Origin of the sequence: Paraburkholderia tuberum STM678 (assembly GCF_902833905.1) — a bacterium.
Taxonomy (GTDB): Bacteria; Pseudomonadota; Gammaproteobacteria; order Burkholderiales; family Burkholderiaceae; genus Paraburkholderia; species Paraburkholderia tuberum.
Genome location: NZ_CADFGP010000012.1, coordinates 113,315 through 170,985 on the forward strand (window position 1 = coordinate 113,315; position 57,671 = coordinate 170,985).

Annotated in this window: 47 protein-coding genes and 6 pseudogenes (1 of these 53 cut by a window edge); 31 read left to right on the forward strand and 22 right to left on the reverse strand. The window is 60.8% G+C overall.

The genetic code is table 11. The features are described from left to right. Positions 1-76 precede the first annotated feature (76 nt). Both HWY30_RS13155 and HWY30_RS13160 read right to left on the reverse strand, forming a co-directional pair. The gene (locus tag HWY30_RS13155) at positions 77-379 is read right to left on the reverse strand and encodes a hypothetical protein (RefSeq protein ID WP_090807592.1); all 303 of its coding nucleotides are present in this window, start codon (positions 377-379) and stop codon (positions 77-79) included. Positions 380-470: 91 nt separating this feature from the next. Further along, entirely contained in the window at positions 471-737 is a 267-nt protein-coding gene (locus HWY30_RS13160; RefSeq protein ID WP_090807590.1) for a hypothetical protein, read from the reverse strand. Between the two features lie 433 nt (positions 738-1,170). Here HWY30_RS13160 and HWY30_RS13165 point away from each other — a divergent pair, with 433 nt between their 5' ends. Then, entirely contained in the window at positions 1,171-3,261 is a 2,091-nt protein-coding gene (locus tag HWY30_RS13165; RefSeq protein WP_090807588.1) for a serine/threonine protein kinase, read from the forward strand. A gap of 28 nt (positions 3,262-3,289) precedes the next feature. Here the strand turns inward: HWY30_RS13165 and HWY30_RS42950 are convergent, their stop codons facing one another. Then, on the reverse strand, positions 3,290-4,354 hold the full coding sequence (locus tag HWY30_RS42950) for a formylglycine-generating enzyme family protein (RefSeq protein WP_425199376.1): 1,065 nt from the start codon (positions 4,352-4,354) through the stop codon (positions 3,290-3,292). A 105-nt stretch (positions 4,355-4,459) separates the two neighbouring features. Next, positions 4,460-5,290: pseudogene (locus tag HWY30_RS42955) on the reverse strand (caspase family protein); the annotation flags it as partial. A 313-nt stretch (positions 5,291-5,603) separates the two neighbouring features. Between HWY30_RS42955 and HWY30_RS13175 the strand changes: the two are divergent. From HWY30_RS13175 to HWY30_RS13215, 9 genes are all read left to right on the forward strand, one after another. Then, on the forward strand, positions 5,604-6,107 hold the full coding sequence (locus HWY30_RS13175) for a DUF4399 domain-containing protein (protein ID WP_090807584.1): 504 nt from the start codon (positions 5,604-5,606) through the stop codon (positions 6,105-6,107). Positions 6,108-6,153: 46 nt separating this feature from the next. Then, complete coding sequence (locus tag HWY30_RS13180) at positions 6,154-6,591, forward strand: DUF4399 domain-containing protein (protein WP_090807583.1); 438 nt, start codon at positions 6,154-6,156, stop codon at positions 6,589-6,591. 251 nt (positions 6,592-6,842) lie between these two features. Then, a complete protein-coding gene (locus HWY30_RS13185) occupies positions 6,843-7,121 on the forward strand; it encodes a hypothetical protein (RefSeq protein ID WP_090807581.1) in 279 nt (92 codons plus the stop codon). Positions 7,122-7,469: 348 nt separating this feature from the next. Then, positions 7,470-8,846, forward strand: coding sequence for an efflux transporter outer membrane subunit (locus tag HWY30_RS13190; RefSeq protein ID WP_244144898.1), 1,377 nt, complete (start codon positions 7,470-7,472; stop codon positions 8,844-8,846). Between the two features lie 239 nt (positions 8,847-9,085). Then, positions 9,086-11,698, forward strand: coding sequence for an FHA domain-containing protein (locus tag HWY30_RS13195; protein ID WP_090807579.1), 2,613 nt, complete (start codon positions 9,086-9,088; stop codon positions 11,696-11,698). Continuing rightward, positions 11,676-13,049, forward strand: a complete 1,374-nt coding sequence (locus HWY30_RS13200) for a beta-barrel domain-containing protein (protein ID WP_090807577.1) — start codon at positions 11,676-11,678, stop codon at positions 13,047-13,049. The genes HWY30_RS13195 and HWY30_RS13200 overlap by 23 nt, the downstream gene beginning before the upstream one ends. Before the next feature lie 37 nt (positions 13,050-13,086). Continuing rightward, positions 13,087-13,839, forward strand: coding sequence for a peptidylprolyl isomerase (locus HWY30_RS13205; RefSeq protein WP_090807575.1), 753 nt, complete (start codon positions 13,087-13,089; stop codon positions 13,837-13,839). 39 nt (positions 13,840-13,878) lie between these two features. After that, complete coding sequence (locus HWY30_RS13210; RefSeq protein WP_090807573.1) at positions 13,879-16,947, forward strand: peptidase domain-containing ABC transporter; 3,069 nt, start codon at positions 13,879-13,881, stop codon at positions 16,945-16,947. Then, complete coding sequence (locus tag HWY30_RS13215; RefSeq protein WP_090807571.1) at positions 16,944-18,299, forward strand: sigma-54 interaction domain-containing protein; 1,356 nt, start codon at positions 16,944-16,946, stop codon at positions 18,297-18,299. Before HWY30_RS13210 ends, HWY30_RS13215 begins: the two co-directional genes overlap by 4 nt. A 45-nt stretch (positions 18,300-18,344) precedes the next feature. Here HWY30_RS13215 and HWY30_RS13220 read toward each other — a convergent pair whose 3' ends face one another. After that, positions 18,345-19,115 (reverse strand): PP2C family protein-serine/threonine phosphatase, encoded by a 771-nt coding sequence (locus HWY30_RS13220; RefSeq protein WP_090807568.1) that lies wholly within the window; start codon positions 19,113-19,115, stop codon positions 18,345-18,347. A gap of 5 nt (positions 19,116-19,120) precedes the next feature. Beyond that, on the reverse strand, positions 19,121-19,408 hold the full coding sequence (locus HWY30_RS13225) for a hypothetical protein (RefSeq protein ID WP_090807566.1): 288 nt from the start codon (positions 19,406-19,408) through the stop codon (positions 19,121-19,123). Positions 19,409-19,858: 450 nt separating this feature from the next. Here HWY30_RS13225 and HWY30_RS13230 point away from each other — a divergent pair, with 450 nt between their 5' ends. Further along, positions 19,859-20,380, forward strand: a complete 522-nt coding sequence (locus HWY30_RS13230; protein WP_090807562.1) for a lecithin retinol acyltransferase family protein — start codon at positions 19,859-19,861, stop codon at positions 20,378-20,380. Positions 20,381-20,420: 40 nt separating this feature from the next. Continuing rightward, positions 20,421-20,672 carry a hypothetical protein gene (locus tag HWY30_RS13235; protein ID WP_090807560.1) on the forward strand — a complete coding sequence of 84 codons (252 nt, stop codon included), beginning with the start codon at positions 20,421-20,423 and terminating at the stop codon, positions 20,670-20,672. 4 nt (positions 20,673-20,676) lie between these two features. Here the strand turns inward: HWY30_RS13235 and HWY30_RS13240 are convergent, their stop codons facing one another. Further along, a complete protein-coding gene (locus HWY30_RS13240; protein WP_090807558.1) occupies positions 20,677-21,555 on the reverse strand; it encodes a LysR family transcriptional regulator in 879 nt (292 codons plus the stop codon). A gap of 340 nt (positions 21,556-21,895) precedes the next feature. Between HWY30_RS13240 and HWY30_RS13245 the strand changes: the two genes are divergently transcribed. Continuing rightward, on the forward strand, positions 21,896-22,387 hold the full coding sequence (locus HWY30_RS13245; RefSeq protein ID WP_090807556.1) for a DUF4126 domain-containing protein: 492 nt from the start codon (positions 21,896-21,898) through the stop codon (positions 22,385-22,387). Positions 22,388-22,452: 65 nt separating this feature from the next. On the opposite strand, the gene tehA is transcribed toward HWY30_RS13245, so the two are convergent. The 3 genes from tehA to HWY30_RS13260 all read right to left on the reverse strand — a co-directional run bounded on the left by tehA (position 22,453) and on the right by HWY30_RS13260 (position 25,533). After that, a complete protein-coding gene (gene tehA / locus HWY30_RS13250; protein ID WP_090807554.1) occupies positions 22,453-23,475 on the reverse strand; it encodes a dicarboxylate transporter/tellurite-resistance protein TehA in 1,023 nt (340 codons plus the stop codon). 180 nt (positions 23,476-23,655) lie between these two features. Beyond that, on the reverse strand, positions 23,656-24,006 hold the full coding sequence (locus HWY30_RS13255) for a response regulator (protein ID WP_090807552.1): 351 nt from the start codon (positions 24,004-24,006) through the stop codon (positions 23,656-23,658). Positions 24,007-24,012: 6 nt separating this feature from the next. Next, positions 24,013-25,533, reverse strand: coding sequence for an ATPase domain-containing protein (locus tag HWY30_RS13260; protein ID WP_244144899.1), 1,521 nt, complete (start codon positions 25,531-25,533; stop codon positions 24,013-24,015). A 505-nt stretch (positions 25,534-26,038) separates the two neighbouring features. Between HWY30_RS13260 and HWY30_RS13265 the strand changes: the two genes are divergently transcribed. Next, positions 26,039-27,085, forward strand: a complete 1,047-nt coding sequence (locus HWY30_RS13265; RefSeq protein ID WP_090807549.1) for a phytoene/squalene synthase family protein — start codon at positions 26,039-26,041, stop codon at positions 27,083-27,085. A 184-nt stretch (positions 27,086-27,269) separates the two neighbouring features. Then, positions 27,270-27,518 carry a hypothetical protein gene (locus HWY30_RS13270; RefSeq protein WP_090807547.1) on the forward strand — a complete coding sequence of 83 codons (249 nt, stop codon included), beginning with the start codon at positions 27,270-27,272 and terminating at the stop codon, positions 27,516-27,518. A gap of 274 nt (positions 27,519-27,792) precedes the next feature. Here the strand turns inward: HWY30_RS13270 and HWY30_RS13275 are convergent, their stop codons facing one another. Further along, entirely contained in the window at positions 27,793-28,107 is a 315-nt protein-coding gene (locus tag HWY30_RS13275) for a DUF4148 domain-containing protein (protein ID WP_090807544.1), read from the reverse strand. Between the two features lie 809 nt (positions 28,108-28,916). Here HWY30_RS13275 and HWY30_RS13280 point away from each other — a divergent pair. From HWY30_RS13280 to HWY30_RS13300, 5 genes are all read left to right on the forward strand, one after another. Beyond that, entirely contained in the window at positions 28,917-30,152 is a 1,236-nt protein-coding gene (locus tag HWY30_RS13280; RefSeq protein WP_279613285.1) for an ABC transporter substrate-binding protein, read from the forward strand. After that, positions 30,149-33,073, forward strand: coding sequence for a bifunctional diguanylate cyclase/phosphodiesterase (locus tag HWY30_RS13285; protein WP_090807540.1), 2,925 nt, complete (start codon positions 30,149-30,151; stop codon positions 33,071-33,073). Before HWY30_RS13280 ends, HWY30_RS13285 begins: the two co-directional genes overlap by 4 nt. 442 nt (positions 33,074-33,515) lie before the next feature. Next, complete coding sequence (locus tag HWY30_RS13290; protein ID WP_244144900.1) at positions 33,516-33,800, forward strand: YciI family protein; 285 nt, start codon at positions 33,516-33,518, stop codon at positions 33,798-33,800. Positions 33,801-33,926: 126 nt separating this feature from the next. Further along, positions 33,927-35,150 carry an MFS transporter gene (locus tag HWY30_RS13295; RefSeq protein ID WP_090807536.1) on the forward strand — a complete coding sequence of 408 codons (1,224 nt, stop codon included), beginning with the start codon at positions 33,927-33,929 and terminating at the stop codon, positions 35,148-35,150. Positions 35,151-35,152: 2 nt separating this feature from the next. After that, positions 35,153-36,445, forward strand: coding sequence for an ATP-grasp domain-containing protein (locus HWY30_RS13300; RefSeq protein WP_090807534.1), 1,293 nt, complete (start codon positions 35,153-35,155; stop codon positions 36,443-36,445). A gap of 9 nt (positions 36,446-36,454) precedes the next feature. On the opposite strand, the gene HWY30_RS13305 is transcribed toward HWY30_RS13300, so the two are convergent. Then, on the reverse strand, positions 36,455-37,336 hold the full coding sequence (locus HWY30_RS13305) for a LysR family transcriptional regulator (RefSeq protein ID WP_090807532.1): 882 nt from the start codon (positions 37,334-37,336) through the stop codon (positions 36,455-36,457). 413 nt (positions 37,337-37,749) lie between these two features. Here HWY30_RS13305 and HWY30_RS13310 point away from each other — a divergent pair, with 413 nt between their 5' ends. The 7 genes and pseudogenes from HWY30_RS13310 to HWY30_RS42970 all read left to right on the forward strand — a co-directional run. Then, the gene (locus tag HWY30_RS13310) at positions 37,750-38,838 is read left to right on the forward strand and encodes a sulfotransferase (protein WP_167368724.1); all 1,089 of its coding nucleotides are present in this window, start codon (positions 37,750-37,752) and stop codon (positions 38,836-38,838) included. A gap of 11 nt (positions 38,839-38,849) precedes the next feature. Next, on the forward strand, positions 38,850-39,146 hold the full coding sequence (locus HWY30_RS42475; RefSeq protein WP_208524313.1) for a carbamoyltransferase N-terminal domain-containing protein: 297 nt from the start codon (positions 38,850-38,852) through the stop codon (positions 39,144-39,146). Between the two features lie 68 nt (positions 39,147-39,214). After that, positions 39,215-39,862 (forward strand): annotated as a pseudogene (locus HWY30_RS42960) (carbamoyltransferase N-terminal domain-containing protein); the annotation flags it as partial. A 211-nt stretch (positions 39,863-40,073) separates the two neighbouring features. Beyond that, positions 40,074-40,658, forward strand: coding sequence for a carbamoyltransferase C-terminal domain-containing protein (locus HWY30_RS42965; protein ID WP_425199377.1), 585 nt, complete (start codon positions 40,074-40,076; stop codon positions 40,656-40,658). Between the two features lie 46 nt (positions 40,659-40,704). Beyond that, entirely contained in the window at positions 40,705-41,322 is a 618-nt protein-coding gene (gene cysC, locus HWY30_RS13320; protein ID WP_090807528.1) for an adenylyl-sulfate kinase, read from the forward strand. After that, positions 41,315-42,142, forward strand: a complete 828-nt coding sequence (cysQ, locus tag HWY30_RS13325) for a 3'(2'),5'-bisphosphate nucleotidase CysQ (RefSeq protein WP_090807526.1) — start codon at positions 41,315-41,317, stop codon at positions 42,140-42,142. The genes cysC and cysQ overlap by 8 nt, the downstream gene beginning before the upstream one ends. A gap of 15 nt (positions 42,143-42,157) precedes the next feature. Next, positions 42,158-42,355 (forward strand): annotated as a pseudogene (locus HWY30_RS42970) (hypothetical protein); the annotation flags it as partial. 336 nt (positions 42,356-42,691) lie between these two features. Here the strand turns inward: HWY30_RS42970 and HWY30_RS13330 are convergent. Both HWY30_RS13330 and HWY30_RS13335 read right to left on the reverse strand, forming a co-directional pair. Next, positions 42,692-42,994: a VF_A0006 family four-cysteine protein gene (locus HWY30_RS13330; RefSeq protein ID WP_090810250.1), complete on the reverse strand. Its 303-nt coding sequence runs from the start codon at positions 42,992-42,994 to the stop codon at positions 42,692-42,694. A 572-nt stretch (positions 42,995-43,566) separates the two neighbouring features. After that, positions 43,567-43,752, reverse strand: coding sequence for a hypothetical protein (locus HWY30_RS13335; RefSeq protein WP_090807524.1), 186 nt, complete (start codon positions 43,750-43,752; stop codon positions 43,567-43,569). A 1,222-nt stretch (positions 43,753-44,974) separates the two neighbouring features. On the opposite strand from HWY30_RS13335, the pseudogene HWY30_RS13340 reads away from it, so the two are divergent. From HWY30_RS13340 to HWY30_RS13350, 3 genes and pseudogenes are all read left to right on the forward strand, one after another. Then, positions 44,975-45,403, forward strand: a pseudogene (locus HWY30_RS13340) (nitrilase-related carbon-nitrogen hydrolase); the annotation flags it as partial. Between the two features lie 167 nt (positions 45,404-45,570). Continuing rightward, complete coding sequence (locus tag HWY30_RS13345; RefSeq protein WP_143037220.1) at positions 45,571-46,887, forward strand: hypothetical protein; 1,317 nt, start codon at positions 45,571-45,573, stop codon at positions 46,885-46,887. 508 nt (positions 46,888-47,395) lie between these two features. Next, positions 47,396-47,878, forward strand: a complete 483-nt coding sequence (locus HWY30_RS13350) for a 2OG-Fe(II) oxygenase (RefSeq protein ID WP_090810248.1) — start codon at positions 47,396-47,398, stop codon at positions 47,876-47,878. 243 nt (positions 47,879-48,121) lie between these two features. Here the strand turns inward: HWY30_RS13350 and HWY30_RS13355 are convergent, their stop codons facing one another. Further along, the gene (locus HWY30_RS13355; RefSeq protein ID WP_090810246.1) at positions 48,122-48,766 is read right to left on the reverse strand and encodes a hypothetical protein; all 645 of its coding nucleotides are present in this window, start codon (positions 48,764-48,766) and stop codon (positions 48,122-48,124) included. A gap of 372 nt (positions 48,767-49,138) precedes the next feature. Continuing rightward, positions 49,139-49,450: pseudogene (locus tag HWY30_RS41610) on the reverse strand (sterol desaturase family protein); the annotation flags it as partial. Between the two features lie 3 nt (positions 49,451-49,453). Here HWY30_RS41610 and HWY30_RS13360 point away from each other — a divergent pair. Continuing rightward, a pseudogene (locus HWY30_RS13360) lies at positions 49,454-49,930 on the forward strand (transposase); the annotation flags it as partial. 168 nt (positions 49,931-50,098) lie between these two features. On the opposite strand, the gene HWY30_RS13365 reads toward HWY30_RS13360, so the two are convergent. From HWY30_RS13365 to HWY30_RS13390, 6 genes are all read right to left on the reverse strand, one after another. After that, entirely contained in the window at positions 50,099-51,820 is a 1,722-nt protein-coding gene (locus HWY30_RS13365; RefSeq protein ID WP_143037219.1) for a DUF6311 domain-containing protein, read from the reverse strand. 590 nt (positions 51,821-52,410) lie between these two features. Then, complete coding sequence (locus HWY30_RS13370) at positions 52,411-53,955, reverse strand: alkaline phosphatase family protein (RefSeq protein ID WP_090807515.1); 1,545 nt, start codon at positions 53,953-53,955, stop codon at positions 52,411-52,413. 151 nt (positions 53,956-54,106) lie between these two features. Further along, complete coding sequence (locus HWY30_RS13375; RefSeq protein ID WP_090807513.1) at positions 54,107-54,799, reverse strand: hypothetical protein; 693 nt, start codon at positions 54,797-54,799, stop codon at positions 54,107-54,109. Beyond that, a complete protein-coding gene (locus HWY30_RS13380) occupies positions 54,799-55,281 on the reverse strand; it encodes a glycoside hydrolase family 108 protein (protein ID WP_090807511.1) in 483 nt (160 codons plus the stop codon). Before HWY30_RS13380 ends, HWY30_RS13375 begins: the two co-directional genes overlap by 1 nt. A 54-nt stretch (positions 55,282-55,335) precedes the next feature. Further along, on the reverse strand, positions 55,336-56,814 hold the full coding sequence (locus tag HWY30_RS13385) for a tetratricopeptide repeat protein (protein ID WP_090807509.1): 1,479 nt from the start codon (positions 56,812-56,814) through the stop codon (positions 55,336-55,338). Between the two features lie 286 nt (positions 56,815-57,100). Then, positions 57,101-57,671 carry the 3' portion of an ABC transporter permease gene (locus HWY30_RS13390; protein ID WP_090807507.1) on the reverse strand. 293 nt of this gene lie beyond the right edge of the window, so 571 of the gene's 864 nt are visible here — the last part of the coding sequence; its start codon lies beyond the right edge, outside the window; it ends in the stop codon at positions 57,101-57,103.

Here is a 57,671-nt window from a genome sequence, read left to right on the forward strand (position 1 = left end):
ATCCATTCGCGGCGCGCATGGCCGTGGTGTTGCCGCGGCAGTGAAGGAACCCCCGGTCCCCCGCTGCTGCCCCGGCTTACACGGCGGAGTAATTGGCGCCCGACAGGATAGGGTCGACTTTCAGCTTCAGCGGCAGCACGACGCCTGGGCCGATCGAACCGATGTCATTGAGCGCTGCGACGTTGACGATTTGCTGCTGAGCCAGATTCTGAGTGACGTTGACGTTGACGTTGACGTTGGCGATGCCGGCAAGGCTGCCGAGACCACCAAGGCCCGAAGGCATGGGCACGTTGCTGCCGGTGCCGCCGGCGATCCCGGACATGGCCCGGCGGTCGAGTTCGCGCGTGCCGGACAGATCGCGAATCATGAGGGATGACATGGCGTTTCTCCAAAGACGTACGGAAAGCGGACATGAATGGCTCGCGGCGAAGCGACCCGCGGCTGCGGGCGCCTCGCCGCACCACGCACTATTAGTGGTTGCTGTTGCTCGAATTGATATACGGCGAGAAGTCCGACGTGATGCCGGTGGCGAGCGCAACATCGTTGCCGTTGGCGTTCTGGAAGTTCAGTTCGTTACTGATCAGTTGCGTGGTGCTGGTGTTCTTGACGCTGGTCGGCGCATAGACCGGGGCGAAGCTGTAGTACTTGCTCGGGCCGAAGCCGCCGCGTACGGCTTGCATGGCTTTGCTGTCGAGTTGTTCGGTGACGGACAGGTCTTTGATCATCAGCGTTTTCATGGTGAGTCTCCTGAAAGAAGTGTTCGCAGTGTTGCGAGTGGTTTCGAGCAATTCGTTTGCTCGGACATCACTAACGCACAGGCTGTGCCAGTATTAATCAAGGATCCTGAGGAAATCGGCGAAGCCCAGTCGTATAAGGGTTTTGCGCGTGGAGGGACCACCGTGCCGGTCAGCTCGAAGCACGCTGACGCGCTCGGAGCGGTGGCCGCGGTCCGACATCGCGGCGGACCCTGTTGGATGGCGCACGACATTGCGCGAGCCAGCACGCGGCGCGGCGCGCGGCTCATGCCTGGTTTGCCTGGTTTGCGAAAGCGCGGACCGGGAGCTAGTATCGAAACGGCACATGTAACTGGATACGACAGGTTTTCTATCGACCCGCGTGGCGTCGGTCGCATGCGACACGGTCCAGCGGCAACGGCGGTGCTTCGCACAAATGGCTAGCCTTGCGCGTGTGATTCTCGACTTCCAGAGCGGCGAGCTATCGCGTGACGAGTTCGTCGCGCAGCTCGACAGCGCGTTGGCGACCGAGCAACTCGGTCCGACGCGGCTGCTGGAGACGCTGTACGCCGCGCATCATCGGTCGCCGTTGCCCGACGATCTCTACCTGGAAGTGCGGCGGCGCATCGAGTTGCTGCGCGTGTCGAACGTCGCGGCGGGTGGCGAGGAAACCGGCATCCAGACCACGGTCGATCTACCGTCGCTGCGTTCGTCGAGCGCTGGGAGTGCGGGCGCCGCGAGTACTGCCGGCAGCGCCGCGCACGAGACCATCAAAGGCATCGGCGATACGCTGAACAACCGCTTCGTGCTCGAGGAGTGCCTTGGCGTGGGCGGCATGGGCACCGTGTACAAGGCGCTCGATCTGCGCAAGCTCGAAGCGTCGGATCGCAAGCCCTATCTCGCGATCAAGGTGCTGAACGTCCAGTTTCGCGGCAATCCGAATTCGCTGGTCGCGCTGCAGCGCGAGGCGCGCAAGGCGCAGGTACTCGCGCATCGCAACATCATCACCGTCTACGACTTCGACCGCGACGGGCCGATCGTCTATCTGACGATGGAGTACCTGAGCGGCAAGCCCCTGAGCCAGCTGCTGCGCACGCCGGGCTATCAGGGCATGCCGGTGCGGGCCGCGCTGCCGATCGTGCGCGGCATGTGCGCGGCGCTCGCCTACGCGCACGAGCGCGGCTTCGTCCATTGCGATTTCAAACCCGCGAACGTGTTTTTGACCACGAATGCCGAAGTGAAAGTGATCGACTTCGGCATCGCGCGCGTATTCCAGCGGCCTGAAGAGGAGAGCGACGCGACGGTGTTCGATCCCGGCAGTCTCGGCGCGTTGACGCCGGCCTATGCGAGCCCGGAGATGATCGAGCATCGCGAGCCGGACCCGCGCGACGATATCTACGCGCTTGGCTGCATCACGTACGAGCTGTTGACGGGACATCATCCGTTCGATCGCCTGTCGGCCACGCAGGCGCGCAATGCCGATTTCAAGCCGCAGCGTCCGGCGAATCTCGATGCGCGACAGTGGCGCGCGTTGCGTGCCGCGTTGTCGTTCGATCGCAATACGCGGATGCCGAGCGTCGTGCGCTTTATCGCCGAGTTCGACAATGAAGCGCGCGCGGAGAAGTCCGGGACGCTCGCGTGGGTAGGGCTCGCAGGCCTCGCCGTCGTGTGCGCGGTCACCGTGGGCGTGTTCGCTTTTCGCTCGGGGTCCAGCCGGCACCAAGCCGCGCCAACCGAGGCGGCGCGATCGCAGGGCGATCAGGTCGATCGGGCGGCTGGGGCGTCCGCTGTCGCGCCTGCAACGAATCTCGCGCAGACAACGCCGGCGCCCGCGCCGAAGCCCGCGTTGACGCTCGCCGCGATCACGCCCACGCTTGCCCAGGTGCCCTGTTCGGCTCTATCGGGCGCGGTGCAGGACCACGCACTGACGGTACGCGGTTTCCTGTCGCAGCGATACGGTGCCGCGCATCTGAAGGAGACGTTGGCGGCGCTGCCTGGCGTCGATACGGTTTCGCTAGACGTGCGGCCGCTCGCCGACGATAAATGCGACTTCGTCAAAACGCTCGCGCCGTTTCTGGTGCGCAACTGGCAGGCGGGGCGCGTGGCGTCGCTGCAGATGCGTCCGCCAAGCGGTTTTCTGACCGAGAACGACTCGCTGGTGGTCGACCTGAAAGCGCCGCCGTTCGATTCCTTTGCGACCGTCGACTACTACCAGCTAGACGGCCACGTCGTGCACATGGTGCCCAGTCGTCTGTGGCCGGACAATCAGATGCAGGCGAACGGCGGTCCGTACACGATCGGCAGCAATGCGGGCGATTGGACCGTATCGAAGCCGTTCGGCTCGGAAATGGTGGTGCTGGTGGTGACGCCGGTGCCGCTGTTCGACAAGCTGCGCCCGGAAAGCGAAGCGCGCGCTGTTTATCTGCGCGCGCTCGAGACCCGGCTCAAGCAGATTGGCGGTCAATACGGGCAGGATCGCCTGTTGGCGGACTTCGCCCCGATTACGACCAAACCCGCGACGCGATGATCCGTCAGGGAGCCAATCGACACGGCTTTTAGTGCAGATCCTTGACGACGCGAAAACCGTTCTGCGATTGGCGCACGCCCGCGCTGTATTTGAAGCGCGTCGCGCTGAGCATGTAGTCGCCGCCTTCGCGCCATGAGCCGCCGCGAATCGCGCGCATCTCGCAGCCGGGCGAGTCCCACGCGTGGCCATCGACGGGCGCGCCCTGATAGGTGTTGTGCCAGCAGTCGGCGGTCCACTCCCAGACGCCGCCGTTCATGTCGTACAGACCCAGCGGATTCGCGGCGAACGTGCCGACGTTTTCCGGGCCTTCCTTGTGCCACGGGTCGCCGCAGTCCTTGCAATTGGCGTTGCCCTTGCGCATCTGCTCGCCCCACCAGTACGCGGTCGTGGTGCCGGCGCGGTCCGCGTATTCCCATTCGGCTTCGGTCGGCAGACGGTACGGTTTGCCGGTCGTTTTGGCGAGCCACTTGACGTACTGCTGCGCGTCGTCCCAACTGAGATCGCGCGCGGGTGCGGTCTTGATGCTATTGCTCTCCGGCGTCAGCTTCTGGCAGGCGCCCGCGGCGACGCACGCGTTCCATTGCTCGACCGTCACGGGGAATTTACCGATCGCGAAGGGCGCGCCGATGCTCACGTGATGCACGGGCTTTTCCGACGGATCGTCGGTATTGCTGCCCATTGCGAACGAGCCGGCGGGTACCGCGACCATGACCGGACAGGCCGCGCAGTCGCGGATTTCACCGGCCGTCGGTGGATGGGCGACGGTCTTTTCGGCGAATGGCGCGGCAGCGGGGCGCGGCGGCGGCGCGGCTGCGCTGGCTTGCGTCGCGGGATGCATGACCTGGGCAGGCGGCGTGGGTGGCGCGACGTGACCGCTCTGCGTCGCGGGCGCGGCTGGCGGTGCAGCCGGCGCGGCACTCACCGCGGGAGTCGATGCCGCCGCGCGCAATCGATCGATACGCGCATGCGCGAGTGTGGCGAAGCGGCCATTCGGATAGGCCTTCAGATAAGCCTCGTAATCGGCTGGGTAGTTGCTGTCCTTGATCGAATCCCAGAACGTGATTTCGTATTGTTCGCCGCTTTCCTTGGGCATGATGCCGCGACTGCGCGGCGTGATGGCGCGACGCTCTGACGTATTCGACGACTCGATAGCGCCTTCGCCACTTGTGGGAATGGATGACCGCGCGACAGAGAGCCAGGGTTGCTGCGTTCCGCGTGTAGCGGCGCGTACTTCGGCGCCGACCTGTCGGAACAGCGCGGCGAGCGATCGAGACGATGCGTCGGCGTCGTTGAGCGCTTGCAGCAAGGCATCGGTATAGACGCCATGCCGCGGACCGTCCGCCGCGAAACCGCCCGGTGCGGTTGCATAGGCAATCACGGTGTTGGCAGCGATCCTCGGTTTATCGATCGCAACCGCGGCGGGGGCAAATGGATTGTCGAGGCACGTATCGAGAATCACGAGATTGAGCCGGCCGGCACGGGCGGATTGCATCGCATGCAAAACGGTATTCAGATCGACGCCGTTATTCAGTAGCGACACCGGCGCGCGGATATCGCCTCGCGCATCGAGTCCCACCGGCAAAAGCAGCGTTTGTGCGCCTACCTGCATGCCGTGTCCGGCGAAATAGAACACTCCGATATCGCCTGTTTGCAATCGTCGTTGAAATTCGTCGATGGCCGCGCGCATTTGCGGCGGCGTAGCATTCGTGCGCGTGATGACTTCGAAGCCACGCGCACGGAGCGCAGCGCCGATCGATTCGGCGTCGCGCGGCGCGTTGGCGCGGATCGGGTTAGTGGCGTCACCGTACTCGCCATTTCCGATCACGAGCGCGACACGCCGCGAATGCGTGTCGTCGCGTGACGAAGCAAAGGGTGAAAGGAGCAAAGCGGTGTCCGCCGGCCGCGCCGGATGACTCGCTACCCAAGCCGGGCTCGGCTCGATGCTTTCACGTTGCGTCGCGGCACCGGCACCGTCCCACTGCGCCTGGATTGCCCCAACCATGCACACCAGCAGGAATCGTCGCCACATCTTTATATCCCGTTTGTACCGGACAGAGTTCAGGCATTCGTGCACCAGGCTCGCGCTGCCCGCGCTCTTTATTAACGATAGCACGCGCTTTGCGTCACAACTGTCCGGGAGTCCTTAACGCGTCATACGGTTAACGAGCATTGCGTATCTTTTTGGCAAGTTACGTCCTAAGCTGATTCAGAAAGTCACGTCACTCGGTCGTTTTAACTAGGTGGGCTGCCTGCCGGTTTCGACCCGCGACATGCCGCTCGAACACCCGGATTGTCATCGATAGCCGGGCCCCAGCCATGACTCCTGTTCGGGAGAGTGCGCTATGCGAAGAACCCGTGTTTCCTTTCTTTTCGGCAGTCGTGATCCGGCGCAAGCGCGTCGCGGCGGATTACGCGCGGCGGTGTGCGCGACGCTCGTCGCGGTCTGCCTCGGTATCGGCACTGGCGGCATTGCGCGCGCCGAGCAGACGCCGTCTCCGCCGGGGGCCGAGGAGTACATCATCTGGCCGTCGGATGGTGCGGTGATTCACGGCGGAAAGTTGTGGGTGCGCATGGGGCTGCGCAATATGGGCGTGTGTCCGAAGGGCGTCGCGTTTCCGAATACCGGCCACCATCATCTTCTGATCGACACGGATTTGCCCGCGCTCGATCAGGAGATTCCATCGGATCGCCAGCACCTGCATTTCGGCGCGGGCGAAACCGACGCGCGCATCGAGTTGCCGCCCGGCAAGCACACGCTGCAGCTGATTCTCGGCGACCATAATCACGTGCCGCACGTACCGCCCGTGTATTCGAAGAAGATCACCATCACCGTGCTAAAGAACTAACGCGGTCCGTTCGTTCGAACCGGTCAAGCCGGAACGGAGAGTCCTGATGAAGAAGATCATTGCGGCCGCGGCATTCGTCGCAGCGGCGCTGACGGTATCGACCGCGCCGCAGGGCGCGTGGGCAGCGACGCCGTCGCCGCCCGGCGCTTACGCGTATATCGGCTATCCGAACGATGGCCAGGTGGTGCCCGCCAATAAACCGTTTCGCGTGTGGTTCGGTCTGCGTTTCATGGGGGTCGCGCCGAAAGGCGTGAAGTACCCGAACACAGGCCACCATCATCTTCTGATCGATACCGATCTGCCGCCGATGGATCAGGAGATACCCTCGGATCGCCATCATCTGCATTTCGGCGCGGGCGAAACGGAAACGATGATTTCATTGCCGCCGGGCAAGCATACGCTGCAGCTGTTGATGGGCGACGACATGCATATGCCGCACAACCCGCCGGTCTATTCGAAGAAGATCACGGTGATCGCGCGCTGACTGTCATCGAGCAGCCAACAATGTCGCGCGCGCTGTTGGCTGCGATCCACCATTCACTCGTCTCGCTGTGCCGCTCGTCAGCGTCGGGACAGCGGGTGCGATCTTCCTGGCCTTTGCTACAAGGCGTTCAGGACGCGAATGACGAAAGCAAGGCACTCCTGGCATAGCCCATGCATCAGTAGCGCCCGAGCAGACAAGTTGCTCGAACCCGACGCACCACGATGCGCTTTCCCACTCCCAGGAGATTTGCCATGAACACGCTGATGATCAAGGACCTGTCCAACACCGAACAACTCGACAGCAAGGCGATGAGCGCCGTGCGCGGTGGCAACGGCTACTATTCGATGCCGTCGTACCTCAGCTATGCGCCCGTCTATGCGCCGAGCAGCATCAAGAACGTCTCCACGACGCAGATGATCAACACGGAAATGAACATCCAGAGCGCTAACGGCAACGACTCGGCGCTAGTCAGCGGTACGGCCACCTACATCCAACCGACCATTTACTCGAGCAACGTCAACAACGGGTAGTGAGCGGCGCACACGCGGCCCGGGCGGCCGCGTGTGCGTGCCCCAACAGGCGCATCGCTCAAAAGACCGCTAATCCAATCGTCCTTTCCACGCATCCTTCGCGTATCCGCCGCTCCCCGCATCGACTTTTCCGCCGCTTCATTGCCGAAGCCGCGCGGAAGCGGCTCGGGCTGAAAAACCGGGCATCTCGCGCGAAACAGGCGGGTGCAACTGGAGACCACCGTGTCAGCATTGCCGGAATCATCGTTCGATTCGTCGTGTGATTCGCTGGACCTTCAGCGGATTCCTGCTGAAGCCAGGACGCCTCGCCGCATAGCCCGTGTGCTAAGCGGGATCTGCGCGGCAACGATGTGCGCTTTGGCAGTGAGCGCGTGCGTCGACGTCAGCATGCCGGCTTATCGACGCCCGGACACGCCGGCCAAGACATCGTGGTCGGATCGCAATGGCGCGCCGGTATCGGCCGCGGAGACGATCGAGCGCGACTGGTGGAAGGGCTTCCAGGATCCGTACCTCGATACGCTGATCGACAAGGCGATCGACGGCAACTTCGATATCCGGGTGCTGGCCGCGCGTATCGAAGTCGCGCACACGCAGATCAGCGAGACAGGCGCGGCCGCGTTGCCGACGGCGGACCTCGGTGCCGGCGCCGACTACACGAAGACGACTGGCCAGCCTTTGACGAAGACGTACAACCTCGCGCTGCAGGTGAACTGGGACATCGACATCTGGGGCAAGGTCGAAAAAGGCGTGCAGGCGCAAAAGGCCGAATTCCACGCGAGCGAGGCGGATTGGCGCGCGGGATATCTCGAACTCGTCGCGAATGTGGCCAGTACCTATTTCCAGATCCTGCAATTCGACGACCAGATCGCACAGCAGCAAAAGACCATCGCCACGAACAAGCAAATCCTGGCGATCTACGAAGGCCAGGCGCGCAATGGGCTCGTGCCGCAAACGCAGGTGTTGCGCCAGCAGGCGGAGATCAACCGGCTCACCAACGATCTCTATGATCTGCGCCGATCGCGGGCGGTCTCCGACAACGCGCTATGCACGTTGCTCGGCGTGCCGGCCGGCGAATTCCATGTGCCGCAGGGCCATTTGCAGGAGCGCGTGAAATTGCCGGGCGTGCCCGATGGTTTGCCCGCGCAATTGCTGTCGCGCCGCCCCGACGTGGTGGCGGCCGAATTCAGGGTGCTCGAGGCCTATGACCTCGTCGGTCAGTCGAAGCTCGCGCAATTGCCGAGCATCGGCCTCACCGCGCAAGGCGGCACGGCAAGTTACGCGCTTAACCAGTTGCTGAAGTCGTTCACGTTCGGCCTGATGCCGAGCATCAATTTTCCGCTGTTCGATCCGGGCGTGCGCGCACATGTGAAGGTGACCGAGGCGCAATCGAAAGTCGCCGAGCAGCAATATCGCGTGGCCGTGATGGGCGCGTTCGAGGAAGTGGAGAACGCGCTCGTCAATCTGAGTGCCCATAAGGCGCAGCACGCGGAATTGCAGCAGCAGGTGTCGCGCCTGCAGATCGTCGCTGATCAGATCCAGTCGCAACTGCGTCTTGGCGTCGTGTCGCAGCTCGAAGTATTCGAAGACGAGCGGACCTTGCTGGAGGCGCAACAGGCGTTGCTGGAAAACCACCAATTGATTCTGTCCGACACGGTAACGCTTTATAAGGCGCTCGGCGGCGGATGGCCCGGTGTCGACGTGCAAGCGCAGGTCAAAGAGAAGTAACGAAACATTGAGCTAATCCACGAGTTGGCGTACCGCGCGGGTATTTCGTCGGCTGACGGCTTATCCGCGGTCTTCTCATCCGGCGATATCCAAATTGACACTCTCGATGCGTGACTTACAATCCTTTAGGGGTCAGCGTTTGCGTGGCTCTTCACGACAATATCGTTGCGCCGTTGTCCTTCGTCCAGTTCGCCCCGCGTTCCCGCCGCGGCAGGTAAACGCTTAGCGATCCAGATAAAATGGCCACCGGCGAAGCTCCGATTGCTGAAATGCGCGTGACAGTGGACGCTGCCTTCGACGTGGTGTTGTCACCGGTTGCCTGCGCGCAGCGCCCCGCGCTCGATGCCATTCGCATCGTCGACAACCTGTTCGCCATCGGCCGCAGCGAAGCGCCGTTCAGCGACTATCCCGCACCATGGACCGCCGCGCTCTCGCGCCGACATGCGCGCGTTTTCATCGAGCATGGCGCGATTTATGTTGCCGATCTCGGCAGCAAGAACGGCACGACGGTCAACGGCATCGCGGTGCGACAAACCCCCGCGCGTGTACGCGCCGGCGATGAACTCTGCTTTGGCGGTGAACTGCGCTATCGCGTCGGCATCGAGCCGCGCGCGCGCGTCGTCACGGCTGGAAGCGCTTCTCCCCTCATTCATCTATTGCTGGTGCCGCAGCGCGATGACCTGGGTCTGCAACCGGTCGACGTGCTGGCTTTTCCATTTCTGGTCAGTAAAACGGACGAGGTTTTCTCGCGCTACAAAGACCGTTATCCGCACCAGGTCAATTACATTTCCCGGCGCCATGCGCACCTGTTTCTAAAGGGCGGCGAGCTCTATGTCGAGGATCTCGGCAGCACCAACGGCACGTTCGTGAATGGACAGCGGATCGGCGAATCGGCGCTTGCACTGGCGGACGGCGACGTCGTTGCATTTGGCGGCGACCACTTCGTCTACAGGGTGTCGCTACAGAACTCCGCCGACGTCGAACCCACCGTGACCCAGCTCTCTCTTCAGCCCGCTGTCGACAGTGCCGCCGATGCCGACAAGACGACCTTCGTCGGCGCCGCGCATTCGTTTCTCGACATCTTTTGCGTCGATCCGGCGCTGCAACGCGAAGACGAAGTGAATGAAGCGGCGCAGCCGGGCTCCGCGCGCGCGAAGCGTGACGGAGTAGGGACGGCAAATGGCGCACAGGGCGCCAAAGGTGCGCAGGCGGGGCATCCCGCCGATACGAGAGACGGCGCGAACGAAAGAAGCGGCAAAGCTAAAAGCGCGGCAAGAGGTAAGCCGCGTCGCTGGAAGATGGTCGCCGGCGAACTCCACAAGGCGTTAGCGGACGGCGAGCGCACCAATGTGCGGCGCGCGGCGGCATGGGGCGCAGCGGGTATCGCGATCGTGGTTGCGCTTGGCGTGGGCCTTTATCTGCACGGTTCATCGGAACGGGAGTTGAAGAGCCTGCTCGCGAGCGGCGATTACTCGAGCGCTCTCACGATGGCGCGCGGCTATCTGGCCACGCATCCGGCGGACACGAAAATCAGCGCGCTCGCGAGCGAGGCGTTGTTGAAAGCGAACTTGCCGGGCTGGATCGAAGCCGTGCAAAAAGCGCAGTTCGACCAGGCCGACACGCTGCTGAAGAACATGAGGGCGTTGAGCGGAAATGACGCCGATGCCGCGTCGCTGGTCGGCGAATTGCAATGGGTCGGCGATCTCGAACGCTTCGTCGCGGCGCGTGGCGGCGTCGACGCGCCGATCCGCATGTATACGGACGAAGCGACGATCAACGGTCTGCTGCACCGCTGGGACGACGACGCGGCGAGTCACCAGCGCGCGCTCGATCGGATTGCGAGTTACGTGCCGGTCTTCGCGGAGCCCTACGCACACACGCTCAGCCATCTGCGCAAGCTCGAAAGCGACGATTCGGTGTACGTCGCCGCGATCGATCGGCTCAATGGCGTAATTCATACCGAACTTTCGCGCGACAAACCCGATGCGCTGCCGCCGGTACTCGACGATTACGCGCAGCGTTATCCGCGGCTCGCGGGGCTCGATAGAGTGCGCGACGATTTGCGCCAATACACCGGGTTGCTGAATGCCGCGTTGAGCCGTCAATTGACGTCATTGCTGGCGATGATGAAAACCGTGCGCTTCAGCACGCCGCCTTTTCAGGCGCAATTCCAGCAGCTTGCGGCGACGCGCTTGCCGTCGCCGGACATCGTTCAACGGCAGGACGCGGTCGATGCCGCGTGGCAGCGCGGCGACGCGCAGCAGGCGCTGAACGATTTGCAGTCGATGCCGGCGAGCCCGTGGTCCGATGTGCTCGCGGCCGAAGCGACGCACAAGCAGGCGTTGTCCGATCAATACAACGATCTGCGGAAAACGCGTGACGGGAAAGATTACGACCAGCGTCTGCTGTCGTTCTACGCGAGCCTCGATCCGCGGACCGACGCATGGTTCGTGCAGGCGATCCAGAAAGACGTGGCCGCATTGCATGACAAGGCACTCGCGCATGCGCAAGATCTGCTGGTGCGCGCGCAAAGCCTGTGGAAAGCGTACCGCGCGAACGGCCCGATCGGCGGCACGCAGCGGCTCGAAGCCGGCATCTCGCCGGGCTTTCGCAACGAGGCGCGTCTGCTGAGCGAGGCGCAGACGGCGGCACGCCAGGGCATGCGCATCTATACGCAGTTGAAGGCCGATCATCCCGCCGACTTCGATCGCCTGCTCGCGGATATCGAAGCCGAAGCGAGTTTGCAGCGCCGCTCGTTGACCGAGTTGCGCATGGTGCTGGACCCTGGGCTGCTGAAAGCGAAGCTCGCGTTGATTGGAGGCGATCAGAGTGAAACGCGATCCTCACCCTAGACCGTTGTCGGAGGCGCTCGAAGATCATAGCGTCGAAGGCATTGCGATTCTGACGTCCGAGCCGGTGCGGCTTGCGCGCGCGCTGATCTGGGCAATGGTCGCGCTCGTCGTGTCGGGTTTGCTGTGGTCGTTCGTCGGCCGCGCGGATGTGATCGTCAGCGCGCCCGGCACGTTGGCGCCGGAATCGGAGGTGCGGCGCATCTATACACCGATCGACGGCGAACTCGCGGATCTGTATATCGCCGAGGGGCAGCCGGTGTCGAAAGGCGACGTGCTCGCGCGGCTCAATGCGCGCGGCGCGATCGAGGCAGCGAGCAACGCGTTACAGGCACAAGTGAAGCTCGAAGACGCCGAACGCGAATGGAAGCAGTTCCCGGAGAAGAAGGCGTTGATGGAACGCAAGGCCGCGTCGTTGAAGGCGCAACTCGAAGTCGAGGAGCGCTTGCACGAGAATCGCGTTTCAGAAGGCACGACGAAGCTTGCCGAAGGGCAGAAGGCCGAACTCGACGAAGCGCGCAGCTCGCTCGACAACGCGCGCCGCACGCGCGAAGCGGCGAATCAGGAACTCGATCGCTATTCGCGGCTGTTCGCGCAGCCGGGCGGCGGTGGCATTGCCGAATTACAGGTCGAGCAGAAACGCACGGCCGCGCTCGAAGCGGATAACGCTTACCGTGTCGCGCAGTCGAAGCTGGCCGAGCTCGACTTTCGTCTGAGCCATGAATACGCGCAGGCCAATGCGCAACTGGCGACGAGCGGCCAGCAAAGCACCGATCTGCAGCTGCAATACGATCAGGCGGTGCGCGACATCACCGATGCGGAAGACAAACTGCGCGTGCAACTGCAAAGCGCGCGCCTCGAAGCTGATGCCGCCGCGCGGGTGCGTTTCGAGAACATCGATAAAGACAATTTTCTGCTGATTCTCGCGCCGGTTTCAGGCGTGATCACCGACGTCACGTCGACGCAGCGCGGCGACAAGATTCAGGCGAATGCACCGCTCGGCGGCATTGCGCCAAAAGACGCGCGGCCCGTGCTGAAGATCGAAATCTCCGAACACGACCGCGCCTTTCTGCACGTGGGCCTGCCTGTCAAATTGAAGTTCAACGCGTTTCCTTACCAGCGCTACGGGTTGATCAGCGGCACGCTCGCCTATATCTCGCCGGCCACGAAGCCATCCGCGCAGGACAAGCAACCGGTCTACGAAGGCCGTGTCACGCTGGACAAGGACTACTACCAGGTGGCCGGCACGCGTTATCCGCTGCGTTACGGCATGACCGCCAATGCGGAAATCGTCGTGCGCGAGCGGCGCCTGATCGACCTCGGTCTCGATCCGTTCAGAGAGGTGGCGGGTTGAGCGCGCGAATCAAACATCCACGAAAGGAGCCGAGCAAATGACCGCGATAGTGCGTATCGATGATGAAGTCGTGGACGTGGACGAGTTCATTCGTCTTCTGAAACTGACCGGCCAGTTCGAGAGCCTGGTCGAGCAGATCGTGCGCGACAAGCTTACCGTCCATGCGGCGAAGAAGCAGGGCGTCGCCGTCAGCGCCGACGAAATCCAGCAGCGCGCGGACCAGTTTCGCCGCGTGCGCGGGCTGCATCGCGCGGCGGACATGAATCATTATCTCGACGCGCTGCACGTGAGCCTCGACGAATTCGAGGCGTTCATTACCGACGGGCTTTATCAGGAGAAGATGCTCGACAACATCGGTAACGAGGCGGCGATCCATGATTACTTCGCGCTGAATTCACCGAAGTTCGACGCGATCGAAGTCAGCCATATCGTGCTCGATAGCGAAGGCAAGGCGAAGGAAATGATCTCGTACCTGCACGACGACCCCGACGCCTTCGGCGAGATGGCGCGCGAGCATTCGATTGCCGATACGCGCGAGTCGGGCGGCGTGATCGGCAAGGTACTGCGCGGTTCGCTGAAGCCCGATATCGAGGCGAAGATCTTCAATGCGGCGGTCGGCGATCTGCTTGGGCCGTTTCCGTCGGCCGACCGTTCGTGTTTCGAGATCTTCGCGGTCACGGCCAAATATCCGGCCACGCTCGATGCCGACGTGGCCACCGAAATCCGCCGTTTGCTGCGCGAGAGCTGGCTCATTGCCCGCGCCCAGGAACACGTGATCGAAGCGCGCTAGTGCCCGACTAGCGCCCGATAAAGCGAGGCTCACCGATACATGGACGCCCTCCAGACCGCGCCATCCGCGCCTTCCACCGCCGAATTTCTCGCTTCGGTGGAGATCCTGTCGCCGTTCTCGCGCGACGAAATCGAGCGGCTTGCCGAGTACGCGCAGGCAAAGTTCTATCCGTTCGGCGAAACGGTGTGCTCGGCCGGTGACGTGGCCGAAGGTCTCTATGTGATCCGCTCGGGCACGGTACGCATCTTCTCCGAGGAGCACGGCAAGGAAACCAGCATGGGCGTGCGCAAGTCGGGCGAGATCTTTGCCGACATTGCGATGTTGCGCTCGTATGTTCACGAAGCGTCGGTACGTTCGTCGGGCAAGACCGAAGTGCTGTTCCTTCCGCGCAGCGCGATCGAACCGGTGATGGCGGGCAACGCCGCCGCGTCGGCGTTCGTCGCCAGCTATGTGGCGATCAATTCGGCCGGGGGCTTCGTCGCGCAATTGTTCGATCTGCGCGGCAAGCTGAACAAGGCGGAACTCGAAGAGTACGTGCGCAGCGTCGGCGCAAAACGGGTCGCTGCCGGCAAGGAGATTCTGAAACAGGACGGCCGCGACGACAGGCGGCTTTATGTGGTGCGGCAAGGCCAGGTGCGCATCGTGCGGCAGGAGGAGGGCCACGACTATACGCTCGCGACGCTCGGCAAAGGGGAGATATTCGGCGAGAAGGCGTGCCTGATGCGCCAGGAACAGATGGCATCGGTCGTTGCAACCACCGACACGCGGCTGCTGGTCATCCCCGAGCGCACCGTTCATTTCATTCTCGAGCGCAATCCGAAACTGCGAGAAGTGCTCGACGAGCGGATCCGCTATGGCGACCGCGAATTACAACGGCAAAAGCGGCTCGAACAGCGGCGCAAGCTGCCGTTGATGCTCGACCTGCAGAGCAAACCGGAACTCGGCGAGAAGATCATCCGGCGTTTCGCGCTCGTCGAGCAGGCCGAGGAGATGGATTGCGGCGCCGCGTGTCTCGCGACGATCTGCCGCCATTACGGCATTCCGATGACGCTCGGCAAATTGCGCGAACTCGCGAACGTGACGACGCAAGGTGCGACGCTCGACAGCCTCGCGCGCGCGGGCGAGTCGCTCGGCTTCACGACGCGCGGCGTGCAATGCACGTTCGATTCGCTGCGCGGCTTCGATCTGCCGTTCATCGTGCATTGGGAGGGCTATCACTATGTGGTCGTGTACGGGCTGTCGAAAGACTATGTCTGGATGGCGGACCCGGCACTCGGTTTCAGAAAGCTGAGCGTCGAAGATTTCGAACGCGGGTGGAGCGGCACCTGCCTATTGTTTACCGGCGGATCGCAGCTGCTGCAGATGTCGGCCGAGCGCTCGCCGTGGATTCGCTTTGTCGGCTATCTGAAGCCGTACCGCAAGATACTCGGCTATCTGTTTCTGGCGACCTTCGTGATTCAGGTGCTCGGCGTGATTCCACCGCTGATCATTCAGAACATTCTGGACGGCGTGATCGTGCATCAGAACGTCAGTCTGCTGCATATGCTGATCGGCGGGCTCATCATCTCCAATGTCTTCACGCAGTTGATGTCGACGATTCGCGCGTATCTGGCGAACTTCATGGTTCGCAACATGGACTTCGCGATGATGTCGCAGTTCTTCAAGCATACGTTGTCGCTGCCGTTCTCGTTCTTCGCGAAGCGCAAGACCGGCGATATCTTCGCGCGCTTTCAGGAAAACCAGACGATCCGCGCGTTCCTGACCGAATCCACCGTGACGACCGCGCTGAATCTGCTGATGATCTTCATCTACTTCACGATCATGTTCGTGTACAACGTGAAGATGACGCTGGTGTTGATCGCGTTCGTGATTCCAATCATGGGGCTCACGGTGATCGCGACGCCGAAGATCAAGGGCTACGCCCGCGAGGTCTTCACGGCGTCGACCGAGGCGAAGTCGTTCCTGATGGAAGCTCTGTCCGGCGTCGAGACCGTCAAGGGCATGGGCATCGAGCGGCCGGTACGGTTGCGCTGGGAGAAGAAATACGCAAAGGCGCTCGAATTGCAGTATCGCGCGCACGCATTCAATATTCTGGTCGGCTTCGGCAGTCAATTGCTGAATGCGGCAACGACGATTGCGATTCTTTGGGTCGGCGCGAATCTGGTACTCGCGCGTGAATTGACGATCGGTCAGCTGATCGCGTTCAATGCATTCATGGGCAGCGTATTGAGTCCGCTGATGGGTCTCGTCGGCTTGTGGAGCATGCTCAACGATGCGGGTGTCGCGATGGAACGGCTCGGCGATGTGCTCGATATCGAGCCCGAACAGAAGCCGCAGGATTTGCCCTCGCGCGTGATGCTGCCGGAGCTGCAAGGCGAAATCAGCCTGCAAGGCGTGTACTTCCGCTATGGCGAAGAGGATTCCGCTTATGTGCTGGAGAACATCAGCTTCGATATCAAGCCGGGTGAACTGGTCGCGATCGTCGGGCGCAGCGGGTCGGGAAAAACCACGCTCGCGAAGCTGCTGGTTGGCTTCTATCAGCCGAGCGAAGGGAAAATAACGATCGACGGCTATGACTCCGGCGTGATCGACAAGACTTATTTCCGCGCGCAAATCGGCTACGTGATGCAAAGCAATCTGCTGTTCTCGGGCACGATCGCCGAGAACATCGCAAGCGGCGACGACGCGCCGGAGCGCCGCCGCATCGAGGAAGTCGCGAAAATGGCCGACGCGCATGGCTTCATCAGCAAGATGCCGCTCGGTTATGAGCAGATCGTCGGCGAGCGCGGCATCGGTTTGTCGGGCGGTCAAATCCAGCGGCTTTGCATTGCGCGTGCGTTGTATCACGATCCGCGTCTGCTCGTGTTCGACGAGGCGACGTCGGCGCTCGACTCGCAATCGGAAAGCAATATTCTCGGCAACATGCACGACATCCTGAAGGGCCGCACGGCGGTGATAATCGCGCATCGGCTCAGCACGATCATGCGCGCGGACAAGATTCTCGTGCTGTATGAAGGCGCGATCGTCGAACAGGGCCGTCACGAGGAGCTGATCCAGCGCGGCGGCATGTACTATCAGCTCGTGCAGAAACAGTTGAGTGCATCATGATGAAGATACTCGACCAGATTGAAGAGGCGAGCCCCGCGATATCGTACGCGGGACTGATCGAGCGGATCGAGATCCTGCGCTCCACGTTGCGCTGGTCGTCGCGGCTCGAACGCGCCGATATCGACAAGCTGCTGAGGCAGGCCACGTCGTTGCGCGACGAAGTGATGCAGCTTTCGCACAAGGAGCGCTTCGTGCAGGCGGCCACCGCGGGCGAGCCGCAGACGAGCGCGGAGCAATCGCGCGGTGCGCGCCGCAAGGCGCTACTCGAACGCAGCTTCATTTTCGAGGGCACGTTCGGCGACAACCCGCGTTTGCTCGAATCGCTCGAAATCGCGGAAAAAGCGGCGCCAACGGATTTGCCGGTGTTGATCGATGGAGAAAGCGGCACCGGCAAGGAGCTGATGGCGAAAGTGATTCACGCGAATGGCGCGCGTGCGGACAAGCCGTTCATTTCGGTGAACTGCGGCGCGATTCCCGACAATCTGCTCGAATCCGAACTTTTCGGGCATCGCAAGGGCGCATTCACCGGCGCGTCGAGCGACCGCAAGGGAAAATTCGAAAGCGCGCATACGGGCACGATCTTTCTCGACGAAATCGGCGAGTTGCCGCTCGCGGGCCAGGTCAAGCTGCTGCGTGTGCTCGAGGCGCACGAGATTCAACGCGTCGGCTCCGACGAAACGATCGCGGTCGATACGCGCATCGTCGCGGCGACCAATCGCAATCTGCGCAAGCTCAGCGAGGAAGGCCGGTTCCGCGAGGATCTGTTCTACCGGCTCAGCGTGATTCACGTGACGTTGCCGCCGCTGCGCGAACGGCGCGACGAAATTCCGTTGCTGATTGCGTGGTTCTGCGACGAAGCGGCGGGCACGCTGAAACGCCGGCCAGTCAGGTTGACGCCGCGTTTGCGGGACTTTCTATTGAGCTACGCGTATCCGGGCAACATTCGCGAATTGCGCAACGTGATGTACCGCATCTCGTGTCTGGCTGCAGACATGGCCGACATCGAGCATTTGCCGCTCGATATGCGACCCGCCGCACCCGGTTCAACGGCGGCGCAGGCGGAGGGCGGGCAGGCGAGCGGCGAGCAGCCGATCAGCGTCGCGAATCTGATGTCGTTGAGCGACGCGAAGCGGGCGGCCAGCGACGACGCCGAAAAAGCGTTCCTCGAACGCGGACTGCGTGAAGTCAGCGGGACCGTCGCCGAACTGGCGCGGCGCATCGATATGAATCGCTCGCACTTGCAGATGCTGCTGAAAAAGCACGGCCTGCACTCGAAGGATTTCCGCAATCGCAATGCGCCGCCCACGAAGAACGGCGCGAACGAGCGCGACGAGGAAGACGACGAAGGCTGAGTGAAGGACCACTGACCGCTCGGTGAAACGCGCGCCTGAAGATCATCAAGGCGCCGGGTTCAGCAAGGTCTTGTCCGCGGCATTCGGGTCCTGCGCTTCGACGACCACTGCGGTGATGTTGTCGCGCCCGCCGCGCGCGAGCGCGAGGTCGACGAGTTCGCAACTTGCGTTTTCGCGCTCCGCCGTGGTCAGCACGGCGGCGATCTCGTCGTCGCTCAGTTCGTTGCTGAGACCGTCGCTGCACAACAGGAACACGTCGCCGTCGGCGACTTCGATCGCGTCGTCGTCGAGTTCGAGCGAATCCGTTGCCCCGACCGCGCGCGTGATCATGTGCTGCGCGGGATGATGGCGCGCCTCTTCGTCGGTGATGACGCCGAGCGAGCGCAGCTCCTCGACCTGGCTGTGATCGCGCGTCAGTTGCCGCAATTGCCCCGCGCGGTACAGGTAGATGCGGCTGTCGCCGGCCCACACGTAGCCGCAGAAGCGATCGCATGCAAGCAGCACGACCACGGTGCTGCCGATGCGCTGCACCTGGCGGCGCGCGGCTTCGTCGCGCAATTGACGGTTCGCGGTTTGCAGACGCGTGCGTACATCGGCGATCAGCATTCTGAGGCCGTGCGGCGCCGCCAGCTGAGTCAACGCGTCGATCACGGTGCGGCTGGCAACGTCGCCGACCGCGTGACCGCCCATCCCATCGGCGACAGCCCAGCGTCCCGCTTCGGGCTCGTCGAGGCAGGCATCTTCGTTGATTTCGCGGACCCGTCCCGTGTCGGAACGCGCGGACGACGTCCAGCGAAATTGGCTCTCGCATGTCACAACGGCTACACCATATCGTTTCGGTTGCGTGCGTCGGGAGACACGGTGAGGTTCGCGTTCGCGCCGGTGTTGCGTACGTCGACCGACTGGAACTGGTTGATCATCTGGTTAGCATAGAAGTTGTTGGAGACCTCGTACAGATTGACCACCGGCCCAATGCTCGGCGTTTGCGGCACGTACGGCTGAATCCAGCCATAGATCCATGGCGCGCCGCCGCCACCGCGAATCGCCGCCATCGCCTTGCGATCGAGCGCGAGGTTCAGCGAGAGGTCGTTCAATTTGATGCAGGACATGTCGTTCTCCGGTTGGCCGCGTGCGCAATGCGCGCGGCTGAATGGACTCTGCACCAGACGCTGCAAAGGCCATGCCAATCGGGGGCGGATTCGACGCGAAGCCCGCGGCGCATTGACTGGCGCGGCTTGCGCGGTTTTACCACGAACGCGGTCGACGCGATCGGTCGGCTCGCGGCCAACAAGCCCACATTCGAACAGGTGTGAGACCCAACACATTCGGCGGGGTCCCACGGGTTCTCCATTCAGTTGAAATCAACCCGCGACACGACTCGCAAATGAGCGACGCACACCAACAGATCAGCGCGATTTCTGTTGGTCCCGTCCTGACATCTTCCTCTTCAGAAAACCGCTCGATCGGCCGTCAACCCTGTAAACAGGGGTTTTCCGGCGCCTGGCCCGGATGATGCACAAGCTGTCGCAACAGTGTTGGAAATGCGAACGAGGCCAGCCATGAACACCCAAACGCTCGATACACGCGACGACGACCCGCAATCCGCAGCCGCTTGCGACACCGCATCATCGACGATCGATCTGCCGATCGGCGCGCACCTGGTCACGCAACGCAACGGCTACGAACATCACGGCATCTATGTCGGCAATGGCCGCGTCGTGCACTACTCGGGCTTTGCGGCCTCCGCGCATCCCGGACCGGTCGAGGAAGTCGAACTCGCGCGCTTCGCCGCCGGCCATTCGCTGTCGGTTCGCGCCACGCCGAGCGCGATCTACGTCGGCGCCGATGCGGTGCGCCGCGCGCGCTCCCGCCTCGGCGAAAACCGCTATCGCCTGCTGACCAACAACTGCGAACACTTCTGCGCGTGGTGTCTGCTCGGCGAAAGCCGCAGCGAACAGGTGCATTGCTGCTTGCGCCATCCGAGCACGGGCATGCGCGCACTGCTGTGCCTCGTGAAGGCGTTTGTCGAGAGCGGGGCGAGGAACGAACACCGCGTGGCGCAACTCGCGCAAGTCGCGTGAACGCAGCGCGTCGGGAACGGGACGATTCGAGGAGAACATCATGGTAGCCGCAGAAAAAAGCTTGCACTGGGCCGTCGACAAATGGCTCGCGCCCACGCCGTCGATGCCCGCGCGCGTGGTGCGGTTCTGCCATCGCGCGTCGCAGCAGCAACGCTATGTATGTGTGCAGGCGTTGAAGCCGGCAGGATTGCTGTCGATTTTCTTCTTCCGCCACGGCGACGGTTCGTGGAACGTGTTCCCGCCGCAAGCCGAGCGGCCCGCGATGAACGGGTATTGCCGCACGGCCGCGTAGAAACTCATGCGTGACCCGCCGTGGCCGCTTCCGTGGCGAGCCACTGACTGAACAGCAACATCGCCGGCGTCATCGGCTTGCCCTTCAGGCAGGTCAGCCAGTAACTGCCCGCCTTGACCTCGACGTCGAACGGGCGCACCAGACGCCCGGTATTGATCTCCCTTTCGAACATCAACGCAGGCACGAGCGCGATGCCCGCGCCCTGTATCGCCGCTTCCACCATCAACCGCGACGAATCGAACACCGGTCCGCGCACCGGCCGCGGCGCGATGCCCGCGACCGCGAACCAGTTCATCCAGTCGTCCATGCGGTACGAGCGCAGCAGCGTTTCGTTGGCGAGATCGTCGGGCCGCGCGAGGCGCGCGGCGATCTCGGGCGTGCAGAGCAGCGCGAGCGGCGCGTCGAGCAGTTTGGTGGCGAGCGAGCCGGGCCAGGTGCCGTCGCCGAAACGGATCGCGAAATCGAGGCCCTCGGTCGCGAGGTCGACGAGGTTGTTATTGGTCAGCAGCCGCAGCTCGACGAACGGATGCGCGTCGCGAAACGACTTCAGGCGCGGCATCAGCCAGCCGAGCGCGAACGTGCCGACCACACCGACCGTCAGCACCTCGTGAAAATGCCCGCCGTCGAACTGCTTGAGCACCGCCTCGATACGATCGAACGCGTCGGACAGCACGGGGCGCAGCGCGAGCCCTTCGTCGGTCATCGCGAGGCCGCGCGGCAAACGCTTGAATAGCGCGGTGCCGAGCCGCTCCTCCAGCGAGCGGACCTGCTGGCTGACCGCGGCTTGGGTCACGTTCAGCTCTTGCGCCGCGCGCGTGAAGCTCAGATGCCGCGCGGACGATTCGAACGCGCGCAGCGCGTTGAGCGGAAGATACGGTCTCATGGTGCAGATACAAGATTTTCTTGTGAGTGGGCTAACTTATCACCATCGGCCCACTTCGCTGACTCCCTGTCTCTTATTCGCTAGTCGAATTGTGCGACACTAGGGCCACATCGACGGGGGCAATCGCATGCCCGGCGCCGCGCCAGACGCGCGGTGGCGAGTCGGCAATGAAGAGCCGGCAATTGTGAGCGACGGTGAACGGCCGCCGCGGATTGCCTCGATGTAGGTGGTGAGAAGTTGACTGTCCAGATGGAATGCTCGACATGTTCTGCCGACGTTCGTCCAGGTAAGCCGTCGGCTCGTGCAACCTTGCATCATTGCCCTCGATCGGGAGTCCGCTATGTCCGTGTATGTTCTGGCCTTGCTGATTGGCGTCGTCGCCGGCCTTCGCTCGATGATCGCCCCCACCGCCGTCAGCTGGGCCGCGCGTCTGGGATGGCTGCCGCTGCAAGGCACGTCGCTTGCCTTCCTCGGCTTCGCGGCCACGCCGTATATCTTCACCGTGCTGGCGGTCATCGAACTGATCACGGATCAATTGCCCGAAACGCCGAGCCGCAAGGTGCCGCTGCAGTTCGGCGCGCGAATCGTGCTCGGTGCGCTGAGCGGCGCGGCGATTAGCGGCGCGCATGGCGGCCTGGCGGGGGGCATGATCGTCGGGGTGGTGGGCGCGGTGGTCGGCGCGGTAGGCGCGGTGATCGGCACGCTCGGCGGCGCGAAGGTGCGCAGTTCGCTCGCCAGCATGTTCGGGCGCGATGCGCCCGCGGCGTTGATCGAGGACGTGGTCGCGATCGTCGCGGCTGCGTTGATCGTCGTATCGTTGCACGGGTTCTGACATAAACGCAAAAACGCGGCGGGACGCTTTGCGCGTCGCCGCCGCGTTCGGTCGCTGCCCGCAGCTTATTGAACCCGGGCGATTCGCGCGGCCGTCGTGACTTGCGTGACCGGCGCCGCCGCCGTCGAACTCGCCGCCACGGGCGGCATCAGCTTGCCTTGCATGAGCAGCTGAAGCGTCTTCACGACCAGAATCGCGATGATCGCGTTCGCCACCACGAACAGAACCGGTGCCGCGAATTCGATCGGACCCGTCGCGCCGCGTTCGACGAGACGCAGGGCCATCGTCGGCAACGCCGCTACGCCGAAGCTGAACGCCCAGTAGCCGGGCACGAATGCCTGTTGGCGGATCCACGGCAGCAAACGCAGCAGCATCAGCGCCTGATAGAGACCGTAGCCAAGCAGCGCGTAGGCGAACAGGTCGGGCGTGCCGCTGGTGAGGCTCAAATACGCGACACCACCGACGACTGGCGGCGCGAGTTGCACGCCGAGGGTCGGGCGCAGCGCTTCGGGCAGCGGTTCATGCACGGCGGCGCGATGCAGGATCATCGATTCGAGCGCGAGCCACGCCAGCATGCCGCCGCCGAAAAACAGCTCGCCCAGTTGATGGAAGCCGAATGCGGCCGAGCTCGCCGCCGCGACGAAGCCCGCTCCGACCGTCGGCAGATAGATCGCCGGCGTGGTCAGTTCGGGCTTGCGGCCGCCTTGCCACAGCTTGCCCTGTAGATAGACGCCGAGCCCAAGTTGCGCGATCGCCGCGATGCCGTACAGCGTCAGCGCGAGGGTATGCGCGTACGGCTGCAGCAGTTGCGCGGCAAGCAGCGTCGAAATCGGCGCGAGCGCGACGAACGAAGACTGCACCGGATGATTCAGTTCGGCGCGTGCGTCGTCGGTCCGTGCGAACCACTTGTGCGCGTAGGCGAACAGAATGATGACCCAGACGGCGAGCGCCGCGATCGTCACCACGCTGCCGGCGACGGCCGGCAAGTGCCACAGGCGGATTGCGACGCGCCACAGGTTGGCCAGCGCCAACGAGCCCACCGCGATGCTCAAGAAGCCAGCGGGAACCGCACCACGATTGCTGTTCATGACGACCTCCGAAAGTTGCGTCGCGCTGCGGGTTGCTGGCCATGCGCGATCGATGGCGTACTGTAAAAGGCAACGGAGAATCGCAGAACGCTGCAAACGCTCGACAAATGGCGCGAGCGTCTCAAGCTGTGTTTTAGCGGGGGAAAGGGGCAGAGAAGGCGGGGGGAGGAAGGGCGGCCGTCAACCGCCCATGCGCACCAGCATCGCCAGCAGCTGGTCGAACGAAAGCGGCTTGCGCGCGTAGGCAAAATGTGGATTCGGCTGCACCGGAATGTCCGATGCGGCGCTGCACAGGATGATCGGAATCTCGCGCAGCTCTGGGTCCTCATACAGCGTCGTGCACAACTGGAGGCCCGACATGACCGGCATCATGCAATCGGACACGATGATATCGGGCCGGCTCGAACGGACCAGTTCGAGCGCGACGGAGCCGTTCGACGCCGTCCGTACCGCATAGCCGTGTCGTTCCAGCAGCAGCCGCCACACCGTGAGGATGTCGAACTCGTCGTCCACCACCAGAATGGTTTTCATGGGCGGCTAGGTTTTTCGCCCCAATTGCAGCGTGGCCGACAGGCCCGGCGTCGATTGGATGCCCGCGGCGCCGGGCGAGCCGTCGATCACGTCGAGTCCTTGCGACGAAATCGACAGTTCGCGCAGTGACGTGTCGTGCGCGCTTTCGCGTTGCTTCACCACCGAAATCACGCGCCGCAGTCCGCCTTCGGTCTCGGCGTAGCGCAGCAGCACGAGGTTTTCGGTCAACGCCGACACGCGCACGGCCTTCGCGTGACCCGGATCGCTGTACAGCGGCAGTTCCTCGGTGACGAGCGTCGTGACGGTCGCTTCGCGCAACTGATGCAGCAGTGCATTGAGGAACAGGCCGAAGCGCTCGGTACGCAACGCCGAATCGCGAAAGCCCTCGACGCCGTCGATCACGATGCGCGTCGCGCTGGTCTGCTTGACGGTGGCGAGCGCTTTCGACGCGATTTCATCGACCGCGAGTTCGATCGCCGGGTGCCAAAGCACCATCAGACGACCGTCCTGCCACGCATCGGCAAGCGCGATCGACACCGCTTCGGCCTTGCCGATGAGTCTCTGCGGACTCTCGTAGAAGCCGAGATACACGCAACGCTCGCCGCGTGCGAGACCGGCCGCGAGGAACTGCAGGCACAGCAGCGTCTTGCCGACGCCCGACGGGCCGATCAGCGTGGTCGTCGCGCCTTGCGCGAAGCCGCCGCCGAGCAGGTTGTCCAGGTGCAACAAGCCGAAGCCGAGCCGTGCTTTCAGATCGACGGGGCCCGCTTGCTCCGCGCACTGCGCTTCGAGGCGCGGGAACATCAGCAGCCCGCTGCCGGCGATGCGGAAGAAGTGCTTGCCCATCAGATGATCGCGCGCGCGCATCTTGTGCACTTCGATTTCGCGCGCGCGCCGCATGCCGTCGTGATAGCTGTTCAGCTCGATCAGACCGTCCACCAGCGTGTGCTCGGGATGCGACTCGTTGCCCGACAGCGGCGCGAGCAGCAGTGTCGTGCAGTCCATCGCGGCGACCAGCGCGTTCAGCTCGTGGATGAACTTCGACAGCGACAGCTCGGTTTCGCTGAATTCGCGCGCGCTGCGAAAGCCGTCGATGATCATCAGGCTCGGCCGGTAGTCGTAGATGCTCGACGCGATCAGCTTCAGGAAACCGTCGAGGCCGTCCTGCATCAGCTCGTGATAGCCGGACACGAACAGCATCTGCTGCGCGACCGCGGCTTCGTCGAAAAAGCTCAGGCCTTTCAGGTGACCGAGCAGCTTGTCGTGCGATTCGGCGATCAGCGTCATGTACAGCACTTTCTCGCCTTGCCGCACCCGATGAAAACCGATCTGGCTCGACAGGATCGTCTTGCCGGCGCCGGCCATGCCCTCCAGTAGATAGACACCACCGCTCACGAGACCGCCGCCGAGGATCTCGTCGAAACCGGGCACGCCGGTTTCGACATTGCGTCGCGCCGCGTCAGGCCGGGCCGCGTCAGGTCGCGCCGCGTCGGACGGGCGGGACGTGTTGGATGCGTCGGTAGTCATTGTCGATGTGTCGTTCAAAGTGCGAGCGACGGCCTGGTCGTAACCGTCCTATGCTCAAATCCGTTGGGGCAGCAATCCCCATTCCCGATCGCGAGCGACAGTCTCCCGCGGCGTGAAATGCGGGGAGTCTATCCGGCAACGCGTGCCCGGCGAACGGCGTGTGCTCGACATGGCGGCGTGAGAGGGCGAAAAAGGCCGGCGGCGAGGAGCCGGTGCATGCGGTATGAGGGGGAGTGAAGTGCGGTGGCCGGTCGAACTTGCAAACCGATGCAATGAAACGGAAAGGCGAGCGCTTCGCTCATACGGCGCCGCAGGCTTCGGTCGAGGCTGCCGACCACATAGGTCAGGTGCAGGTTCGAACGAGGGCTGCGAGTGGCGCCGGCTTCGGCGGACGGCTTCTGATGCTGGTTCATGGTGTACCGGGTGACGCGCCGCGCCGTATACAATTCGGCAGCGCCTGATCCCAGCGGGCTTACACCCGCCTATTTGCCAACCGATCCAACCCATGCCGAATCCGACCCGGGCCTTTCTTCTCGGCCCGCTCCTGAAAGGCGTTTCACGCTCCTTCTATCTGACGCTGCGCGTGCTGCCCATCGGCATGCGCGATCCGATCGGCCTTGCGTATCTGCTCGCGCGCGCTGCCGATACGATTGCGGACACCTCGCTGATCGCGCCAGGCCAACGCCTCGAATTGCTGCTCGCGTTGCGCGATCAGGTCAATGGCGTGGCCGTCGACAGCGCGCCGTTCCAGCGCATCGCCGCGGAAGTCGCGGGTCAGCAGGCGCAGTCGGATGAAAAGCTGCTGCTCGAATCGTTGAGCCCCGCGCTCGACGTGCTCGCGCAACTGAGCGAGTCCGACTGCCACTCGGTGCGCGCGATCGTCACGACGCTGACCGAGGGCATGGAATTCGATCTACGCACGTTCCCCGACGAACGCTCCGGCCAGATCGCGGCGCTGCGCGAATACGACGAACTCGATCGCTATACGTATCTGGTCGCGGGCTGCGTCGGCGAGTTCTGGACCACGATGACTTACGCGCACATGCCAGGCACGCTGAAAGAACAACCCGACACGATGAAGCAGCGTGGCGTGCGTTTCGGCAAGGCATTGCAGATGACCAACGTGCTGCGCGATTGCGGAAAAGATTTGCGCATCGGCCGCTGCTATCTGCCGCAGAGCATGCTCGAGCGCCACGGTCTGAGCGCGCGCGATCTGTTGCAACCGGCCAATTCGATGCGCGCGCGGCCGCTGCTCGTCGAACTGCTGCGCAAGACGCTCGATCATTTCCGCGCGGCGCTCGACTATACGCTCGCGATTCCGGTGAGCGCGGTGCGCTTGCGGCTCGCCTGCCTGTGGCCGATCCTCATCGGCCTCGACACCTTACTGCTGCTCGCGGATAACGACGCGTGGCTCGATCCGGCGAAAGTGTCGAAGGTGACGCGCCATGACGTGTATCGGATCATCGCGTCATCGCTGCTGCTGGTGCCGTCGAATGCGCTGGTGCGCCATGCGATCAATAGCCGCATCGCGCGGATCGAGACTCGGCTGTAGGCGTAAACGCCTACGGTTGCGCGCACAGTCACGCGCATCGAATAAAACTGAATCGCTTCAATGCACTACGAATCGCCCGCAGTAGTCGCGATTTATTCTGGATCATTGAATCTTCAACAATCGGGAAAGCCCCAGGCCACTGCATTCGCGCTTCACGTTAGTCTCTTCGAAAAGGAGGCGACCCATGCGACAAGCGTTCAATATTGCGTTGGTGCTTTTGCTTGGCTATCTAATGGCGGATCGGGCCTTGATGCGTGCGCAGGCGGGCGAGGTCGGCACGATTACGTGTCACGAGGGCGCGGCGCTCGTCAAATCGGACGCGTTGAAAAAGGGCTTTGGTGACGCTGGCGCGAGCGCGCAGAGCGAGAGCTTCCTGTCGAGTTGCCTCGTGACCGGGCGCGGCCAGGTCGGCAATCTGATCGCACGCGACTGAGCGCGGGCAGCCGAGAATTCATCGCGGCGCACGCAGAGCGGCGCGAAAAAGCGCCCAGACCGTGAAGGCCTGGGCGAAGTCATCGGGAGCCCGATGACGGAGGTAACCACATACGAACTGGCCCGCGCTCGGAGATACCCGAGTCGCGGGCCAGTTCATTTGAATCGGGGTGCGCGTCGCAAGGACGCGCTATTTGGAAGTGCTCGCGGTTCGTTTCGCCGTAGGGCTTCGTGGCCACACAGCTGCGCTTGACGAACCGCCTGCCACCTACCGCTTACTGACCGAAGTAGACCGACTTCGGGCCACTCGTCGGAGCCGCATGGCTCGTTTGCGACGTACCGCTCAACACACCACCGAAGCCGGTAGCGGCTTGACCGACGCCGTTTTGCGCGTCGACGCGGGCTTGCGCAGCCTGGATGTCAGCCGGGTAGTGCGGGTCGGCGTGACCAGGTTGATAGCCGGCCTTTTCCAGTTGGATCAGCTCGGCGCGCACTTGAGCGCGGGTCACGGGCTGGTTGGCTTGCGCGAACGCGGCGACCGGAGCGGCGACAGCGACGGCGATGACAACGGCTTGAATCAGCGATTTCATGATACTTACCTCCAGTTCAGGGTTTTATCTTGCTGCGAACTTGCTTGTTCGTAGTCAGTGATTGCATTGTAATTTGGCGAACTGGACAGAGTAACTGGTGAGATAGGTAATGTTTGTTGCGAAAATTGATATAAATCGATGGAACTTTTAGGGTTAACACGTAAACGTGTGTCCAGTGTCACAGGAAATGAAAACTATGCGAGGTCGGTGAACGACTGCTGCCACAGTTCGTGATTGATCCGGGCGGTCGACATCCCTTGCAGGAGTAAGGTGGTCCGCGATTGCGTCAAATCGACCCCAAGCCGACCGTGAACCCATCACCACATATTCGGCAGCTTCCAAACTACAGCGGCGATCCATTCCTGCCAGTCGCTCGGCGGGTCATCGGCCCTGAGCGGACGACCGGAAGTACAGGCGTTCCCTTCAGTTAAAGTATCTGCGTCTGTTGCCGATATGCCGTGTGAGTGCCAACCCGTCAAGAGCTCTAAGCAGCCCTGTTTTATAAACATTCCGGTGCCGATCGATAGGCGTCGTCGATGACAAAAGATCGGCCGGCAGCGAGAAAGACATGTGATGAAATGCGCAGCGGCATGCCGGGCTTCGTCACAACTTACCGCTGCTGGGACGCCGCCATGGTTATGCAAGTGATTCGACCGCGATGAAAGTTTCACCGGTTTGCCATCGAATGCGCCCATAGCCTCTGCCGAGGGCCGCCCAATCCATGCCGAACCTGAAAAAGTGAACCCCACGTGCGACAAACTGAGTTTGGCTCCTTGCTGTCGGTCTTGGCCTGTTTCATTCTTTTCTCGTTGTGCGGTTGCCATCAGCGAGACCACGATTCTTCGAGCACGAGCGGGCCGGCCAGTACCACCATCACCGCCTTGGTCTGGGCTCCTGACTGGCCGGAAGAAATGCTTCAGATTGCTGCCGAATTCAGCAAGCTGAATCCGGACATACACGTGGATGTGCAGTTCATGATTGGCAATTCGGTGGAAGAAAATATCAAGCCGCGGATCGCCTCCGGCAACTTGCCCGATCTGGTGAGTATCAACCCGAATGCCTACGCGGCCGACCTGGCCGATCAAGGGCTCCTCGCCGACGTTAGCAAGACATCCGCCTGGAACAACATGCTCGATCCTCTCAAAAAGGACTGGACCAGTCGCCAATCCAGGCACTTTGGAATAGCGGGGGGAATGGCTACGACTTTGATCTATTACAACCAGGACATGTTTGCGAAGGCGGGAATCAGGGAGCTGCCGACCAATTTCAACGAATTCCTGGCGGTTTGCGAACAGCTCAAACGTGCGGGCTATACGCCAATAATGTGGAACGGCGGCTTCCCAAATATGCTCGGCAACGGCCCCTTCAGTTCAGGCTTTGCTAACAATGTGGTTGCGCGCGAGCCAGACTGGAAGGACAAAATCAGCGATGGCACGCTGGATTTGAACACCCCCCAGGTAGCGGATATTTTCGCCAGGATCAGGCTGATGCCGGAACGGGGTTTCGTACAGGAATCGTTCATGACAACTGGCTACGATGATGGCATACGGCTATTCAAGGAGGGCAAGGTCGCAATGGCTTTTCACGGTAGTTGGGCAGCCGGTCTGTTGCTGCACGGCAATCCCTTTGAAGTTGGCGTGCTCATCCCGCCCTGGAACGCGCCAGGCGAGCAGGTGGTGCCCGTGATCGGCAGCGAAACCGGGTTTGCGGTGTCGGAAACGCCCAACAAGGCCGCGGCAATGCGTTTTCTCGAGTTCGTCGCTGGGCAGGGGTTTTCCATCCTCCAGATCAAGCGCCAGAACATTTCCCCATTCAAGCAGTTCCCGGGCATGGTGGTGAGCGATCAGAAGATTGTCGACTACACGAACATGGTCAGTCGCTATGCCGTGACCGGCAGCCCGTACTATTCGTTTCTACCCTCCAATTCCATCGAGCGCTTGCATCGATTGATACAGGATGTGCTGTTCCGGAAAATCACGCCAATGCAGGCTGCAAAACTCCTGGACGAGTCTGTTAAGAATGAAGCGAAGATGCACTACAAATGAGCCCACTGATCGCCTGGCTGCGAAGCGCATTCGCCTACTTCTCGTTGGATCTGCTGCGCCGGGTCGAAATTCGCTACCGGCTGATAACCGCGTTCATCCTGCTTTCGCTGATACCGATACTTGTCTCCAGCTACATATCGTATGTGGAGTCAACAGCAGAGTTCAAGCACAAAGCGGAGATATTTTCCAAAGAGGTAGTCAAACAGGTATCCAAAAACATCTCGTTGCGGATGGAGCAGATCGAGACGGAGAGCAGCCTTCTGGTGCTCTCCGATCAGGTTCAAGACGCGCTGACCCGCGTTGCACACGGCAATGAAAAGGAGCAGAGCGAAGCTCGCCAGGATCTGACCCGACTGCTCCTGGAGCACTACGGCGCGGTTGATTTCATCAACCAGAAATATTTGCTCGACAAGGACAACCGGATCACGGACACCCAGGCGTTCGCGCAATTGACGCGGAGTGTGGTGCATCTGGTCCAGCAGGCTCCCGATCGAAATGGCCGGCCCTACTGGAGTAGCTATGACAACGGAGCCGGTCAGCAAGATCTCGGGATGGTGCGCGCCATCATCGACAAGAGCGACAATCGGCAGATCGGTAATCTGGTTCTAGTGATTCGCCCCGAGTATTTCTCATCGATTTTCAATGACGTCGCCGTGGGCAGTGGAACGGAGATCTATGTACTTGACGCCAGCAGCGACAAGCTGATTGTTCGTGCCGACGGCTCTTCAATGAGCACCGACGGAAAGGCTGAACCGGGTCTGCTCGAAAGAATCACAAACGCCGATCCGCACGGCGAGCCAAATGGCTTCGTCGACTTCCATGGCAAGAATGGCGACCGATATCTCGCTGCATACACGGGTATCGCCGGCACAAAATGGTTTGTGGTCAGCACGATCCCGGAGAAGAAGTTGACGGCGGAGGCACAGTCCGTACGCGATCAGATCATACTGGTGGGCATTTCGGGGTTTCTGCTTTCGATCTTCCTCGCCAATTTCATTTCACACAGCATCTCTGTACCGCTCAAAGATCTGGTGCGAAGGATGGACGACACCGGTAGCGATGCAGGCGCAGAGGCGGAGGCATGGATGGACGCGCGCAGTGAGATTGGCGCAAAGGATGAATTGGGCAGATTGGCGCACAGATTCGAACGAATGAGTGCGGCGATCGGGCAGAAGATCCAGAAGATCAACGAGATCAACGCTTCCTTGGAGCAGACGGTCATCGAGCGAACGGCCGAGCTCGTCGCCAAAGAGCAGGAGTCGCGCACGTTGATCGAGAATTCACCTGACACGATCACGCGCTACGACCGGGAGCTGCGCCGCACCTACGCCAATCCGGCTTTCTGTGTCTCGGCGGCCCGCAGCCTTCGCGAATCGCTCGGCAAACGGCCCTCAGAGATACCGGGCGGTGCCAACGCGCTGGCTTACGAGAAGAAGATCAGCGAAACCATTGCAACCGGGAAAAGTCGCCAATTCGAACTGAGATGGCTCAGTAAGGACGGACAGGAACAGTGCAGCCATATCAGGCTCACTCCAGAGATCGACGCGTCGGGCGAGGTGAACTCCGTGTTGGCGGTCGGTCGTGATTTGTCGGACCGGATGGCATTCGAGGCAACGATATGGAAACAGGCTAATTACGATGCGCTGACCCATCTCCCGAACCGCCAGATGTTTCATGCCCGTCTCGAGCATGAAGCCGGCGTGTCCCATCGCTCCGGGCGGCCGATGGCCTTGATGCTGATCGATCTCGACCGCTTCAAGGAGGTCAACGACTCGCTCGGACACGATATGGGCGACATCCTGCTGATCGAGGCCGCGAGGCGCATTACCTCGTGTGTGCGTGAATTCGACACGGTCGCTCGACTTGGCGGTGACGAGTTCACGGTGATTCTGCCCGAGTTGGACGACACCGGGAGCATCGAACAGATCGCGAAGACGATCATCGCCACGCTGACCCAACCCTTCAAGCTTGGTCCGGACGAGGCTTTCATTTCTGCGAGTGTCGGAGTCACGCTTTACCCTAACGACGGGACAGAACTGGATGTTCTCTTCAAGAATGCCGACCAGGCTATGTACGCGGCCAAAGCCGCGGGGCGCAACCGTTTCCACTACTTTACGCCCGAGTTGCAAGTGGCGGCAGAAAAGCGCCAGCGTCTCACGAGCGATCTACGTACCGCCCTGCAAGCCGAACAGTTCCGTGTTTATTACCAGCCTATCGTCAATCTGGCGACGGGCGAAATTTACAAAGCTGAAGCGCTAATTCGCTGGCTGCACCCTGTGCGCGGCACGATCAGTCCATTGGATTTCATCGCATTGGCCGAAGACACGGGGCTCATCGTTCCGATCGGCGATTGGGTGTTCAAACAGGCCGTGCGCCAGGCGCATCAATGGCGCCGACGATTTCATCCATCGTTTCAGATCAGTGTCAACATTTCACCGGTGCAGATTCGCCAGGACAATCTGGTGTGTATCCAATGGTCGGAATACCTCATTCGGCAAGGCATGCCTAGACAGAGCGTGGCAATTGAAATAACCGAAGGGCTGTTACTGGACGCCGAATTGAACGAGAAGTTGCTGAGTTTCCGCGAGGCAGGAATCGGGATTTCGATCGACGACTTCGGGACCGGTTACTCGTCCTTAGCCTATCTGAAGCGCTTCGACATCGATTATCTCAAGATCGACCGTTCATTCGTACAGAACCTCGGTTTCGACGGCGGCAATCAGGCGCTCTGCGAAGCAATGGTCATGCTCGCTCACAAGTTGGGATTGCAGGTTATTGCCGAGGGGGTCGAGACGACGGATCAACGTGATTTTCTCGCCGCCGTGGGTTGTGACTTTGCGCAAGGCTTTTTGTATTCGGAGCCGGTTCCGCCTGATCAATTTGAGGAGCGGGTGTGGCCGACAGCCAGGCGCGCGTCTTGAACCAGTCAGCAACGTGTTCAACCGCTACGTCAAGTTTCCCCAATATCCGAAAGCTCAATTCGGCGACCTCGGCAGCCGCTGGTTTTAGCTCTGGAACGACGGCCACAGCCATACCGGCACTAGCAGCCGCGTGGGCACCGTTATCGCTATCTTCAAAGGCTAAACAAGCATCTACCGGCAGGGCTTGCAGACAAATTCAGCTCCATCCGGAAACCGGCGACCAGTTGAGCGCGTAACGATCCCGCCGCTACGCCCGGCGAGTTCTGGTTTCAGTTTCTCAACGGACTGCGGTTCTAATCCATGGGATTGAACAGCGCAAAGTTCATCCCAACCGCCCGCATTAATGCAATTCTGCCAGGCAAATATGCGCGGGTAAAACCTGCCGTACCGATGCTACTATGTCCAGCATAGCGTCATTCGGGAAAATAAAATGATTTACTGTGTGCAGTTCGAGGACAACGAGGCGATTGCCTCTGCTCGTGCGGAAAATATGAAACTCCATCTGGCGTTTCTTCAAAAAAACAAGGCGGCGTTTCTGCAGGCCGGACCGCTGATCGACACGGCTGACGGCACCGGTGCAGGCGGCCTGTGGGTGGTCGAGGCGGAAACGCCGGAGCAGGTCCTCGGTTTAATCAAGGAAGATCCATTCTGGCCGACCGGTTTGAGAAAGTCGTTTCGCATTTTTGAATGGCCCCAGGTGTTTTCGACGGTTAGGCGGAATGTATAGCTTCGCTGGTTGGATGCTTACTTTAGATAAGAAATTGAATTTTAAGCATCGCCGCTTATATTCAGCGTGCGCGGCTTTATCAAGTTCATCTCGATCATTTAACTAGCCGAAAAGGCAGAGGATTCCGTGAATCAACGGTCATTCAACCTGCCGGAAACCTGGGTCGTGCGCGACGCGACGTTCGTGCGAATCTGGGCGGCGATATTCGCGTCAACGGTCGCAACCTTCCTGCTGCTGATGACACTGTCAGCCGCCGTGTTCACACAAACCCACTCCCCGGTCTTTTCAAACGGCATCGTCCTGACACAGTGGGTGCCGGCAGTGCTGGCGTTGCCGCTGATTAGGTCGCTCGCTTCGCGATACGACGGGCGCTCGCTTCTGATCGCGGCGGAAGTGGGGTCGGCGCTTTCGTTGCTGGTCGCGATGCGGCTGCTGAACGATCTCTATCCGTTGCTCGGGATTCTCGTTGTCAAGGGCACGTTCGACAACCTGTCGAAGGTCGCGCGCCCCGTCGCGGTCAAGCGGCTTTTTACGGGCGCCACGCTGGATCGCGCCGCGTCGTACTACAACACAGCGATGCTGTTCGGCGGCGGTGTGGGTGCGCTGGCCGGCGCGCTGTTCCTGCCGCGTCTGAGTTCGCAGCAGGTCATCGCACTGTCGATCGCGCTTCACCTGATTTCGGCCTGCAGCTATGCGACGGTCGCCAAAGCACGCCAACCCGCCGATCAGGCCGGCAAATCGCGCGCGGTGAACGAGCGCGCCGATCCGGATGCGCAATCGGCGCTCGTCTATTTCATTGCCGCGGTGGCGCTCTTTCAGGGGTATCACAACATCGCCCGTTCGGTCTTCGCTGTCGACCAGCTCGGCATGCCGGCATCGGGTATCGCGCTGCTGCAGGCCGTTACTAATATCGCGTATGTGGTCGGCGCGCTCGCGGCGGCGCGCATCGGTGTCGCGGGCGGCCGCTATCGCACGATCGGGCCACTGTCGCACTGCCTCGCGCTCGCCACGCTGATTCCGCTGATCTTCATCACGCGCCCTGCGTTCGGCGTGCCGATGTACGCGGTGTTCGCGTTCGGCTTCGAGGCCGCGTACTGCGTGCATATGCGCTTCGTGCTCACCTCTGTGCCGTCGGCAAGCATGCCCAGAATCATGGCCAACGCGAATGCGTGGGCGCTCGGCCTGATGCTGGCCGTCTCGCTGGGCGGCAGTTATCTGGTGAGCGAAATCGGCTTCGCGCCGGTCACGCTCATCGTGATAGTCATCGCCGCGCTGGTGCCGCTGTTCGCCCGGTTTCGCCGGGCGGCGTTCGGGAACCAAGCCGGCTTCCTTGAAAAAGAAGTGGGGTAATCATGCATATCGCGTTTGTCGACAGTAATCCGGTCGGATTGAATGCGCTGCTTGCCGCGAAGCGCCGCGGACACGAAGTCACGTTCGTTTCGTCGAAGCAGTTTGTCGAATTTCTCGGCGATCTGTCGACGATCGAAGCACGCGGTCTGGCCGACCGGATCGTCCGCATCGATGCGTCGAGAGACGAGGACGAACTGTTTGCCGCGCTGTCCGAGCTGAACCGTGAACATCCGCTCGACGCGGTGGTGACGGTGCTTGAGTACTGCGCGAGTTCGGTGGCGCGTTGCGCGCAGCGATTGGGCCTCGCGGGCACCGACCCGGCCGCGTTGTCGCTGGCGCAGAACAAGGCCGCTTGCCGCGACCGGATCAGCGCGAGCGGCCTGAGGTCTGTCGGCCATTTCGTCGTCGACACTCTTGAGCTGGCACTCGTGCGCGCGGCGCACATCGGCTATCCGGTCATCGCGAAACCGTTGAGCGGCGGCGGCAGTATCCTGGCTGAGAAGATCGACGACGAAGACCGGCTGCGCGCGTACTTCGCCTCGCTGGGCAAGCAGCTTGCGTTGCCTGCCGGTTTGCTGGACGCGATTTCACCGCAAACGCTGCTCGAGGATTACATCGACGGGCCGCTGTTATCCGTCGAGGTCGCGGCGGCCGCCGGCGAAGTGGTGCCGCTGATCGTCTCCGCCAGAAAGCGCTGCATTGACGAACCCGCGATCGAACTGGGCACGACGATACCGGCTCCCGTGTCGTCGGAAGTGGCGGATGCATTGCGCGCTTACGCAGTCGAGGTCGTGCGCAGCGTGGGGCTGGACTTCGGCATCTTCCACATTGAGATCATTCTGAGCGAACACGGGCCGGTGCTGGTGGAGGCGAATCCGCGCATCATGGGCGGCAACATGCCGACGGTTTTCAAGCTTGCGACCGACATCGACGCGTACGATCTGCTCGTCGACATGTACCTGACGCGCGCGATGCCGCTCGCGTGCCGCGACATCGTGCCGATCCAGGCGGCGACCACCAGAATGATCGGCGCGGCGGAATCGACGCAGGTGGAAAAAGCGATCGCGCCGCACTGGAACGCGCCGTTCAAGGAACGTTTGGCCGGCTGGCGCTTCGACGTCAGCCGCGGCACGCGGGTGGCGAAAATGGACAGCAGTACGTGCCCGTTTCACTTTCAGGTGGTCGGCGCATCGGCGCACGAAAGCAGCCTACTGGCCGAGTGGATCATCGGTCAAACGGCTCGGGCGACCGGCATCAAACTGCGCAGTTCGAGCGAAGACTATCTGTTCCGCTAAGCGCTCGCCTCAACACCCGGCGGCGTGGCGCGACGCGAGCGCGTTCACCGTCGCCGCGGCCCAGTCAATAACCGTGCGCACCCGGTTCAGCTTGCGCAGGTCGGGATGCACGAGCAGCCAGATTTCGCGTGTCAGGTCGCAAGGAAATTGCGTCGCACGGACAAGGCCGCCGATGCTCTCGCCGACGGCGACCGGCAGCAGCGTTTTGCCCAGACCTTCCTGTACACAGGCGAGCAGCGCCTCCGCATCGTTGACCATCACCTGGCCCGCCGACCCTTGTCCAAGTCCGATGGTTTTCGCCATCCACTCCGCTTGCGGCAGATCGTTCATCCGATCATCGTAGGTGAGCCATCGCAGCGTGTCTTCTGCCGCGCCCTCGCGCAGATAGACACCATACGGCAGATCGCCCAGTTTTCTCGCGACCACGCTGACTTCGTCGCGCGGCCGCGCGAGGCGAATCGCGATATCCGCCTCACGCTTGGTCAAACTCAGCGAACGCGCTTCAGCGACCAGTTCGACGTTGAGGTCTGGATGCTGGCCGAGCAGATTCGGCAACGCCGGAATGAGAATACGGTTGGTGAGGATCGGCACCGACGTGACGCGTACGGTGCCGGCGACGCGAACATCGGCGCCGGAAATCGTCCGCGTGGAGCTTTGCACTTCGATCTCGATGCGCTCGGCGAGGCTGGCGATTTCGAGGCCCGCATCCGTCAGCGTCAGTTTGCCTTTGACGCGATCGAACAGGCGCGCGGCCAACCGCTCTTCGACCTGAGCAATCCGCCTGACCACCGTGCTTTCGTTAACTGACAGCAGACGCGCCGCCTCGCCGAAATTGCCGGTCCGCGAAGCGGCCAGCACGACCCGCAGGTCGTCCCAGTTTTCTTTTGACATACACCGTATTTCCTTACGCGATCTATCGTCTGGATCGGATCATAACTGCATCACCGATATGCGCCAATAGTCAAACAATGTGAAATCACTGGTCGCGCGCCGCTGTTTTAAATCAATATGGATAATTAAGTGCAGGCACGTCTGTATAAATTGTTATGCACTGCAATTTTGCAGTTCAAGACTGCAAATCTGCGGATGCATCGAGACCATTTGTAGATATATGATAATCAAAGTCAATTTCGTGATAACGCACATCGTTCTTCAGAAGGAACTAATTTTTAAACTGAAGTATGGGGAGGTGAGTGGTGTTGTTTATGGTATTGATCAGTTATTTTTTTCTGGTTACCTGTTGTCCGTTCTTTTTGTGGCGGTCATTTCTTGTCGTCGCGAGGGAGGTTATTCGAAGCCGCGAGGTGACGCTGAATCAGAAGCGCAGCATGGCATGGCATCTTTGCAAGGAATTGATTTATGCACCGTTTTTCACCGTGCTCTGGTATCTTGACGAGATTCTGTTTTCACGGTTTGCGCAGCAGAAGTTGGCCAGACCGGTTTTCATCATGAGCCAGCCGCGCAGCGGAACCACGTTCCTGCTGCGGACGCTGTCGCTCGACGCGAATACCTTCTTTTCCCTGACACATCTGGAATGGCGCTTTCCGTTCATCACGCTGTGGAAAATCCTCGATATATTGGGTTTGCGAAAATGCGTCGAGGGAATCAGCTATTGGCCGAATACCGAATTAGGCCGGCTTGCCGCGAAGATTCACGAACACCGGTTGGGCAGTGTCGAGGAGCACGGAATATTTTTTGAAGAACGCATGTATCACCATTATTTCACGTTCCGGCGCTTCCCATTTATTGAAGTTCTGAAGCGTGTAATGGAAGTGCAAATGCTGAGCGCGAGAGAAAAACGCAAACTTTTGCTCACATTCAGAAAAACAGTTCAAAAGACCGCTTATTATCGTGGCGCCGGTCGTACTTGGCTGACGAAAGAAAATGAGAGTGTCGATCTGTATAAATTATTGCACGATGAATTCAATGACGCTAATTTCGTGGCTATTGTCAGGCCGCCGGAAGGATTTGTCAGTTCGTACGTGACGATGTCGGATATCTGTACAAAAGCGAAGCACGGCGTCGACCCGCAACTCATCGCGGATTGGGATAAAGAAAACATGAAATTCCGTAAAGAGGAGTGTTTGAAACTGATTGAATTCTGCGGGGAGCTGGAGCGAAGCAACGCGATCACCTACCTGACGTTCGACCAGTTCACCACGGAAATCCAGCATACCGTCGAACGCATTTATGCGGCCATCGGCGTGCCGCTGAGCAGCGACTATGCACGGCTTCTCGCGGACATGCAGGCGGAGCAGGACCGGCGTGATTCCGGCTATGTGAACGCGCCGCGCAGTGTCGACGGCTTCGAAGCCTTCGGCGCGTTCGTCGCCCGCATCGGGGCCGGGGCCGGCGCTCCCGAACACGGTCTCGCGACCCAACACAACCTGTAAGAGTCCGTCTGATGAACATCCTTGGTCTGAACTACATTTTTCATGACTCGTCCGCATGTGTCGTTGCCGATGGCGAACTGCTGGTTGCCGTGGAAGACGAGCGCCTGACGGGCGAAAAACATTCCCAGAAGTTTCCGGAGCGCGCGATCGAAAGCTGTCTCGCGCGCAGCGGGTTGAAAGCATCGGACATCGACCACATCGCGATCTCGTTCAATCCGAACAAGCATGTCGTCACGAAGGCACTGTATGCGGCGTCGCTGCACCGGGCCGCGGGCTCTTTCATCTCCTCTATGAGTTCTTGCGACTGAGAGCGCGGCAGAAAGCGTTCTGGAGCTGGTACAACAGAACGTGGGACCGGCGCGGAGCGCGTCCCAAAGTGCATTTCATCGACCATCACTTGTCACATATCGGCGGCAGCTATTTCGTCTCACCGTTCGACGAAGCCGCGCTGCTGTCGATCGACGGCTGGGGCGAGTGGTCGACCACATGGCTCGGCCATGCGAAGGGCCGCATGCTGCAGGCATTCGGCGAGAGCCTGTTTCCGCATTCTCTGGGTTGCTTCTATTCCGCCGCGACGGAGTTCTGCGGCTTCAAGCCGAACTACGACGAAGGCAAAACGATGGGCCTCGCGCCTTGCGGCGATCCCGAGCGGTTCTACGACAAGGCGAAGTCGCTCGTGCGGATCAGCGCGGCCGGCGAGATCGAACTGGATCTGTCGCTGTTCGACTTTCCGCAAGTCACCGGCCGCTTCTGCAACGACGCGTTCTACCAGGCATTCGGCGCGCCACGCAAGCGCGGCGCACCGTTCGAGGATCATCACCGGGATGTCGCGGCGGCGTTTCAGCGGGTGATCGAGGAAAGCATCCTGCAGTTGTGCCGGGTGCTCGAAAAGAAGACCGTCACGCGCAACCTCGTGCTCGCCGGTGGCGTGTCGCTGAACAGCGTCGCGAACGGGCGCGTGATGCGCGAAACCCAGTTCAAGAACATCTATGTGATGCCGGGCGCGGGCGACAACGGCACCTGCATCGGCGCGGCGTATTACCTGTACAACGGCCTGCTGAAGGGCGAGAAGCGCTATCACCATGAGCACCCGTATATCGGCACCGAGCACTCGAACGAGGCGATCGAAGACGTGCTTCGCCAATCGAAGGTAGCTTATCGGAGATCGGCCGACGTCTGCGCTGAAACCGCGTCCATTCTGCGGAAGGGCAAGATCGTCGCGTGGTTTCAGGGAGATGGAGTTCGGTCCGCGCTCGCTCGGCGGCCGCAGCATTCTCGCGGATCCAACGCTGCCGGGCATGAAAGACAAAATCAACGCCGAGGTCAAGCATCGCGAGTTGTTCCGGCCGTTTGCGCCGTCCGTCGCGGCGGAAGACGTGTCGAAGTTCTTCGACTTCTCGGGCGAATCGCCGTTCATGCTGATGGTGTGCGACGTGCTGCCCGACAAGCAGGCGCTGTTGCCAGCCATCACGCACGTCGACGGCACCGCGCGCCTACAGACAGTGTCGGCGACGTCCAGCCGGCGCTACTACGGTCTGATCAAAGAGTTCGAGAAGTTGTCCGGCATTCCGGTTATTCTCAATACAAGCTTCAACATCATGGATCAGCCTATCATCGAATCGCCGCTGAACGCGATTCGATGCTTCTTTTCGACAGGATTGGACGTGCTGGTAATGGGCGACTTCATCGTCGAGAAAGCGCCCATGGCCGTTGGCGAAACACCGGTCGTGCTGCCCGCTTCGCCGCAACGTGCGCCCGCTTCGTTCGTGACGGTCTCGGGGGCGAATCGCAGCGACGCACAACTAGATACCATTTCTTGATGCGGCGTCCCGCATTTCGGCCAGTCGAAAAGAATAGGGGAAAGACATGGACCTGACCGATATCGCCAGCAGCGATATCTCCTGGCACACAATGCATGTCGACAAACTATCGCGTGCCAAACAGAAAAACCAGAAGGCGGCCGTGTTGTGGCTGACCGGACTGTCGGCGTCTGGAAAATCGACGATCGCCTCGATGCTCGAGCGGCGCTTGCATAGCAACGGGTCACATACGTACGTTCTCGATGGCGACAACGTACGTTTCGGCCTGAATCGCGACCTGGGTTTCTCGGACCGCGACCGGGTCGAGAATATCCGACGGGTGGCCGAAGTCGCGCGGCTGATGGTGGATGCTGGACTGCTCGTCATCGTGTCGTTCATCTCGCCGTTTCGCGTGGATCGCGACGCGGCGAGAGAACTGTTCGACGAGACCGAGTTTATCGAAGTGTTTGTGGAGACACCGATTGCGGAGTGCGTCCGCCGCGATCCAAAGGGCCTGTATGCGCGCGCGCTGCGCGGCGAGATCAAGAACTTCACCGGACTCGATTCTCCGTACGAGGTGCCCGAGTCACCGGAGATCCGGCTCGATACCGTCGGGCACTCGGTGGAGAAAACGGTCGAGCGAGTGGAGGTATGGTTGAAGGAGCGGGGGTTTTTGAATGATTGAACAGGAAGACGCGTTGTCGGTGGATGCCAGCACGCTAGACCGTTTCGAGCAGCTCGCCATCGCGGCGGGCGAAAAGATTCTCGAGTATTTTGACAACCGGTGCCCGGTATGGGCCAAAGCGGACCGGTCGCCGGTAACCGAAGCCGATCACGCCGCCGAGGCGGTCATCGTGGACGGATTGCGCGCGGCGTATCGCGGCGTGCGGTGCGTGGCCGAAGAGGCGGTATCGGCGGGCGTGATGCCGAACGTGCTGGGGCGAGCCTTTTTTCTAATCGATCCGCTCGACGGCACCAAGGAGTTCATCGCGGGACGCAACGATTTCACGGTGAACATCGCGTTGATACGGGACGGTACGCCACTGATCGGCGTGGTGCTTGCACCGGCGACGCGCATGCTGTACTCGGGCCGCCCCGGTTACGCGTGCATGTCGGAGGTCGGTGCTGATCGCGGAATACGCAACCGGCAGCGAATCGCGGTGCGCGCCCGTTGCGAGCCGCCGACCATCGTCGCAAGCAGATCGCACGCGTCGGCCGATACCGACGAATTTATCCAGCGCTACCCCGACGCAAAATGTATGTCGGTCGGCTCGTCGCTGAAATTTTGCGCCATCGCGAGCGGCGCGGCGGATATCTACCCGCGGCTCGGCTGGACAATGGAGTGGGACACCGCCGCGGGGCACGCGGTGCTGTCGGCCGCGGGCGGTCGCGTCATGTCGATGGACGGCACGGTGTTGACTTACGGCAAGCGCGGGCAGAGCAGCGACGTAGATTTCGCGAATCCGTGGTTTGTGGCGGAGGGTGGCCCGCGCGGCTCTATCTAGCGCGGTCGGCGCACCCAGGATCGGCGGTTCTTCGAGCTATGCGTATTCCATCGGATCATACGCGAACTCAATTCTGCCGACCTGTATGTGGAAGGCAGCGATCGCTTCGACGATCTCCGCATGTACCAGTATCAGTTGAAGAGTTCCAGCGCGAGCTACTCCGCTATAGCAAGATCGTGGGGTCTCCCTGCGAACGGCAAGATATTCACGAAAGACTACTTTTCGCATCGAAGCCTCGTGGTCGTCGTATGGCTAGATCCTTCGACTTTTCCGGTCGTCGACGGCGCAGCGCCGTAGATTGCCGACGATTTAGCTATACTCGTCGACGGTCCCTTCATGGCCGCACCCGGTCCGACGATGAGCTGACGGCGTGCTCCGCCATTGATGCCTCGGGTCGGGCAGCAGTCAGACCCGAAGCGGGCCTTGGCATTTTCCGGAAGCAGCCGTTCGTGCCAGTGTCTCGCCACGTCTCCACGGGGCGAAGTCAATGAACGCAATCGAAATTAAATCTTGCGAATCCTAGGGCTGCAATCGTCAATGGCGTCCGTCCTACATCTGATTTTGACGTCGGCATGCATGCAGTATCTCGTTGACCGCAAATGCTCCTTTCACGGTCTGCACATTTTGCAGGACACACAGGTGATACGCTCTTTCGCGCGGCAAAAGCATTGCGCCATTTCTGTAAATCGCGTCGCACGAGTTGCTGATCTGGCGAGCCGCAAAGCTGCTCTGACTGTTTCCCAACGAATGCAGAATGCATTGATCGTAGTCTGGATTATCACTACCGTACGCTAGGGCCGAGAGCGGGGTGGCGAGCGTGATCGAGAGAAACAGATAGGCGAGTTTGAGCATGATTGCGACCAAGACTCAGGGATATAACGGCAGGCAGTTACCGATTATCAGCGATTCAGGCGTCAGTGTCGAATGACCGGTGGTGGCAGGGCCGAGTCAAACACTCGGCCCACCTATGTGAATGCCTCAGACCGACCCTCAACGGCCAATCGCGGTGCTCGCTCTCACTCGCAGAAAACTGACCGTTCCGTACGTTCAAGTGGCATTTTCGGGAACAACTATTCGACTTAGCCGCCGCTGGCCGGTCGCCACACCGACGGCGGCTTAAGCCAACAAGGTGCTGGGACCTGCGTCGTCATGGTGTTTCGCGTCCGCGGTCCGCGTGGGAGTCCGTTGTTTTGCGAGGAGAAAAGTTGAGCACGCCTGGTGAGGAACCGGAAGCCTAGTACCTCATCGATCGTGAACAAGAAAACGGTCGTAATGCCCTCAGAAAGAATGCTCACGCTCACAACAACCCGTCGAATTGAAGCGGAACGGTCGGTATCGGGGCAGCGCAGATAAAGTCACCGGACGCGAATTTAAAGAGGCCTCTCGTTGGAGGGGCCTTGATCTACGAAATCACCGTGTTTCTGTTAGTACGTCACAGAAGTCCCACTGCCAGTAAAACTGTGCTGGGTAGGAGCGTCATTTGCATAGTCGGCAACGGCCTGGATGATGTTCACGATTTGCTGCGGCAACCTGCCGCCGCTGACGGCGGCCATTGCAGTACGATCCATCTCAACGGCTACGGGGAGGTCTTTGATTACCAGCGCGTTCATTTCGATTCTCCAAGGGTAAATTAGTCAGTCAGGAATGTCAGAGCTTATTTTGAGGGTGTAGATACTCCTCGATGAGGATCAAGGCAAAGTGCGTGCCAAACGGTGGCACCGCGGTAAGCGATCACGCAACTAATTGAAAATATTGGATTTTTAATGGCGACCAGTGCGAATTGGTAGACAGACATGCGCGCTGCGACCGGTGGGCCGGATCCAACTCTCCGTCTGGCGCTGTGGGTTAGATCGCGACACATGCGGTCCGCCTCCGTATTCCGTGTTTGTACGATGTCCTCGAGGCTTAGAACCCGATCGAAGCCTGACGACAATGAGTCTGTCGCACGGTCGCTGAGGGAAACGCCGATTCGCTCCGCGGCTTTCCTCGTTTCAATGACGGGAGACGCTGTCAGTCAGCGAGACATTGCCCGGCTCTTCGATGTCTATCTGCACAAGCCGTTCTCCTGCGAGGCACTCATGCAGGTCATCGAAGACGCTCGCTGCAGCAGCGATGCGAATACTCGCCAAGCCGCCTGGACTAACTGTTGTCGACGGAAGCGCACACAACCCATGGTCGGAGGTTCAACGGCAAGCCTCTTCCGGGTCACGGAGCAAAGCGAGCGGCAGCTTTCAGCATGAAAGCGACTTTTGAATGTCTGGCCGAGTGAGCGGGCGACCGGCTGAACATGGACGGGAGCGCCAGTTCAAATGAAGGTCGCGCGAAGCGGGCGTGAACGGCACCGTCTGTTTTTCCGTATTCAAGGGCGCGGATGAGACAAGCGTGCCCCACTACACAGGCAAATCCAGCGTCGAAAGGCTTCTGCGAGCGTCTGTGCATATGGCGAATGGCATATAGCAGGGAGTACCGCCGCGTCTAAACTGAAATTGCCGCCACATCACGATCACGACTTTTCTCTGCCCACATTCCGACGTGTCTGGGTCCTCCGGCGCAGTTGCCCGACTCGACGAATCAATCCACCTGCCTTTGTCATCCGCTGAAAAGGGCGTAGTGACGGGCTGACGGGCGTTCAACGATGTGAGATCTGAACGATGGCCAAAAAATCTATGCGCGCACCAATTCTCGCCCTTTAATAAAGTGAACTAACGCCTTTGAACCGGAGGTCAGAATGGAGCAAGTTCTGCGTGCAGCGGTCATGCAAACGGGATCGGCCATGTTCGATGTCGAACGAACGCTGGCCAAGCTCGAACGGGACGTAGTCGCGGCGTCGAAATGCCGCTTTTGCGCATGGCCATGTACGCGAAGCGAATACAGATTTATTGCGCGCCGACAGCGGACAGTCGGCCCACCTGGGTTGCTTCAATGCAGCACATTGCGATGGAAGGCCGCTGTTTTGTGCTCTCTGCGTGTCAGCATTTACGGCGCCGCGATGCGCCGGACAACTATGCTGCCGTCCAGGGCAACAATCCGGATACCGTTCTCATGCGTGGCGGCAGTTGCATAGTGGGACCACTAGGAGAGGTGCTTGCCGGGCCCGTGTTCGATGAAGACGCCCTGCTTGTTCACGAACTGGATCTCGCTGACCTCGCGAGGGGAAAATACGACTTCGATGTCGTAGGGCACTACGCACGTCCGGATATATTCCGCCTCCATGTAAATGAGTCGGTTACCCCACCCGTCGTTTTTGAGCAGAACCGTTGATTGCGCCTCGTCGGGCTGTTTCTCCGAAACGGCCTCGCACGGATGCCTAACGTCGGTCGCGACATCACCGAGGACATTCGGTCTCAGTATGCATTTCATTGCGGCACTTCACCGTGCCTTCCTGAAACAAGCGAATGATGCCCGGTTCTCGGGCGATGGAGGACGCTATGTATTCCTTGTTGCCAATATTGGGACCTGATCCTGACGCCCCCGTGAGCGCGGAAGCATACTCATTGGGTAATGATGGTCAGGCAGCCGGAACCACATTTGTGAACGACGAGGGGCAATCGCGGCCGGTTGGCGCGCAATGGCTAAACGGCTGGCTTACCTCTACCCTTGCGCCTCCGAATCACACGACCCTCTGGGGTATCAACGACGGCCTTATCGCTGTGGGCAGCATGACAACGGACAACTACGCAACCGAGTCCGCCATCATCGTCGACGCCGGGAATGTGACTGACCTCTCGAACCTGGTCGGGCCGATCTCATGGGCGGCCGATGTCAACGATCAGGGGCTCGTTTGCGGCGGCGGCACTAACGGAGAGGGTTTCCTGTTCAGCGTGCCCGCAAACCGTCTCGTTGCCACTGTTCCGGCGCTTAATCTTGCCGTGATAAACAACCAGGGAGAAGCAGTTGGCTTTAGTGATTCCGGGAAGCCGGGAGTACATAGCGTCGCGAGCGGCGCCACAAAGATGCTGGATGCGATGGAAAGCGCGTACGGCATTAACGACGCCGGGGTAGCCTGCGGAGCAGCCGGCACGCCGCCCACATACAAGGTCGTTCCGGGAACGTGCGACACACGGCAGGCGACGCCGGTCTTTCAGCCTATCCCGCTGCCCGCTGGAGCAACCGAGGGTACTGCAACGGCAATCAACAACAGTGGTGATGTGGTCGGCAGTTGCGTGTTTGACGATCCGTCGTTAAACAACGGCTTTCATTTTGGAGCTTTTCTCTATCAAAACGGGACGACGACGCTTCTGGACAAGCTGATTTCGGATCCCGGATGGCATCTGGAGGTTGTGTTCGATATCAACGCTAGCGGACAGATCATCGGGATGGGGAAGCAGAACGGCATTTTGACGGCTTTCATGCTGTCACCCACGACGAGCTGGCCATGGTGGCATTTTCCGTTGCCGGTACTTGTAGGGCGCCTTCTCGGGGGTGTGGCCGATGACGCAGGTGGTTCGCTAGTTCTTGGCGGAAGACCGATTCTAATCGATCCGTGGGGCCCCTGGCTGCAACTACAGCCGGAAAAGCGCGATGCGCTCATTGCACTGGCGATCGACGAGATCGCGAGTTCTATCTTCGACGAAGCGACCCGCGTGCAGGTGCGAATGACGTTGGTTGAAGCCGCAACCAGCCGCCTGAAAGGTATGAATGTCAGACGCGGTCGAACCGGACCGCGGCAAACCTCGAAACGAAACGCGGAGATTCCCAGAAAGCACGGGCTTCCAGTGAGCTGGCTAAAGAAGTTTGGCCGCTAGCGTCAACCTGGCGGATTCAACCGGTCGATGCAATAGTTCGATCGAATCGTTCAGCCGGTGTTTCGTAATCCAGGGTCTTTCGTGGTCGCTCGTTCAGCCTTCGTCCCACTCGTGTAGACTGCGCGGTTGTCCCAACAGATCGACCACCTCGACCCGGCTCTTCCTCCTGGGTCCGGCGTGTGTCAATGCCCGCGTTCGACGCGCCCCCGACAACGCTTGATGGTTTTGACCAGCTGGTAGCAGACCCGAGCGAGTACTCGATCGAGCCGCCAGCGGAAGAACAAATAAAACGGATGCATTTCTGGAACACCCCCTGATTGAAGCGGAAATCGAATTGCTGGTTGATTGCCTGATCGGCGACGCCGCGCCGGACGAGGCAATCGATGTCGCGTCGAATTCCCGATCCAGCGAATTCGACATCGCGACACGCGCGCTCGCCGTCGACGGCTGGTGTGTCGTGTCGAACTTTTTGTCACAGAGCGAGACGCAGGCCTTATCGACCGAATGCATGGCCATGCACGACGCGCAGCTGCTGACACCAGCCCGTGTGGGGGCCAATCGCGCTGCCACACTTTTGCGCGGCGATAGCACGCACTGGTTCCAACCCGACGCGCTGAGCACGCGGCAGCAGGCGTTCGCCGATCGCATCGACGCGCTACGGAACGCGCTCAACCGCGACCTGTTTCTCGGTCTGGTCGATAGCGAATCACACTACGCGGTATATCCGCCAGGTGCCGGATACGCACGCCACCTCGACTGCCTGCGGAACAGCGACAGCCGCGTGATTTCCGCTGTGTTCTACCTCAACGAGGCGTGGCAGGACGCCGAGGGCGGCGCACTGCGGCTATACCTTGCCGATCAGTCTTATCACGACGTCTTTCCGCGCGCCGGAACGCTGCTCTTGTTTCTCTCGGCGGAGTTTGAACACGAGGTGCTGCCCGCCACGCGCGACCGCATGAGCATTGCATGCTGGATGAGGCAGCGGGTGTAAGCCGAACCGCGTGCGCATCTGTGGTTAACGTCCAGGATCGCGCCCTTTCGGATCAGCTTGACAATCAATTGCCGGATTTCGTTAGTGCCCAGTTCGGCATGGTGCCGATAGCATACGCGCGAAGCCAACGCCGAGTCACGACAATGTGGCCGAGCTCGGAAGCTCAATCAAGCCGTGAGCCCTCCTTTCGCCCCCGTCACCCTGGGCGCAGCAGACGCGGGAACAGAGTCCCCAAAAAGTAGCTCAGTGTTGAAGATTTTCCTCGCAATCTTCCCAGTACCGAAGCGGGTCGCGATGTTGTGGATAGTGTAAGTTGAGCCACTCTGACAACCTGGCCCAATCGGGATGGTTGGTACCAGTTTGAGCCGACCAGATCGACGACCTCTCAAGTACTTGACCGTTCACGCGATCACGGACGAGCAAGCTGCCCAGTCCGCTTGAACTGTTCGTCTGTGACTCAACCAGATACCGCGGCAGAATCCTGAGCTCAGCATCCTCGGCCCACCCGTATATGGCGCGGACCACGCCGGACGGATCTCGCAACTCTATGGGTCCGCTTTCCGGGCGAACGGCTGTCCAACCTTCAGGAAACTCAGTGACAACCTCGTTTTTACCTTCCCTTACCCACTTCGCGCGCCATGCCCTCGCCATCGACTCGCGCATGCGAGATACCGACTCGTAGGCAGCAGGCAACTCGATCGCCATCGGAAGAGTAATGAGGTTGTCTTTCCAGAGTTTGGCTTCGTCGTCGACGCGCTCGACCTCGTCGAACACCCCTGCATCGAATGGGTTCTCTGGCCGGCTCGATACTTTCACGTTCCCATTAGGCAGACCCTCGAAAAGGCGCTCAGCATCATGGCGGGTAAGTTTCGTCTTTCCTTTCTTCATTGGGCTCTCTGCAACAAGGTTTTTTGCTAACGCGTAGGCCATAACGACCGAAATCGGGCGCCACTTCCTCTCACGCGCGTTTGAAGATGCTCACGATCCTATTCTGCGCTACCGGCTTGCGCGGCGGCAATGGCGCGGCTTATGCCGCCGCTCCTGCCGCCGGACATCAGACGGGTCGATCCTCGCACAGGATCAGAGGATGAGCGGACGGGCGTCTAACGACTTCTCGCGAAGTCTCCTTCTACCACAACAGCGGTTATCGAATGGAAGGAGGTGGCAGAATCCGGGCAACTGAACTGTCGTACACGACCCACTTGCCCCGCTCAGCCTAGGTTCGTAAGCGGCCGCTCTCCGCCGGCTGATATCGGACGGTTATTGCGGTCCCTCGGCGAAGTGCTGCGGGTTAGCACTACGCCTCAGGTCTTCGGTTGTCTGCCCGCTGCCATCAGGCCGCCAACCAGGCGGCTTGAACACATAGCCACACGCCTCGCGCAAAGAGTGCGCCGTTCGCAGATCGCGCCACGATGCACGCCAGTGGTCGAACTCGATAGTCAGCAGGTTATATGTCGTCATCGGTCGCACCAGCCCAAAGCGGCACGGCGTGTCGCGCTGTTCAGCTATGTAGGTGCCAAAGAGTCGGTCGAACACGATCAGCACGCCACCGTAGTTTCCATCCAGATATTCATCCCATACGAGTTCGGTGTGAAAGTGTCCATTACTACGACGCACAAGGAGGGCCTGGTGATCGGCATGCGCTCGATGCCGGGCAATCCGTACGACGGTCATACGCTGGCTGAAGCGCTGGAACAGGCCTCGATCGTGAGTGAGGCGAAGCCCGAGGTGGCAATCGTAGATCGCGGTTACAAGGGTGTCGCCGTCGACGACGTGAAGATTTACCACCCGGGCCTGCGGCGGGGCATCACACGCGGACTACGCGCGATGATCAGACGGCGAAGTGCAATCGGGCCAGCCATCGGCCATATGAAGACAGACGGAAAACTCGATCGCAAGTGGCTCAAGGGCGCGCTCGGCGATGCGATGCACGCGGTGTTGTGCGGCGCCGGTCACAACCTGCGGATGATCCTGAGGAAGCTGCGGCTTCTTTGTGCCTTCATTCTCGCTGCCCTGATTAACCGCAGCATTGCCGTGACCCCATCGCCGTAACGCCCGTGGTCGGCAAAACGAATTGTTCAGGACGGACCAGCTAGTCGCGGGTGCTCCCCAAGCCCTCGTCGCGACGTTTCACGCGTACAGCATGACCATCCGGAACAGGGACGCGGGGAACATTTCAGATGGACAAGCCGTACCTATAAGATAATTGACGAACTTACATTACTTGTTCGCCAATGCACCGCACGACGTCGTGCATCCATGCCAACCCGGTGCGATTACGTCATAGTTGTCGACTGTTCCGACAAATCCATCGCCCTTGAAATTTGCCTTGGCTGTCGCCCAGCTTTGCGGGGTATGGAACACGTAAAGCGTGTCGGGCGAATAAGTACCGTGCTCGATCGTATCCTGCAATTGCGCCTGCACCTGGCCGAGCTTGTCGAAATCGACGCGCGCAAGATTGCCGCCGTTGATCGTCATCTTCGCATTAGACGCCATGAACGCAATCGGGACATAGGTGTAGCCGCCATCTAGCGGCATGACAAACGCGATCCGCTTGTAGTGCCGGGGCACCTCTTTCCAGAAATCGGACGTGAGGGACGGGGTCCACTGCTGCGTCCATTGGCTTCTGAAATACTTTGACGCCTTGATCAGATCCGTGGCCTGGAAGACCACGAAGACACACAAAAGAGGAACTACCCATTTTCTGGGTGAGAGTTTGATGAAGCGAAATAGCAGAAAGACAATAGCCGCATAAAAAACCGGCCAGATAAAGCGACCCGAGGCGCGGAATGTCGACGTGAATCCTGTCAGGAAGGCCGGCATCGGGTACTGGAACAGCTCATGGCGGCCGCCGAGAGAGACCCGGTTTGACAGCGCGAACAGATAAAACAGCGCGCACACGAAGATCAGTGACGCGTGCGTGCCCCAGGCAATGGGCGCGTTCTTGCGATGTTTTATGATCAAGACCGCCGTCGTCACGAAGAGCAGTAAGACGCCAGCACCGATGTAGCAGAAACCTTCGTAATCTCCGCCGAGGAATCCATAGCTGCTCCAGATCGACCAGATGGCCTCCGCCCGGAACGGCGAGGTCAGGGTGACGCGATAGGTGCCGAATCCCCCCGACACGACGCTTCTGACCATGTAATAGCCGACCGACCAGGTCGTGATCAAAACCGCAACGGCAAGACACGGAAGCTCGACAGCCAATTGCTTCAATCTTGCGCTACCGGGCGCAAGCAGGCGTACCCGATCGGCAAACCAGATGCCTGCGACCATGGCAAGCAAATAGGCGTGAATCGATGCGGTCACGCAAATCAACAGAATCCAGTGCCACATCCTGCCCCGGTTGGTCAGATAGAGATATAGCGCGGCAAGCAGCAGCCAATGCCCTATCAGGGCCTCATGTCCGTGAAGCCGCCAAAGCATAGGCGGAGAGAGTGTCAGAAGTGCGCAACCTAGTGCTTTGATCACGTTGTCCGTGGTGCGCAGCGACAGGATCGCCCAGGCAAAAACGGCCTGTAAAGCAAAGCAGGCGGCGATCCATAGCCCAAAATATTGAAATTGGTCCGGCAGGACGCCGCGAACCAGCTTGAACAGGATTGCGAGCAACGGTATTGAATCCGAGAATACGATCGAACTACCGATGACTTCCCCGTACCCCGGATTCAGGCCTAAGGGGAATTGCAGATACGGACTATGACGGAAAAAATTCCATCCGACGTATTGCTGCGGGGCGTCACCGTCGCTCGACATAATCCAGTCCACACGAAGCGGATTCAGCCCGTGTCCGCCCGTGAACGCCAGGAAGACGATTAAGCCGATAGCGGCCGGAATCAGGACGTTCCGAATGCGGAATAAGTCAGTCATTGTTAATGGAAAGTCTAGGTCGTATTGATGGTGAATGTAACGCAACTGGAAAAACGGTAGCGATGAATCGAGCAAGCCGGGAACCTGATGGCAGTGATATCCGAAGCCGCGAAGATTAAAAGTCTGGTAGCGGCATGGCGGCGGGGACGGTCGCCGTAACGCCCGTGGTCGGCAAAACGAATTGTTCAGGACGGGCTAACTACAGATCCTTCCTGCCTCCAGCGACGGTGGAGAATGGTAATCGTGAAGACGTTGTTTGGTCTAGAACCAACCCTGACTATCGACTTGCGGACAGCACAAGGCGAACCGTCACGATGTCCGGCGATAGCTCGCTCACCAGCATTAAACCGCGGGTTATCGTTTATGGCAGTCTGAAACCGGGCCAGCAGCGGCCGTTCATCCGGATCTGCCGACCGACCGAAAGTGGCCGTTGTCCGCGCGATAGCGCTTGTCGCCGGGAAAATAGCCGGCGGCGCTGCGCTGCGGCGGTCCGAACCGAAACTCCCAGTTTCTATGGCACGATTCACCGTCCGCTTCACTGATACCGTCACTGCCAACCGGCCACTGCGTCAAGACGATTGAAATAGTCGAAGAAATCCAAAGTCCCCGATTTCACGAACTCTGGCATCCGGCAACGTTCCGCACTACCACCGCTTTGCGGCGTGCTATTTCTCCGAGACCGGATTGACGGGCAAGGCCGTTTCTTCCGCATCGTCTCGCGCGATGCCCGGCGTCGCCTCACGGACCGATTGCCGCAAGCGCGTGAACGCTTGGCTCGTGCGTGCATCGCGTTGGTCGCGTGCGTCGTAGAAGTCCTTGCTGAGCCACTGGCCGAGACTCATCATCAGCGAGCCCAACGCGCTCTTGAAGCGCACCCATGCGTTGCCGGTGCGCGCCAGTTGCGCGGCCGCCTCGACCGCCTCGGCGGCGAGCCGGTCCAGTTCCGCGTGCAGATAGTCGGCGAAATGATGCAGGCCATGCTGATTGCCATTCGACGATTTGCGTTCCAGTTCGACGTGCTGCGCAATCAGCGATTGATTGGGCACGCGAATAAACGGAGGCGTATCGGTGCGCGCGCCGCCGCCACGGCGAATCGCCACACCGAGGTTCGCGGACGCCTCGGTGCGCTTGCCGAGCGGTGGCATTTGCCACTTGTCGCACAGGTACTTCAGCAGGCTGCAATGATCGAATCGTTCGTTGCACACGCCGGCTTCGCACCACGGTGACACCAGGATGGCGGGAACACGCACGCCGAGTCGTTTGAAATCGAAGCTCGCGGTGTGGTCGTCGGGTGCGAGCACGTCGGCCGGCGGCGATACGTGGTCGTAGAAACCGCCGTGCTCATCGTAGAGGACCACCAGTAACGCGCGCTCCCACAGCGCCTGATTCGAGCGCAGCGCATTGTAGGTATCCGCGATCAGCTTCTCTGCCTTCATGATGTTGTGCGGCGGATGATCGTCGTTCTGCGCTTCGCCGAAGTACTTCGGCTCGATCAGTACGAATTGCGGAAACTGACTGGCGGGTCCCGCTGCGTCCTCGAAGAATTGATCGAAAGAGCGGTAATTCGCGAGGTTTTCCGCGCGTCGCTGGTTCTTCAGCAGCAACGAGGCGGGGAAGTCGTAGAAATAGACGCTCCACGTTTTGCGCGCGGCGTTCAGCCGATCGAAAATCGTGTCCTGATCCTGCTCGGTGTACCAGTGCGGATTGAGCCCGTCGAGTCCCGAAGGCATTTCGATCTCGCCTTTCGACGTACCCGTCAGCGCGAAAAAACGGTTGGGCCACGTCGGCCCCGGCAATGACGAGAACCACCGGTCGCACACGGTGAATTGCGAACCGAGCGTGTGCAGCGCGGGCAGAAAGCCGAGCGGGTAATAGCCCATCACGTCTTGCCGCGCGGCGAGGCTGCTCTTCGGGTAGTCGTTCACGAACGTACGCACGAAACCGCTGTTGTCGGCGGCGATCTGTTCCATCACGGCCTTGTGCTCGTGATTCGGATCGTGCTTCATCTGCCGCTCGCGCGTTTCACGCGGATAGAAGGTGTGGCCTTGACCGTCGGCGTTCGATTTGCCGGCCGCGTTGCGCACGCCGTCCAGTTTGTCGTGCACGGCGTCGAGGCAGCCGAGCATCTGGTCGAACGAGTGATTCTCCATCAACAGTAGCACGACGTGTTCGATCGGATCGTTCTGCGCGTTCTGCTCGACGTCACTCATCTTCTATCGCTCCACTCGGGACGGGATGGACTTCGCGTTGCCAACTTAGCGCAAAACGCGCGCCGGCGAAAGAGCCCTGCTTTGAGGCGGACATGCACGCGACGGTCAATGTACTTCGTCGCGTGCATGATTCGCTTAACGTAGCATCGACTCAACTGCCGCCCGAGAAGATCGGACCTTGCCCGCCCGGCGCGAACGATGGGAAGTGGTCGCCGGACGGCGCGGCCGCCGCCGGTGCGTGCGCTCCCGATTGCGACGCCGGTTCGCGCAACGTCAACGCGCTATCGGCCGTGATCGGCACGCTCGGCTTCGCGAGCAGCTCGGTCTTGCGCATCGAGCCGACCGACGTGCCGAAGTAATAGCCGATGATGCTGATCCACGCGGTTCCCAACGCGCCGACGATCACGTTGACGAGATCCTTGTTGGTACCCGGCAAAGGCTGGAACGCCATCAGCAGCAAAATGCCGAAGAAGCCGGTGGTGACGGCCATGGCGAGCACCTTCGGGACCCAGTCGCGATTGGCGACACCCATCGCGCGTGCATTCGCGGTGTCGCTCGTGGCGATGCGGGCCATGTCGGCGTCGTGCGCGAGGCTCGACTGCGCGGCCGTCACCATCAACTGCTGCAATTGCAGCGAATTCGCGCTTTCGGCCTGGCGAAGTTTTTCGAGTGCGCCGGGGTCGTTCAACGCGGGTTCCACGAAGGCCGGGTCGCTCGGCGTGCCGAGCGCGTGCGAGATGATCGCGGCGGCAGCGGTCACGCCGAGGCCGACCGGCCCCCCTACGAGCCCGGCGAGAAGCGGGGCGGTGCTATTGATATTCTTCGCAACTTTAGACCAGTCCATCATGCTGCTCCCAGGAGAAGATTGGCTGCCATGCGTTCGGTCCAGCCGCGGCTGAAACTCGGCCACGAATGCAGGTTCCGCAGGTACCGCAGACGATACGCGGCGAAGCGCATCACGAACTTCATCGGATCGGCGTTCTTGACCGCATCGAGCGTGTCGGGGCCGAACTTGCCGTCTTCCCTGGCGCCGGACGCTTTCTGCATCCACAGCACGACGAGGCCGCCGTTGTAGTTCGCATCGAAAATCTGGAAAGCCACGCGCGGATCGAGTTCGTCGAGATGCAACGGGTCCCAGTACCTGCGCTTGGCGATCTGATGGGCGGTATCGAGCGGCAGGTCTTTCATCGCGCCGTTATAGCCCTCACTGCGCGCGACGCGCGCTGTCACACCCCACATCGTTTCGCCGCCTGGATCGGCCGGATTGAAGCTGTACCCGCCTTCGTTTCCGATCAAGGCTTTGAATGCATCTTCGAAGCTGTCCATCGAACTGTCTCCTGTTCGGCTGTGTTGCCAACTCAAATGGCGAATGCGCGCGGCTCAGGCCGCTTGCATCGCCCGTCCTACGGCGTCGCTTACCGTATCGAGCGATGCCCGAAGCGGGTACGACGTCATGGGATTCGAAACGGGCTTGACGCGCAGGTCAGGCCTCGATGTCCGGGTGTCGGCTTCGTCGGGCGATGCGTCCGTCGAGAGCGCCAGCTCGCGTTCGCGCGCCGACAACGTGCCGGCGTCGAGCTGCAATGCCTGTGCATACTTGCGCGCGGCCTCGCGCAGCGCGCCTTTGTGTTCCAGCGCGTGGCCCCATTCCACATAGGACGGCGCGAGATCGGGACGCAACGCGACGGCGTGCGACAGCTTGTCGATTGCTTCGTCGTCGTGGCCGGTTTTGACGAGCGCCTCGGCCCAGTCGTGCAGCGTGTCGACGGAGTCGGGGTTCATCTTGGCAGCCTGCCTGAATGCTTCGAGTGCTTCGCGATCGTGCTTCTTCGAATGCAACAGCACGTCGCCGAGCAGTCGCAGGTTTTCAGCGGTGCGCGACTTTTCCTTCGCGCCGGCCCGCATTTCCTTTAGCGCATCGTCGATGCGGTTCTGCTGTTCGAGCGCAATGCCGAGACTCGCGCGCAGCACCGCCGAGTGCTTGTATTGGGTCAATGCTTCACGGATCTGCTGCTCGGCTTCTGTCGAGCGCTGCTGACTGTCGAGCAACCACGCCTTACCCGCGACTGCCCATTGGGCTTGCTCGGATGAGGGCAACGCGAGGACTTCGTCATAGATCCCGACGATCTCGCGATAGTCGCATTGCGCGAGCGAGCATTTAGTCTTTTTTTGGACCTGCGTGAACAGATGACTGGCGAGGATGTTAGGTTCGGCGAGGCGCATCGCCGTGACTGCGATGTCGCGCACGAGCTTTTCGAGGTCGCGCCCTTCGAACGGCACCGTGCTTTGGCGGCCGTTGAACGGTCCGTGTTCTATCTGCACGTGCGCGACGTATGAATCCGCGCTGCTATTCGTCTTCGTGATGCCGATGTGCACGGCGACATCGTCGCGTTTGAGCACGCCTTTGATGAAGCGCACCGTCGTCGCATACGACATTTCCTGACCCGGAATCTGGATGTCCTGTTGCGCGTCGTTGCTGGTCATCGTGTCGTGCGGAATCGATTCGGCATCCTGGCCGATTTCCTTCATCGCCGACATGATCCGCTCGGCGAGAAAGTTCGCCGTATAGCCGCGCTCGGTCAACGTTTGCGGTGTCTCCACCGGCGGTACCAGCAATTGACGCGCGAGCACGCCGCGCACGACGAGGCAGATGGAACCGATCGTCAGTAGGATGAACAACCAGGGCAGGACATACGGCCAGAGGCGTTTCGGTCCGCGGCCGATCACACCGGCGGTGTGCAAGCCGAACAGCACGAATCCGCTCGAATGATGACGATCGCGGCGATTCGCGGTGTTGGCGCGCATGAACGGGCCGCCGTACCCGTTGGTTGACCGGCGTTGACTCTGTGCACTCGACATGACTCACCTCGCTTCGATCCGCGATCGATGTTGGCGATCGCCCGACTTGCGCGGTGGGGTACGCATCGAGCGTGCCATAGCGCATGGAACGGGCTGGCAGCCGGATGTTGGCTTCTGGTGGGGGATTGAAAGAAAGAAGTGTTGCGAGGTGGCCAACGTATTGCGAAAAACAGTTTGCTGGCGGGAGACAGGATGTGCGTTAGCAAATAAAAATGCCGCTCAGTCCAGAAGACTGAGCGGCATCGGTGCAGCGAACTACTGTTTGTGGACTCTGAGCTGCCGTGGCTTAAACCGAACTCGGCCGCCACTTCAACAATCGACTCTCCACCGCGGTCAGCAGGTAGTCGGCGGCAAGCGCGACCACCGCCAGCACGATCATCGCCGCGAACACGCCGGCCGCATTGAACGCGCCCTGGGCGGTGGAGATCAGCAAGCCGATGCCCTGCTTCGAGCCGAGAAACTCGCCGACCACCGCGCCGACCAGCGCGAAGCCGAAGCTCACGTGCAGGCTCGCGAGAATCCAGCTCAGCGCCGACGGAATCACGACCGAGGTCGTCACCTGACGGCGCGACGCGCCGAGAATCTGCGCATTCGCGATCATGTAGCGATCCGCTTCGCGCACACCCTGGAACGCGTTGGCGAACACGACGAAAAACACCATCACGACCGCGAGCGCGACTTTCGATGCCATGCCGAGCCCGAGCGCGATCACGAACACCGAGCCGAGCACGACGCGCGGGATCGAGTTGGCGATCTTGATGTAGAGACTGAACACGTCGGAGAGCAGCTTGTTTCGGCCGAGCACGATGCCGCAGAAGATGCCCCCGATCGAACCGATGATGAAGCCGAGCCCCGTT

Coding starts and splice junctions, on each gene's coding strand:
- HWY30_RS13155 (WP_090807592.1), bottom strand. CDS start 379: ATGTCATCCCTCATGATTCGCGATCTGTCCGGCACGCGCGAACTCGAC.
- HWY30_RS13160 (WP_090807590.1), bottom strand. CDS start 737: ATGAAAACGCTGATGATCAAAGACCTGTCCGTCACCGAACAACTCGAC.
- HWY30_RS13165 (WP_090807588.1), top strand. CDS start 1,171: ATGGCTAGCCTTGCGCGTGTGATTCTCGACTTCCAGAGCGGCGAGCTA.
- HWY30_RS42950 (WP_425199376.1), bottom strand. CDS start 4,354: ATGCCCAAGGAAAGCGGCGAACAATACGAAATCACGTTCTGGGATTCG.
- HWY30_RS13175 (WP_090807584.1), top strand. CDS start 5,604: ATGCGAAGAACCCGTGTTTCCTTTCTTTTCGGCAGTCGTGATCCGGCG.
- HWY30_RS13180 (WP_090807583.1), top strand. CDS start 6,154: ATGAAGAAGATCATTGCGGCCGCGGCATTCGTCGCAGCGGCGCTGACG.
- HWY30_RS13185 (WP_090807581.1), top strand. CDS start 6,843: ATGAACACGCTGATGATCAAGGACCTGTCCAACACCGAACAACTCGAC.
- HWY30_RS13190 (WP_244144898.1), top strand. CDS start 7,470: ATGTGCGCTTTGGCAGTGAGCGCGTGCGTCGACGTCAGCATGCCGGCT.
- HWY30_RS13195 (WP_090807579.1), top strand. CDS start 9,086: ATGGCCACCGGCGAAGCTCCGATTGCTGAAATGCGCGTGACAGTGGAC.
- HWY30_RS13205 (WP_090807575.1), top strand. CDS start 13,087: ATGACCGCGATAGTGCGTATCGATGATGAAGTCGTGGACGTGGACGAG.
- HWY30_RS13210 (WP_090807573.1), top strand. CDS start 13,879: ATGGACGCCCTCCAGACCGCGCCATCCGCGCCTTCCACCGCCGAATTT.
- HWY30_RS13215 (WP_090807571.1), top strand. CDS start 16,944: ATGATGAAGATACTCGACCAGATTGAAGAGGCGAGCCCCGCGATATCG.
- HWY30_RS13225 (WP_090807566.1), bottom strand. CDS start 19,408: ATGTCCTGCATCAAATTGAACGACCTCTCGCTGAACCTCGCGCTCGAT.
- HWY30_RS13230 (WP_090807562.1), top strand. CDS start 19,859: ATGAACACCCAAACGCTCGATACACGCGACGACGACCCGCAATCCGCA.
- HWY30_RS13235 (WP_090807560.1), top strand. CDS start 20,421: ATGGTAGCCGCAGAAAAAAGCTTGCACTGGGCCGTCGACAAATGGCTC.
- HWY30_RS13240 (WP_090807558.1), bottom strand. CDS start 21,555: ATGAGACCGTATCTTCCGCTCAACGCGCTGCGCGCGTTCGAATCGTCC.
- HWY30_RS13245 (WP_090807556.1), top strand. CDS start 21,896: ATGTCCGTGTATGTTCTGGCCTTGCTGATTGGCGTCGTCGCCGGCCTT.
- tehA (WP_090807554.1), bottom strand. CDS start 23,475: ATGAACAGCAATCGTGGTGCGGTTCCCGCTGGCTTCTTGAGCATCGCG.
- HWY30_RS13255 (WP_090807552.1), bottom strand. CDS start 24,006: ATGAAAACCATTCTGGTGGTGGACGACGAGTTCGACATCCTCACGGTG.
- HWY30_RS13260 (WP_244144899.1), bottom strand. CDS start 25,533: ATGACTACCGACGCATCCAACACGTCCCGCCCGTCCGACGCGGCGCGA.
- HWY30_RS13265 (WP_090807549.1), top strand. CDS start 26,039: ATGCCGAATCCGACCCGGGCCTTTCTTCTCGGCCCGCTCCTGAAAGGC.
- HWY30_RS13270 (WP_090807547.1), top strand. CDS start 27,270: ATGCGACAAGCGTTCAATATTGCGTTGGTGCTTTTGCTTGGCTATCTA.
- HWY30_RS13275 (WP_090807544.1), bottom strand. CDS start 28,107: ATGAAATCGCTGATTCAAGCCGTTGTCATCGCCGTCGCTGTCGCCGCT.
- HWY30_RS13285 (WP_090807540.1), top strand. CDS start 30,149: ATGAGCCCACTGATCGCCTGGCTGCGAAGCGCATTCGCCTACTTCTCG.
- HWY30_RS13300 (WP_090807534.1), top strand. CDS start 35,153: ATGCATATCGCGTTTGTCGACAGTAATCCGGTCGGATTGAATGCGCTG.
- HWY30_RS13305 (WP_090807532.1), bottom strand. CDS start 37,336: ATGTCAAAAGAAAACTGGGACGACCTGCGGGTCGTGCTGGCCGCTTCG.
- HWY30_RS42475 (WP_208524313.1), top strand. CDS start 38,850: ATGAACATCCTTGGTCTGAACTACATTTTTCATGACTCGTCCGCATGT.
- HWY30_RS42965 (WP_425199377.1), top strand. CDS start 40,074: ATGGAGTTCGGTCCGCGCTCGCTCGGCGGCCGCAGCATTCTCGCGGAT.
- cysC (WP_090807528.1), top strand. CDS start 40,705: ATGGACCTGACCGATATCGCCAGCAGCGATATCTCCTGGCACACAATG.
- cysQ (WP_090807526.1), top strand. CDS start 41,315: ATGATTGAACAGGAAGACGCGTTGTCGGTGGATGCCAGCACGCTAGAC.
- HWY30_RS13330 (WP_090810250.1), bottom strand. CDS start 42,994: ATGCTCAAACTCGCCTATCTGTTTCTCTCGATCACGCTCGCCACCCCG.
- HWY30_RS13335 (WP_090807524.1), bottom strand. CDS start 43,752: ATGAACGCGCTGGTAATCAAAGACCTCCCCGTAGCCGTTGAGATGGAT.
- HWY30_RS13345 (WP_143037220.1), top strand. CDS start 45,571: ATGTATTCCTTGTTGCCAATATTGGGACCTGATCCTGACGCCCCCGTG.
- HWY30_RS13350 (WP_090810248.1), top strand. CDS start 47,396: ATGGCCATGCACGACGCGCAGCTGCTGACACCAGCCCGTGTGGGGGCC.
- HWY30_RS13355 (WP_090810246.1), bottom strand. CDS start 48,766: ATGAAGAAAGGAAAGACGAAACTTACCCGCCATGATGCTGAGCGCCTT.
- HWY30_RS13370 (WP_090807515.1), bottom strand. CDS start 53,955: ATGAGTGACGTCGAGCAGAACGCGCAGAACGATCCGATCGAACACGTC.
- HWY30_RS13375 (WP_090807513.1), bottom strand. CDS start 54,799: ATGGACTGGTCTAAAGTTGCGAAGAATATCAATAGCACCGCCCCGCTT.
- HWY30_RS13380 (WP_090807511.1), bottom strand. CDS start 55,281: ATGGACAGCTTCGAAGATGCATTCAAAGCCTTGATCGGAAACGAAGGC.
- HWY30_RS13385 (WP_090807509.1), bottom strand. CDS start 56,814: ATGTCGAGTGCACAGAGTCAACGCCGGTCAACCAACGGGTACGGCGGC.